The sequence below is a fragment of the Formosa sejongensis genome (assembly GCF_033447105.1).
Classification (GTDB): Bacteria; Bacteroidota; Bacteroidia; order Flavobacteriales; family Flavobacteriaceae; genus Formosa.
Genome location: NZ_JAWQUN010000001.1, coordinates 1 through 57,671, shown reverse-complemented (window position 1 = coordinate 57,671; position 57,671 = coordinate 1). Strand labels below are relative to the sequence as shown.

General features: G+C 33.3%; 37 protein-coding genes and 1 tRNA gene (1 of these 38 running past the window's edge). 16 read left to right on the top strand and 22 right to left on the bottom strand.

The window, feature by feature from the left end; genetic code table 11:
• From R6X41_RS00190 to R6X41_RS00125, 14 genes are all read right to left on the bottom strand, one after another.
• Window positions 1-1,165, bottom strand: the 5' portion of a protein-coding gene (locus R6X41_RS00190; protein WP_318496640.1) for a sugar phosphate isomerase/epimerase family protein. Its footprint begins 116 nt before the window's first position; 1,165 of the gene's 1,281 nt are visible here — the first part of the coding sequence; its start codon is at window positions 1,163-1,165; its stop codon lies off the left edge, out of view.
• Window positions 1,166-1,176: 11 nt separating this feature from the next.
• Complete coding sequence (locus R6X41_RS00185; protein WP_318496639.1) at window positions 1,177-2,187, bottom strand: glycosyl hydrolase; 1,011 nt, start codon at window positions 2,185-2,187, stop codon at window positions 1,177-1,179.
• 11 nt (window positions 2,188-2,198) lie between these two features.
• A complete protein-coding gene (locus R6X41_RS00180) occupies window positions 2,199-3,281 on the bottom strand; it encodes an endo-1,4-beta-xylanase (RefSeq protein ID WP_318496638.1) in 1,083 nt (360 codons plus the stop codon).
• A 96-nt stretch (window positions 3,282-3,377) separates the two neighbouring features.
• On the bottom strand, window positions 3,378-4,733 hold the full coding sequence (locus R6X41_RS00175) for an endo-1,4-beta-xylanase (RefSeq protein WP_318496637.1): 1,356 nt from the start codon (window positions 4,731-4,733) through the stop codon (window positions 3,378-3,380).
• Between the two features lie 22 nt (window positions 4,734-4,755).
• Complete coding sequence (locus tag R6X41_RS00170; RefSeq protein ID WP_318496636.1) at window positions 4,756-6,006, bottom strand: carbohydrate binding domain-containing protein; 1,251 nt, start codon at window positions 6,004-6,006, stop codon at window positions 4,756-4,758.
• 166 nt (window positions 6,007-6,172) lie between these two features.
• Window positions 6,173-7,663, bottom strand: a complete 1,491-nt coding sequence (locus R6X41_RS00165; RefSeq protein WP_318496635.1) for a RagB/SusD family nutrient uptake outer membrane protein — start codon at window positions 7,661-7,663, stop codon at window positions 6,173-6,175.
• 12 nt (window positions 7,664-7,675) lie between these two features.
• Window positions 7,676-10,669: a SusC/RagA family TonB-linked outer membrane protein gene (locus R6X41_RS00160; RefSeq protein WP_318496634.1), complete on the bottom strand. Its 2,994-nt coding sequence runs from the start codon at window positions 10,667-10,669 to the stop codon at window positions 7,676-7,678.
• Window positions 10,670-10,710: 41 nt separating this feature from the next.
• A complete protein-coding gene (locus R6X41_RS00155; RefSeq protein WP_318496633.1) occupies window positions 10,711-13,377 on the bottom strand; it encodes a glycoside hydrolase family 3 protein in 2,667 nt (888 codons plus the stop codon).
• Between the two features lie 427 nt (window positions 13,378-13,804).
• Window positions 13,805-17,944, bottom strand: a complete 4,140-nt coding sequence (locus R6X41_RS00150) for a hybrid sensor histidine kinase/response regulator transcription factor (RefSeq protein ID WP_318496632.1) — start codon at window positions 17,942-17,944, stop codon at window positions 13,805-13,807.
• Between the two features lie 11 nt (window positions 17,945-17,955).
• Window positions 17,956-20,808, bottom strand: coding sequence for a DUF5060 domain-containing protein (locus tag R6X41_RS00145; RefSeq protein ID WP_318496631.1), 2,853 nt, complete (start codon window positions 20,806-20,808; stop codon window positions 17,956-17,958).
• 329 nt (window positions 20,809-21,137) lie between these two features.
• Window positions 21,138-21,791 (bottom strand): fructose-6-phosphate aldolase, encoded by a 654-nt coding sequence (gene fsa / locus R6X41_RS00140; protein ID WP_318496630.1) that lies wholly within the window; start codon window positions 21,789-21,791, stop codon window positions 21,138-21,140.
• Between the two features lie 13 nt (window positions 21,792-21,804).
• The gene (locus tag R6X41_RS00135) at window positions 21,805-23,829 is read right to left on the bottom strand and encodes a transketolase family protein (RefSeq protein WP_318496629.1); all 2,025 of its coding nucleotides are present in this window, start codon (window positions 23,827-23,829) and stop codon (window positions 21,805-21,807) included.
• Window positions 23,830-24,064: 235 nt separating this feature from the next.
• Window positions 24,065-25,390 (bottom strand): xylose isomerase, encoded by a 1,326-nt coding sequence (xylA, locus tag R6X41_RS00130; protein WP_318496628.1) that lies wholly within the window; start codon window positions 25,388-25,390, stop codon window positions 24,065-24,067.
• 615 nt (window positions 25,391-26,005) lie between these two features.
• The gene (locus R6X41_RS00125; RefSeq protein WP_318496627.1) at window positions 26,006-26,377 is read right to left on the bottom strand and encodes a BfmA/BtgA family mobilization protein; all 372 of its coding nucleotides are present in this window, start codon (window positions 26,375-26,377) and stop codon (window positions 26,006-26,008) included.
• Between the two features lie 367 nt (window positions 26,378-26,744).
• Here R6X41_RS00125 and R6X41_RS00120 point away from each other — a divergent pair, with 367 nt between their 5' ends.
• Window positions 26,745-26,867 carry a hypothetical protein gene (locus R6X41_RS00120; protein WP_318496626.1) on the top strand — a complete coding sequence of 41 codons (123 nt, stop codon included), beginning with the start codon at window positions 26,745-26,747 and terminating at the stop codon, window positions 26,865-26,867.
• Window positions 26,868-26,944: 77 nt separating this feature from the next.
• Here the strand turns inward: R6X41_RS00120 and R6X41_RS00115 are convergent, their stop codons facing one another.
• The 3 genes from R6X41_RS00115 to R6X41_RS00105 form a co-directional block, all read right to left on the bottom strand.
• Complete coding sequence (locus R6X41_RS00115) at window positions 26,945-27,997, bottom strand: DUF6371 domain-containing protein (RefSeq protein ID WP_318496625.1); 1,053 nt, start codon at window positions 27,995-27,997, stop codon at window positions 26,945-26,947.
• Window positions 27,998-28,216: 219 nt separating this feature from the next.
• Complete coding sequence (locus R6X41_RS00110; RefSeq protein WP_318496624.1) at window positions 28,217-29,647, bottom strand: DUF3987 domain-containing protein; 1,431 nt, start codon at window positions 29,645-29,647, stop codon at window positions 28,217-28,219.
• Window positions 29,648-29,650: 3 nt separating this feature from the next.
• Window positions 29,651-29,881 carry a helix-turn-helix domain-containing protein gene (locus tag R6X41_RS00105; protein WP_318496623.1) on the bottom strand — a complete coding sequence of 77 codons (231 nt, stop codon included), beginning with the start codon at window positions 29,879-29,881 and terminating at the stop codon, window positions 29,651-29,653.
• Window positions 29,882-30,399: 518 nt separating this feature from the next.
• Here R6X41_RS00105 and R6X41_RS00100 point away from each other — a divergent pair.
• Entirely contained in the window at window positions 30,400-31,842 is a 1,443-nt protein-coding gene (locus R6X41_RS00100; protein WP_318496622.1) for an ATP-binding protein, read from the top strand.
• A 704-nt stretch (window positions 31,843-32,546) separates the two neighbouring features.
• Here R6X41_RS00100 and cas2 read toward each other — a convergent pair.
• The 4 genes from cas2 to R6X41_RS00080 all read right to left on the bottom strand — a co-directional run bounded on the left by cas2 (window position 32,547) and on the right by R6X41_RS00080 (window position 38,841).
• Window positions 32,547-32,891: a CRISPR-associated endonuclease Cas2 gene (gene cas2 / locus R6X41_RS00095; protein ID WP_318496621.1), complete on the bottom strand. Its 345-nt coding sequence runs from the start codon at window positions 32,889-32,891 to the stop codon at window positions 32,547-32,549.
• A gap of 80 nt (window positions 32,892-32,971) precedes the next feature.
• The gene (gene cas1, locus R6X41_RS00090) at window positions 32,972-33,871 is read right to left on the bottom strand and encodes a type II CRISPR-associated endonuclease Cas1 (protein ID WP_318496620.1); all 900 of its coding nucleotides are present in this window, start codon (window positions 33,869-33,871) and stop codon (window positions 32,972-32,974) included.
• A 3-nt stretch (window positions 33,872-33,874) separates the two neighbouring features.
• The gene (cas9, locus tag R6X41_RS00085) at window positions 33,875-38,293 is read right to left on the bottom strand and encodes a type II CRISPR RNA-guided endonuclease Cas9 (protein ID WP_318496619.1); all 4,419 of its coding nucleotides are present in this window, start codon (window positions 38,291-38,293) and stop codon (window positions 33,875-33,877) included.
• A gap of 466 nt (window positions 38,294-38,759) precedes the next feature.
• Window positions 38,760-38,841 (bottom strand) — tRNA-Leu (locus tag R6X41_RS00080).
• A gap of 167 nt (window positions 38,842-39,008) precedes the next feature.
• Between R6X41_RS00080 and R6X41_RS00075 the strand changes: the two genes are divergently transcribed.
• From R6X41_RS00075 to pth, 3 genes are all read left to right on the top strand, one after another.
• Complete coding sequence (locus R6X41_RS00075) at window positions 39,009-39,944, top strand: ribose-phosphate pyrophosphokinase (RefSeq protein ID WP_318496618.1); 936 nt, start codon at window positions 39,009-39,011, stop codon at window positions 39,942-39,944.
• Window positions 39,945-39,973: 29 nt separating this feature from the next.
• Window positions 39,974-40,597, top strand: coding sequence for a 50S ribosomal protein L25/general stress protein Ctc (locus R6X41_RS00070; RefSeq protein ID WP_318496617.1), 624 nt, complete (start codon window positions 39,974-39,976; stop codon window positions 40,595-40,597).
• Between the two features lie 81 nt (window positions 40,598-40,678).
• Window positions 40,679-41,308: an aminoacyl-tRNA hydrolase gene (pth, locus tag R6X41_RS00065; protein ID WP_318496616.1), complete on the top strand. Its 630-nt coding sequence runs from the start codon at window positions 40,679-40,681 to the stop codon at window positions 41,306-41,308.
• A 165-nt stretch (window positions 41,309-41,473) separates the two neighbouring features.
• On the opposite strand, the gene R6X41_RS00060 is transcribed toward pth, so the two are convergent.
• Window positions 41,474-44,788, bottom strand: a complete 3,315-nt coding sequence (locus R6X41_RS00060; protein ID WP_318496615.1) for a reprolysin-like metallopeptidase — start codon at window positions 44,786-44,788, stop codon at window positions 41,474-41,476.
• A gap of 192 nt (window positions 44,789-44,980) precedes the next feature.
• Here R6X41_RS00060 and R6X41_RS00055 point away from each other — a divergent pair, with 192 nt between their 5' ends.
• The 11 genes from R6X41_RS00055 (at window position 44,981) to R6X41_RS00005 (ending at window position 56,749) form a co-directional block, all read left to right on the top strand.
• On the top strand, window positions 44,981-45,919 hold the full coding sequence (locus R6X41_RS00055; protein ID WP_318496614.1) for a bifunctional riboflavin kinase/FAD synthetase: 939 nt from the start codon (window positions 44,981-44,983) through the stop codon (window positions 45,917-45,919).
• The gene (locus tag R6X41_RS00050) at window positions 45,912-47,225 is read left to right on the top strand and encodes an HTTM domain-containing protein (RefSeq protein WP_318496613.1); all 1,314 of its coding nucleotides are present in this window, start codon (window positions 45,912-45,914) and stop codon (window positions 47,223-47,225) included. Before R6X41_RS00055 ends, R6X41_RS00050 begins: the two co-directional genes overlap by 8 nt.
• 237 nt (window positions 47,226-47,462) lie before the next feature.
• Complete coding sequence (gene serS, locus R6X41_RS00045) at window positions 47,463-48,734, top strand: serine--tRNA ligase (protein ID WP_318496612.1); 1,272 nt, start codon at window positions 47,463-47,465, stop codon at window positions 48,732-48,734.
• A 460-nt stretch (window positions 48,735-49,194) separates the two neighbouring features.
• Entirely contained in the window at window positions 49,195-50,973 is a 1,779-nt protein-coding gene (locus tag R6X41_RS00040; RefSeq protein ID WP_318496611.1) for a tetratricopeptide repeat protein, read from the top strand.
• Window positions 50,974-50,976: 3 nt separating this feature from the next.
• Complete coding sequence (locus tag R6X41_RS00035; protein ID WP_318496610.1) at window positions 50,977-51,492, top strand: GNAT family N-acetyltransferase; 516 nt, start codon at window positions 50,977-50,979, stop codon at window positions 51,490-51,492.
• A 1-nt stretch (window position 51,493) separates the two neighbouring features.
• Window positions 51,494-51,820: a DUF4286 family protein gene (locus tag R6X41_RS00030; RefSeq protein ID WP_318496609.1), complete on the top strand. Its 327-nt coding sequence runs from the start codon at window positions 51,494-51,496 to the stop codon at window positions 51,818-51,820.
• A 7-nt stretch (window positions 51,821-51,827) separates the two neighbouring features.
• On the top strand, window positions 51,828-52,613 hold the full coding sequence (gene rsmA, locus R6X41_RS00025; protein WP_318496608.1) for a 16S rRNA (adenine(1518)-N(6)/adenine(1519)-N(6))-dimethyltransferase RsmA: 786 nt from the start codon (window positions 51,828-51,830) through the stop codon (window positions 52,611-52,613).
• Window positions 52,613-53,986, top strand: coding sequence for a magnesium transporter (gene mgtE / locus R6X41_RS00020; protein ID WP_318496607.1), 1,374 nt, complete (start codon window positions 52,613-52,615; stop codon window positions 53,984-53,986). Before rsmA ends, mgtE begins: the two co-directional genes overlap by 1 nt.
• A gap of 134 nt (window positions 53,987-54,120) precedes the next feature.
• Window positions 54,121-55,059 (top strand): 2-hydroxyacid dehydrogenase, encoded by a 939-nt coding sequence (locus tag R6X41_RS00015; RefSeq protein WP_318496606.1) that lies wholly within the window; start codon window positions 54,121-54,123, stop codon window positions 55,057-55,059.
• A 27-nt stretch (window positions 55,060-55,086) separates the two neighbouring features.
• Complete coding sequence (locus R6X41_RS00010; RefSeq protein WP_318496605.1) at window positions 55,087-55,539, top strand: DUF1801 domain-containing protein; 453 nt, start codon at window positions 55,087-55,089, stop codon at window positions 55,537-55,539.
• 187 nt (window positions 55,540-55,726) lie between these two features.
• The gene (locus R6X41_RS00005; protein ID WP_318496604.1) at window positions 55,727-56,749 is read left to right on the top strand and encodes a DUF4870 domain-containing protein; all 1,023 of its coding nucleotides are present in this window, start codon (window positions 55,727-55,729) and stop codon (window positions 56,747-56,749) included.
• Window positions 56,750-57,671: the final 922 nt, after the last annotated feature.

Below are 57,671 nucleotides of genomic sequence, written 5' to 3'. Positions count from 1 at the left end.
AGTTGAAAATTTCTTTGAAATCTATTTTTCCGCTTGCGCCTAATTCTTTATAATCTTTGATATGCCAACTAATGAATCGGTTGGGATAGGTTTTAAAATATTCAACAGGATTTACGCCTCCTATATGCATCCAATACACATCAGATTGAAAATAGACATACTCGGGATTGGTATTCTGAAGAAAATAATCATAAATGGTTACGCCTTCGACCTTTAAAAATTCATCAGCATGATTATGATAGACAAACTTAAGTCCGTTCTCTTTACATAGTTTTCCAACTTTATTGTAATAATTAGAATACTCTTGGAGTTCTTTGATGGTCTTGATGCCTTTTAATTTACTATTTGAGGTAGAAAGATATTCAACACCAGCTATTTTATGGTCTTGTATCGTTTTATTCCACCATGCATTGATTGCGGCATCATCATTTTTATCTTCGGGATCGAAAAAAGTCATCGAACCTAGAAATTTCAACCCTGCTTTTTCAACCATCGCCTTAAACTGCGTTGGACTCTGACCATAAAAACCGCCGTCTTTATATACAAAAGTTTCCACATAACTGTACCCCATTCTGCCTAATTGAATTAGGGTTTGCTCTGGGTTTTTAAGCATTTCTTTGTGAACAGAAACGAGCTGAATACCAATATTTTTGTCTTTAGGATTGTTTTTAATGTATCTGGTTTTCCATAAACTTTTTTCATTGTTATCGAATCCTTCTAACATCACATCGGTATAATTTTGAAAGTTAAAATCAACCTTCATTGTTTTCTTACCATTGAGGTCTTTATCCTGCATCGTCCAATGATTTTCTGAAGAAAAGGTACCTTTCCCCGTGAAAAATGCACCTTGTGCATTATGGCCTGCAGCAAAAATAGTATCGGTAACAGTATCATAACCAATAATTTCTTGAAGTATTGGATAGTAATGGTTGATACTATCTTTTTGTGAGACTTTTACTGTGAGCGAATGATTATTGAAATTAGTCAAACTACTCATTTTTATTTCTGGATGTTTTGCAACACTTTCAGTACTCGGATTTATAGCACTTACCCATTGACCCGTATATTGTCTGAGTCTATCTTTTTGAGAAGAAATAGTGTAGTTTTCTTGAGCAAAACCGACAAAAGACTTTAAAACTACAATTAAACATAGAGCTGTTTTCATTTTTCTGACTTTTAATTAATGTGAATAAATATTGGTTTCTCCATTTCTGTTGTATAGGCCTCTAATACAAATTCATTTTTTTCGATACGGGCATCTTTCCAATCATGCCATGGAAAACCATTTCTATTCGACCAATATTCCCAATCCCAATTGATGTAGCAAAATGCCTTTATTCCAGGGTTATCATGTAGCATCTTGAAGAAAGGTTTGAACCATTTATCCCAAGAAGTTTCAGCATCTAAAACCCCAACGTATCGTGGTGTACACTCGCCTATCATCACTGGTTTTTTATGTTCATGAGCGCCATCAAAAAAGTTTTGCAAGCCAATATCATCAAATTCTTCAGGGCTAAAAATATCTATACCCCACCAATCTACATATTGGTCACCAGGATAGTACTCCATTAACTTTTCTGTACTTATAAAATCCGCAGAGCCACCTCCAGAACACCAAACCGTAGCCGATTTTATATTCTTTTCTTTAAATACTTTGGAGATAGTTTTGAATACTTTTTTAAAACTCTCAGGAGAATATCCGTTCCAATCACCCTCAAACTCATACCCTATTCTGGTAAAGGAGGGTCTGTCTAAATCTAAAAGCACTTTATAGAATGCTTGTAATTGTTTGTCATATTTTCCGCTGGCGACTTCTTTATCTAAACCTGCTCCAGTATCCTTACCGCCAGTAAATCCTAAACCAATTTGAGGTATCATCCCTTTGGGCAAACTATCTAAAACTTGTTTTAAACCTTTCCCCCAACTTTCAATCTTTTTTACTGGTGACGTTATATTAACATACGTCATGTAAATTGCTGGCATTTTATCTTGGCTAATAGCATTTACATAATCATTAAAGCCATTTTTATCCTGACCAGCTCCGTGATAAATTCCTGTTTCGGGTTCGTATTTAGCATTGTAATTAAAACGAGGGATTGACTCTTGGCTAAATCCATTTTGCAAAAACAACAATAGAATTATTAAACTTACTTTACGTATACATAATGAACCTATTAATCTTATCATTTTTTAAAATTTTAATCTTTTAAACCGTCTAATACACCAAAATAGGCAGGCTTCGGCATTAAATTATCGTCGTAAATACTAGGCCAATCTTCCATATTAAAAAAACCTCTAATCCAGGTATCTCTATCTGTAAAATCCCAAAATGTAATTCCGAACTGTTGCTCTTTAGGCACTATTTCTTTATACATTTCAATTAGGTTCTTATATTTCTCTGCCTGAGCTTGTTTCATTTCATCTGTTATTGAACTATAATTTTCTATACCACCCAATCGCTCATCGTTATGTGTATTAAAAATAATATCGACTTCAGATAAATGTATTTGTAATCCGGTTTCTGCAGCTTTTTTTAGTGAATATGCTATAATTTCGTCTGGGATATCCATTCTTATGTGCATTTGAAAACCTATTCCAGAAATTGGAACGCCTTTCTCCTTAAATTCATTTACCATTTTAATTACGGCATGCAACTTCGTGGTATCGCGTTCTATATTAAAATCGTTATAAAATAATACTGCATCAGGGTCTGCTTCATGTGCATATTTAAATGCTTTTTCTATATAACTTTTACCTAATTTATTGTACCAGAACGTTTCTCTATAATTACCTCCACTAGACTCAAAAGACTCATTAACAACATCCCAAGCAGCAACTTTACCTTTATAGCGCCCTACATAATCTGTTATGTATTCTTCCATAAAGCTATCTAACCATAGACTATCTTTTTCTCCTTTTTCTGCAACCCATTCTGGAGTAGAACTATGCCAAATTAAATTATGTCCAAATAATCGCTGATTATGTTTTTCGGCATAATACAAAATGGTATCGACAGTCTTCCAATTATAATTATTTTCAGTCGGTATTATGGACTGCATTTTCATATCATTAGTGGCCGTAATGCTATTAAAGTTTTCAATTTGTAATTTTTGAAGTTCAGCATCATTCATTAAGGTTTTTATATTAATAGCCGTTCCTATGGGAAAGGTTGCATAGTCTTTTAGACCTTCTGTTACCTTAATGTTTTCTTTATTTTCACAACTACAAATTATAATTATACAAACGAATACATAAAGATGTGTCTTGAATTTATTTCTCATAATATTTTAGATATAAAAAAAACGGATTCATCAATTCAAAAAAAACAGTGTTATTTTCAAATTTACGAACCCGTTTAAATAGATTAAATTTTATTGTTATTGAAGTCCTTCTAGATAGCCGTAATAAGATGCTTTCTTAGCATAATTAGCATCGTATAATAATGGCCAATCAGGATTTCCCCAGAAATCAATCAACCAAGATTCATTATCACGTACACCCCAAACCGTTATGGCAAATTTATTTTCTAAAGGAATTGAATTATAAATAGACACAACTTCTGTATATTTTGCTCTTTGTGCTTCAGCTCTTTCATTTGACAGAGAAGTTAAATCGTTATCAGGATTTGCTCTAATGTCTACTTCAGCAAAATGTAGTTTTAAATTTCTAGAAACTACACCATCTGCAAAACTTTGAATTTGAGAAGCTGAAGGACCGTTGTATGAAATATGCATTTGACCTCCTACCCCATCAATTAAATCTCCTAGACCATCAACTAGGTTAAACATGGCGTTTCTCTTGTTAGTATCTGAAGCCATATTATAATCGTTATAAAACAACAGCACATCAGGATCGGCATCTCTTGCAAATTGGAAACATTTTTTAATATAATCGTCTCCCATTTTTTGTCTAAAAACAGAGTTTCTTAAAGTATTTCCACTACCATCTTCCAATGCTTCGTTCACAACATCCCAAGAACGTACTTTTCCTTTATACCTTGTAACTGTAGTTGTAATATAATCTTTAACCATAGCTTCAAATTCAGCGTCGGTTCCAGAAAAATTCTCTACCCAACTTGGAGTCGCGCTGTGCCAAATTAAGGCATGGCCATGTACAAACATGTTATTTTCCTGTGCAAAATCGACAATCGCATCTGCTGCACTAAAATCATAAGCATCTTGTGCAGGATACATAACATTCATCTTCATTTCATATTCAGAAGTCAAACTATTAAAGTCGTTCTTTAAAAGATCGATATACGTTCCATTTCCTTTTACCCATGAAGATCTTGTAATATTTCCAACCGCAAAAGTAGTTGCAGCATCTTTTAAACTTGTGTTACTTGTAGAACCACAAAGTCCGTTAGGGCAAATTCCATTTTCATCTACTATTATTGTTTGTGTTGCTATAGATGTTACGCCATCAAAAAGTACATAAAGTGTTACTACATAATTTCCTTCGGTATTATATCTCACTTCTTCTAGACCTGGAATATCGATAACATTATCTCCTCCTAAACCATAATTCCATACACTTCTAAAATCTCCACTACCTTGTGATGTATTGTCTAAATACAAAACATATGGATCTGTTTCTGAAACTGTATAAGTAAATGTTGCCTCAACAGTTTCTGGCTCAATAGTATCTGGCGGCACAAAGTCTGTGTCATCATCTGAACATGAAAACATTAAAAACACAGAAACAAGTAACAGTAAAAATTTATTTATTTTCATAATTAGTATTTTGATTATTAATTTATTTCTTTTCAAGTTTAATATTATCAATTACAAATGTTCCCATTACCGCTCCCATATCTAAAGACAGGTTTGTACTAGGCTCGTTTGCAATAAATTCCCAAGAATACTGAACCCACTCTGAAGTAAATGTAAAATCTGGACCGTATTTAGCTGATTCATCAGGTTTTGTTGAAAAACGTACTTGTCCAGTTCCTTTTGCCCAAAATGAAGCTATATAGGTGGCATCAACTTCTGTAGTAGCGGCGTCGCTTACAAATTGTGCATCCCAAGGATTACCATCTGCATCATTAGAAACTTTCATTGCTCTTGATCCATCTAAAACATCTGTTGTTTCAGCGGTAATTCTATCTTCACCATTGAATTTCCCCCAGTATGTAAAATCATTACCATCTCCTTCTTCTAAACCTCCATTTAAAATTAAGCTGTCGTTTGAAGGTAATGGAAGTGCAGAACTACCTGGAATAACTTCAATAACATCAATTACAAAAGTTCCTGTTGAAGTTCCCATATCTAAAGAAATGCTTGTCGATGGTTCGTTTGCAGTAAATGTCCAAGAATATTGTACCCATTCTGAAGTTAAAGTAAAATCAGGTCCGTATTTTGCTGTTTCATCAGGTTTAGTTGAAAAACGCACTATTTGACCAGAACCTTTTCCCCAAAAAGAAACTGTATATACTTGATCAATGGCTGTTTCAATAGCATCGCTAACAAACTGAACATCCCAAGGATTTCCATCTGCATCATTAGAAACTTTCATTGCTCTTGATCCAATTAAAGCATCATCTGTTGCAGTAATTCTATCTTCTCCATTGTATTTTCCCCAGTATGTAAAATCATTATCTTTTCCTTCAACTAAATATCCATTTAACAATAAATTTTCAGGATTGGTTGGATAATTATCATCTTCAACTATAGGTAATTCAACGTTTATGTATTCAAAACTTTGCATTGCAGTCGAATTACTTACCATTGTTAATGTTACTATTTTTGAACCAGCAGTATCATACTGATATACAACAACACTGTCTAAATCGGCAACTTTTTTTCCTGCCACTTCAAATTCCCAATAATTATAAAACTCTTCTTTATTTGGTGTTGTATTTTTAAAATAATACACACTTGAATCGTCTGGAGATACTGTAATTGTAAAGGTTGGCTCCGTTAATTGGATATTGTCTGCATCATCATCTGAACAAGACCAAATAGTCGCGACTAAAAGCAGCAGACTTAAAATTTTAATTGTTTTCATATTGTTTGGTTATTGATTTGTTAATAATTGATATTTAAAAAAAACAGCTTTTAACTATTACACTAAAAGCGTATAGTAAATTAAGTTTCAGATTAATTAAAGACAGCGTGAACAAACACACGCCATCTTCAATCATCAAAACAAACTACTATTATCTAAATTTTTATTAATATCCTGAATTTTGATCTGCAGCAGTAACGCTTGCATTTGTATTAATCTCTTGATCTGGAATAGGCCATACTTCGTTCTTACCAGATTGGAAATTTGTATCTGCTAATTCAGTTGCTACTATTCCCCATCTAATCATATCATCAAAACGAACTTGCTCTCCATTAAGCTCTACTTTACGCTCGTGTATAATAGCTTTAAATACGGCATCTTTAGGTAAGCTCGTTGACAATGCAGCTAAACCTGCTCTAGCTCTTACTTGGTTTATATAACCAATAGCATTTGCTTGAGAACCTACTTCGTTTTCACATTCTGCCATCATTAGCAATACATCAGAATATCTAATTACTTTTACATTAATTCCAGATTTTTGGTTTTCTGAAGTTTGTTTGTAATAATTTTGATATTTTTTCCAAGCTATAGGACGAATATCCCCACCGTTTTCTGCAAAATCTAATTCTTTAAATGTGTTTTCACCATTGTTATAAGTATCTCCCGCTACATAAAAACTACCTTCAAACCTGTTATCTCCTGGCTCAAATGCGGCAACCAAATTATCTGAAGGATACACATTAAACCAATCTAAAAGGCCATAATCTCTACCTCTAAGAGTTGCATGGTTTGGACCTACTCCATTAACTGCAGACCACCAAAATTGCTCAGCTCCTAACGCAAGATCATACTCTATTTCAAAAACAGATTCAACACCATGCTCAGTTTCTTCCATAAAATTAGTATAATAATCAGCCTCTAATTCATAACCACTCATACTTTGAAATGATGTTAAAGCAGCACTGTAAGATTCTTGATATAATAATACCTTCCCTAAAAATGCCTGAGCTGCACCTTTAGTCACTCTTCCATAAACTTCTTCTTCTTTACTCAATAAATTTTCTGAAGCGTTAGTTAAATCCTCAATAATTAATTGATATACATCTTCTTTTGAACTTATTGGCTGACCTAACGGATTATCTGACTCATCTCCATGGTAAATAGGAAGTTTTCCAAAACGGTTAATTAACATCCAATAATAATGCGCTCTTAAAAAACGAGCTTCACCTATATACTTCGCTTTATTTTTAGCGCTTAAAGTGCTTTCTGGAAGTGCATTAATAAGATCTGAATTAGAAATTACAAAATTTGCTTTATTGATTCCTCTATAACATCCATCCCAATAATCTTTTATTAGATTATTACTTGAATCGAAAGAAAAATCTGCAAACGTAACTTTATCACCCTCTTGTTGTCCATTCCCTGCATTTTCATGTGACATATTATCCATCATATAGAATAAATTACGACCATAAACTCCAAAAGGTTGCAAATTGGCATATGCTGCATTTACTGCAGATTGTACTTGAGACTCGTTTGAGAAAAAAGTATCTGGCGATAATTGATTTGGATTTGTTAATTGTAAATCCTCTGTAGAGCAGGAGTTTATTGAAAAGACCCCTAATAAAACGATAACTATTAATTTATATTTTTTCATAATTGTTTAGTATTAAAATGAAACTTGTAAGCCTAATAAAACTGATACAGGTTGAGGGTAGTAACCTCTGTCGATTCCGAACTCATCACCACCAATTTCAGGATCTAAACCTGAATAATCTGTAATTGTTATTAGGTTTTGACCACTTAAGTAAAAACGCATTTTTGAGACATAATCTCCTAAAGTACCTTCAGGAAGCGTATAACCTAATGTTAGGTTTTTTAAACGCATATAAGAACCATCTTCAACAAATCGATCTGAAACTCCATTGTTTTGAGGTGCTCCTAAAGCTCTTGGCTCAGTTCCGTTAGGGTTAGATGGAGACCATCTATTCTCATAATACGTCGTACTTATATTAAATAATCTATTCGCACCACCTACTAAATCGTATGTATTTGTATTGAATACTGAATTTCCAGAAACTCCTGTTATAAATAAATTAAAGTCGAAATTTTTATAACCAGCTTCAAAATTAAATCCGTAAGTTAAATCTGGAAAAGGATTTCCTATAATGTCTCTGTCTTCAGAATTTATAGTACCATCTCCATTTAAATCTTTAAAACGAATATCACCTGGCTGAACAGTAGTTTGCCCCGGGTTTGCTGTAAACACAGCATCTACTTCTGCTTGATTTTGATAAATACCATCACTTACTAAACCATAAAAATAGAACAAAGGATCACCAACTGTAGAACGCGTAATATTTCCTCCACCTTTAAAAACAGATCCTACGATATCATCTCTACCTCCTAGATTTAATACTTCATTTTTAGAAGTACCTAAGTTGAAATTTGCTGACCAAGTAAAATCACCTTCATAATCATTATATCCTAATGAAATTTCAAATCCTTGAGTTTCAACAGAACCGGCATTTACAGGTAAACTTCCTGCATTAATTCCTGATGATAATACTGAAGGAATGTAGATAAGTAAATCGTTACTTGTGTTTTTGTAAAATTCAAAACTTGCGGTAATTTGTTCACGGAAGAAACCAATATCTAAACCAAGATTTATTATTTCCTTAGATTCCCATTGTAAATCTGGATTAGCTCCACCATTTGCTGTAACACCAAATGCAACATCTCCACCAATAGGATATTCAAACCCACCTGTTAAGGTTGGGGCATATAAATAATCTCCAATGTTATCACTACCAACAGTACCATAACTCGCTCTTAATTTTAAGGTACTGAATGCGGTATCTTCTAAAAAGCTCTCTTTTGCAATATTCCATCCCGCAGATGCTGACCAAAAATCTGCCCAACGTTTATTATCACCAAATCTTGATGATGCATCTCTTCTAAATGATCCTGAAACAATGTATTTTCCGTCATAATTATAATTTAAACGACCTAAATACCCTATTTTATTTGTTTCGCTTGAACTACTTTCTATACTAGAATCTTCATTTGAAAGTTGATCCACTTCATTAGTTACTGCATTTTGACTACTTGCATGTTGGCTATAACTTTTTCTTTGGAAATTTTCTACAAGCGCTAATAATTCAAAATTATGGACATCTGCAAACGTTTTGTTGTACAACAAATTATTGGTAAAAAGTATAGTCTGTCCTTGTCCGTTATCTCTAACAATACTTGCATATGCTTGGGAATTTGTATTACTTCCTTCTACATTATCGTCTTTATATGATGCGATAAACTGACTATTATTGTAAGTGTAGTAATCTAAACCAACTTGTGATTTAAATTTTAATCCTTCAATTATTTCTAATTCAGCATAAACATTCCCTACAATTCCCAGAGTTTTATTTAAAGCATTAGGATGCATCTGAACTCGCATTGGGTTTTCTGCATCTTGTCCATCTGCAGAAGAAGAAGGCCCTTGAAATCCACCTAAATTATTAGTGTTATAAACCTGTAAATATGGTGCAGACTTAATAGCATGTTCAATTGGTGATCTACCTCCTGAACTTTGTTCAGGATTTTGTGCCCCAAAAGCAATAGACATATTTTCTCCAACAGTAAGTTTACCGAATTTCGCTGAACTGTTAGCTCTAAACGAGTAACGCTCGTATCCTGTATTTACCAATGTTCCTTCTTGACTTAAATATTCTGCAGAGAATAAATGATTACTAGTATCATTTCCTCCTGAATACGTAACATTGTAATCTTCTATTAATCCAGTCTGAAAAATTTCGTCTTGCCAATCTGTATCTGTTTGATACGTAGAAAAGGGTCTGTTTGGAAAAACACCTAATTCACTAGCATACTTTAAATAATCTGTTGTTCCTAAAACATCATATCTTTTAGCTACCGATTGGAATCCAGCGTAGGTATTAAAGTCTAATCTACTTTTACCATTTTTTCCTTTCTTAGTTGTAACAAGTATAACTCCACTAGAACCTTGAGCTCCATAAACCGCAGTTGTAGAAGCATCCTTAAGTACCGAAATGGATTCAATATCGTTTGGGCTAATTGCAGAAAGGTTTCCTGTAATTACACCATCAATTACATATAATGGTGTGTTATTACCAATAGATCCTAAACCTCTAATTAAAACTGAAGGTGTAGAACCTGGAACACCACTAGTTGCAACAGTAACACCAGAAGCCCTTCCTTGCAGTGCCGACTCGGCATTTGTTACCGGCAGAGATCCAATTTCTTCTGCACCCACTACAGAAATTGCTCCAGTTACATCTTCTCTACTTTGAGACCCGTAACCTACTACTACAATTTCATCTAAAGATTCAGTCGACTCTAGTAATACAACTTTAAATCTAATTTCATTTCCTACTAAAGTTGTATTTGTAAACATTCCTATATAACTAAATACAAGTGTATCTGAATCACTCACATCGTCAATCGAAAATTCACCGTCAAAATCTGTAGAAGCTCCTCTCGAAACTCCCTGTACCAACACTGTAACACCAGGCAGTGGGTTTCCTAAAATATCTGTAACATTCCCTGAAACGGTCTTTGTTTGCGAGAAAATGTTTTGTGTGCACATTATTACCAGAGTAATAATAGCAAGTTTAAATTTCATCATGTTTTTTAGTTTAAATTAATTTGTTTGGTTTACTGTTGTTTTTATTTAATTATTATGGTTCTAGTTAATACTTGTGTTGAAGATTCTTGTATTGTATTCTTAAAATCGGGTTGTTTACCACCTACACTTAGCAATACATTTTCTGGTTGCACTATTTTTTTTCCTTCAGAGTTCATCCAGCTATACTGTTCGGCGTTTATGCTATATTTTAAGGTTTTACTTTCTCCTGCAGCTAGATGTACTCTCTCAAAACTCACCAAAGTTCTAATCGCGTTTTGATCTTGTTTATCTAAATGTGTTAAATAGATTTGAACAACATCATCACCAGCAATTTTACTTGTGTTTTTTATTTCTACTGAAATTTCAATAGCGTCTTTAAGCTTAACTTGTTCTGGTATATTTAAGTTCGAATATTCAAATGTTGAATAACTTAGTCCGTGACCAAAAGGAAACAACGGTTCGCCGTTAAAATATTTATACGTTCTATTCTCCATGTTATACTCTTTAAAATCTGGTAAATCTGTTACCGATTTATAAAAAGTTACAGGAAGTTTTCCTCCCGGATTATAGTCTCCAAACAATACATCGGCAATAGCTTTTCCTCCAAATTCACCAGGATACCAAGCTTCTAAAATTGCAGGAACATTATCGGCGGCCCAATTTACGGCCAACGCACTTCCATTCATTAAAACAACAATGGTTGGTTTTCCGGTAGCATATACCTTTTTCATTAATTCTATTTGATTTTTCGGCAATGAAATTTCAGAGCGATCCCCTTTATCAAAACCTTCCAATTCCACTTCCATTTCTTCGCCTTCAATTTCTGGTGAAAGTCCTAAAAACAAGATGGCAACATCAGATTTATTTACGGCCTCTAGAGCTGGAGTTATTAAATCTTCATCCAATTTCGCCCAAAGTAAATGCGCTTGCGGATCGGACAATACATTGTTATATTCTATTTTTATAGTATGTGCTTTTCCTTTTTCAAGAACCATATCGAAATACTTTGTTACTGGCTCGTAATCTGCACTAAATTCAAAGTAAAGCGAATCGTTTACAAATAATTTAGCATAACTACTAGCCTTTAAACCTATTCTGTAAGTACCGCTTTCGGTTGGTTTTAATGCCCCTGTCCATCGCACTGAAAAATTATCCGATTTTAGATCTTTAATAGGACGTTTTGGAGTCCAAACAAAATTGATAATACTATCTATTCTTGTAAACTCTGGCGTTCCTTGAAAGCTATTATTACTATAATATTCGGCTTTTAAACCAGCTTCTCCTTCTGTTTTAAGTACTGCATTAGGAATAGGAATTAATGTTGACCAACCCGAAGCAATGTCACTACCTAAAGCATAATGTATTTGGGCATTAGGCAATTTTAATTTTATAGCTTTTAATGGTGTAATAAACTGATTAGGTGTACCGTGATAATTTCCTAATAAAGCTTGCGTAGAATTTGCATTCGGACCAATTACAGCAATAGATTTCAAATCTTTACTTAGAGGTAATGTTTGGTTTTCATTTTTAAGTAACACCATAGATTCCTGAGCTACTTTTTCCGACAACGCTAAATGTGCTTCGCTAGCCACAACATCATAAGGGATATTGGCCCATTTTACATGTTCCGGAGCATCAAACATTCCTAATTTAAAACGTGCAATAAATAGTTTTTTTACAGCCTCGTCAATAGCTGACACATCAACAAGTTCTTCTAAAACAGCGTCGCTAAGACTTGGATCGTATACATTACCACAATTTAAATCTGTACCATTATTTAGCGCCATAGCTGCCGCCTCTGCCGGTGTTTCTACAACACCATGATGTTCTGCTTGCCAAAAATCGTTTATAGCCCAGCAATCGGATACTACATAACCATTGAAACCCCAATCGTCACGCAAAATTTTTCGTAATAACATCTCGCTTCCACAACATGGCACATCTCTATATCTATTATAGGCACACATAACAGAATATACATTTGCCTCCTTAACAGCTGCTTCAAATGCTGGTAAATATGTTTCGTATAAATCTTTGTTATTAGTTTGGTAGTTATCTTGATGTCTCGATTTTTCTGGACCACTATGTACTGCAAAATGTTTAGCAGTGGCAATCACTTTTAGATATTTATCATCGTCACCCTGTAAGGCATTAATATAATTAACACCAATTTTACTAGTTAACAATGGATCTTCTCCGTAAGTTTCTTGACCTCTACCCCAACGCGGATCTCTGAAGATATTTATATTGGGTGTCCAAAATGTTAAACCTTGGCCCATGCGTCTTTTTCCTTCCTTTACGAATTGATGATGCTTAGCTCTAGCTTCATCTGAAACTGCCGTTCCCATTTCAAAAATCAAATCAGGATTCCATGTTGCCCCCATTCCTATAGCCTGCGGAAAAACAGTAGCTTCACCTGCTCTAGCCACACCATGTAAACATTCGTTCCACCAATTGTACTCCGGAATCCCTAATCGATCTACGGCTGGAGCATCATATCTTAATTGAGATATTTTTTCCTTTAAGGTTAGGCGCGATACTAAATCGTTTACCCGTTGTTCTATTGAAAGTGACTCGTCTTGAAATTCATAAGTAATTTCGGCTGTTTTAGAATTACAAGACAACAAAGTACAAGCGCAAATTAAAACCAATACCAGAATACTATTTGAAAATGAATTGTTTAATATTTTATGTTTACTACTTATCATATATAAATGAGGTTTAAAAAAAGCTGAATATCATAACTAAAATGAAAAGCATAAAACAGACAAGTGCTATTTCGGCAATTAGTTTTAATCGTGTCTTACAATGTTTCATTTTGAAATACTATTATTAAGAAATCAAATATACTTGTCAGCTTATATTTTTCGTAGAACGCATTACACCAACAATGAGAATTTTGTTGCGATTCCCCCTATAAAGCGGTATTTTACAACATCAGATACAATAGATGCAACATGTATTATAAAACAGAGACTTGGCTAAAAAATTAATTTACATAAAACAGCCACACTATTAATATTTGGATTGAATACGTATTAAGCTCATTATAAAGCACAAAAAAACACATAAACAACGCTTCAAAAAAAGCGATTTTCATGTGTTTTTCTTAATAAATTTTAAGCTGTAATCTATTTATAACTCCTCGTTATCTATTACCTTAACCTCTGTAGGAAGAATTCCGAAGTGTGTTTTAAAACATTTTGTAAAATAAGAAGGAGAAGAAAATCCTACTTTATAGCATACTTCACTAATATTAGAATAATTTCCGGTTTCAAGAATTTGTTTAGCCTTCTGAATACGTGTTTTTCTTAAAAACTCATTTACTGTTTGGCCAGTAAGTGATTTAATTTTACGGTAAAGCTGACTTCTACTTAAGTTTAATTGCGATGCCAAAACCTCAACACTTAAATCGGAATCACTCATGTTTTCACTAATATAGCTTAAGATTTTCTGTATAAACTCTTTATCAATAGATGTTGCTCCCGCTTGATCTTTACCACTAATATCTCCAAAATACTTATCGAAAATCAACTTTCTACTCGTTATTAATTGTGCCAAACGTAATTTTAGCAAGCGCATGTCAAACGGTTTCACCATATAAGCATCGGCACCATAACCAATACCTTCCATCCGGTCGTCTATTCTGGTTTTAGCAGTTAGCATTAATAACGGAATATGACTTGTTTTTATATCAGTTTTTATTTGTTTACAAAACTCAAACCCATCCATTTCAGGCATAATAACATCGGTTAATATAACATCTGGCATAGATTCTCTTGCTATTTTCAATCCTTCCTTTCCATTAATTGCAACTAATATTTTGTAATGTTTTTTTAACTCACTTTTTAAATATCTTCTAAGTTCCACACTATCTTCTACAATAAGTAATGTACTGGTTATAATACCACTTGCCGTATTGTTATAGGTTTCCACCTCTTCTACAGCCGAGTTTAAAATAAATTTTTCTTTTTTAGTTGTTTCTGAAATGACCTGAGGAGCAAGTTCTTCTTTTGTAAAATGTGCATTACCTGCTGGAAGTAAAATTCTAAATGTGGTTCCCTTACCTACTTCACTTTCAACTTCAACTTTTCCTCTATGCAAATTCATAAAACTTTGCACTACCTCTAAACCAATACCCGTGCTACCATAATAGCCTTTATTTAAATTTTCAATTTGATAAAAACGTTCGAAAATTTTAGATATTTGATCCTCTTCTAATCCTGGCCCCGTATCTGATATTCTAATTTCTAATGCTTTTTGTGGTACTTGTTCATCTACAAGAGGAAACAGAACCAAATCGTCTGTAGATAAAATATCAGCATTAATGGCACCGCCATCTGGTGTCACTTTAATAGCATTAGATAGAATATTGAAAATAATTTTTTCTAACATACTTGGATCTGCCCAAATGGGTAAATCGGGTACATCGGAATCCATAGAAAGATAAATATTTCTGTTAGAAGCTTCTTCTTTAAAATAGGCTACAACATCTTTAGTTAAACTAACAAGATTAAATTCTGAAGCTCTAATGTTAACTTTATCGAGTTCTAACTTCCTAAAATCCATAAGCTCGTTTATCATTCTGTAAAGCCTATCTGTATTTCGGTTAATAACATCCAACTTATCTTTAACCGTAAAAGGTAGCTTCAAACCAGTATCCCGCAGTATGTCTTGCAACGGATTAATTATTAAAGTAAGAGGCGTTCTAAACTCGTGTGAAATATTTGTAAAAAACTGTATTTTCTTCTCATTTAATTGGTCTTCTTGGGCACGTTGGACACGTTCATTCTTTATGAGTTCCTTCTCTTTTATGCGACTTTGAGTCATTTTATTTAAAAGATAAACACCAAGAAAAAACACGCCAAGGTAGCACATCATAGCAATATTTGTTCGCCACCAAGGTGGTAAAATAGCTATTTTAAGTGTTAGTGGAGTTTCGTTCCAAATACCATCATTATTCGCTGCTTTTAACTTAAAAGTATACTCGCCATAATCTAGGTTTGTGTAGGTGGCACTTTGTAAATTACCTACATAATTCCAAGATTCCTCGAAACCTTCTAAATAATAAGCGTATTGATTTTTTTCTGGCCTCGTATAATTAATTCCTGTATATTCTATAGTAAATACAGTTTGCTTATAATTAAGCTCTATACTTTTAGTTTCGGTAATAACCTTATTAAGCGGACTATTTTCCTGATTTGGAACTACATCTTTATTGAAAATTTTTAATCCCGTTAAATACAACTCAGGTACACTAGAGTTAACTTCTAATTTTTCTGGATTGAAATAATCTATCCCTTTATAATTACCTAAATAAATAACTCCATTTTCATCTTTTAACGTGGCGTTAAAATTAAAATCGTCGGAAAGCAATCCATCGTTAGACGAAAAACTTGTGACTTCATTAGTTTCAATATTTAATTTTGAAATCCCCAAATTACCTGTTACCCAAATATCACCAGCGTCGTCTTCAATAATTCCGGTTACATTCTCGTCTAGAAACCCTGTTGTCTTGTTATACCATTTAAACTCATTGGTTTGTTTGTTATATCGACAAAGCCCTGCCCCTCGTGTTCCTATCCAAATATATTGATTAGAATCTTGATATAACGATAAAATATGATTGGCACTTTTTTGATTATTAGGTGCTTGAGACATCTGTTCTTCTAGAGAAGTAAGTTGTACTTGGTTATTTTTTCCTTTAGCAATTTTAAAAAGTCCTGCCGTAGTACCAAGCCAAATAATATTATCTTTATCTACTAAAATTTTTCTAACATCGGTAGTTGCAATACGTTCAAATGCACCAGAATTATAATTTTTAAGAACATTTGTTTCAGTATTAAAGGAATATATTCCAGTATAAAACGAACCGATCCAAATAAGACCATCTTGGTCTTCTGCTATCGTTAAAATAGCATTCGAAATTAGATTTCCTTTTGAGTTTTCTACATTGATATTCTCAAAGCTATTTTGTCCTTTTTTAAGCACATAAAAACCATTATCCCAACTTCCTGCCCAAACATTTTCTTTACTATCAATAAAAACGGTTTGTATATAATTACTTGTTAAACCCGAATATTGCTCGGTATTAGAAATGTTTACATGACTAAATTTTGGATTTTTAATATCTATAACATCGATACCTCCACCGTCCATAGATACCCAAAGGTTGTCCTTACTATCTTGAACAATACCAGTTACAGAACCTGTTTGTAATGAGTTTACGTTGCTTGTTAAACTCTCAATATTACCAAATTTATCATATAGTTTATCACTAACTGCAACACCGCTATTATAGTAGCCAAGCCAAATTCGCTCTTCCTTGTCCAGAAATAAAGACCAGATAGAGTTTGAAAGAATACTATTTTCATCTCTTTTATGGTACACGTATCTTTTTATAAGCCCTCCATTAGAATTTAAATGAAAAAGTCCATCATTCTCTGAGCCTATTAAAATAGAATTATCTGGTAACTGAATAATTGCAAGTATGCGCTTCTTGCTTATTTCAAAATTTGAAAATTGTGTAACTGTATCATCTTCTAATTGATACTTAATAACTCCATTCCCATAAGTTCCCGCCCATAGTTGATTACGTTCACCAAGTTTTAATGTTTGTATGGGTATATCAAAATTTGGACTAGTATTTGTATGTGGTTTTCTAATTTTATTATTCGAATAATCTAATACGCGAAGCCCAACACTGGTTCCCAAAAACACAGTATTATTGCATATTTCTATAGCATTTATAAATGGATATTTATCTCTATCCATTGCCTTAACGGCCTCACGCGTTTCTAAATTCAACAGATATAAACCGACCCCTCTTGTCCCTATTAAAAGATTTCCGCGATTGTCTTCTTTAATACTTAACACAGAAATACCCACTTCATCAGAATCGCCAACAGAAATTCTTTCAAATTGATCTAAATCTCTATTATATAAATTTAAACCATCTTCCGTACCAATCCACAGTCGATTCTCTTTATCTAAATAAGATGAAAAAACAAGATTACTACGTAAAGAGGTAGAATCTTCAACTTTAAATTTATAAGATGTATAATTAATTCCATCAAACTTATATAAGCCCGATCCGTTGGTACAAATCCACATAAACCCCTGATGATCCTGAGTAATAGAGTAAATACCTACTTTAGAAATACCCTCTCTGATATTAACAAAATTAAAATCTTGAGCAGGGGTTTGTGCCCAAAAATTTAGGGATAAAAAAAAGCTGAAAAACATTAAAAGATTAATGCATCTTTTTATCTGCATATTATTACAATTTATTTAGGAATAAAGTTAACATCTTTTGTTAGAATAATTCGATCCATTTTTAGACCATCTTCTCGCATAGAAAAAGATAAAATAGATTCGCCTTCTTCTAAGTCTAAAAATATAGTATTTGGCGTACCACAATGATTATCTGGTACACGTTGTGCCGACGACCACGTCCATTCATCTTTACCATCGCACCATTGCATACGTGCACCACTTTCCGGCCAAGTATTGTTTATTCCAACATGGACACCGTTGTCTTCCGTACCACTAGAATAAACACTTGCCCAAACATAATAACGTCCAGGGGTGTTAATTTTTATTTTATATGAAACAATCCCTCCAACCCCAGGCAATGGAAAAAAATTCTCACCTTGAATTAATGTATCGTCGTGTGTAACACGTGTATCTGGAGTAGCCTCGATATATTTTTGCGAGCTAGCTGTTTCACTTTGGTCCGTTTTCTCCCCAACCTCTTTAATAACCCATTCCCTATATGTCCCATTTTTTGAATTGTAATGAAATGCTTCTGCTTCTATTTCTAACAAGCCATCACGTTCTGTAAAAGGTGTTTCTGTTTCTAACATCTCTGTAGTTACCATACCATCGGGAGTTAAAATAAGACGACTCCATCTGCCCCTAGACCATGCTGTTTCATCGTTTTCCGGAATTTTTTTATTGGTTACTGCCTTAGAAGCTATTTGGATAATATCGTTATCTGCAATAAAAAGCTTACCTAATTCGTGGCGTTCATTATTAAATGTTTTATCTGTCTCTGTGTTTGTTATATTACTTATAACGGTACCATTCTTTAAAATAACGTATTCAGATTCACCATCATTCTCGGCCATAGCAATAAACGACATGTTGTACAACCCAGATAATCCACTAAATCTAGTACTCGCGTAAGCAAAGCCAGATCTTTGTTCTTTATCTGCTGCATTAATAGCCAAAACACCATTAGCATTATCTTTATAATACACCGCTTTATTATTGGCTTTGTCTATTTCAAAATCTGTTAAAGCATCTAGGATTACCACTTCTTTTTTGGTTTTAGGAGTGCTTTTTTTTGCTTTCTTATTTGAGGTTAATAAGGCTACCCAATCTTTTTCCTTACTCGGCGGAAACCCGATATCTACTTTTTGCCCGCCTTTTATTTTTTTAATAGTTCCATCTTGCAGTTCTTGACCACTTCTTGGGTTATACCATTTTACTGAAAACGTTTTTTTAGAATCAAATAAATTGATTTTTGTTTCTTTTACTTCTGGTAAATAAATAGCACAAATATCATCATTTTTAGCAAAGACAAAGTCATCAGGGTTCTCGGTTAAACCATCAGCGGAATACATGTCTTGAAAAGGTAAATAGTTATGAAAAAAGTCTAATGCATATTTTGTTTGATCCCAGAGAATATCTCTAGAACGCCAATCTTCGCAGTTTAAGTCGTTATGATCAAATTTGTATCCAAAATACCACTCTACGCCAGCACCACCTGCCATTAAATTGGCCCATAAAACTTGGTGTCTTATGTCGTCGTGGTTCGCATCATCCTTATCTGGTTTTGCACCAATCTCTGCAGGCCCAATTTCATCTTGACTTACAACCCAATTTCTTCCATTATTCTGAGATTCGTCTATCCATTGTTTAGTAATTTCATGAATTAACTCTGGCTCATGTGTTTGAAACGAAGCACCATCTAAAAATTGATACCCCAATAACGGATTCAAATACAAATCCTGTTCTTCTGGTAAAGAATGCGTATGCAATACAACTAAACTCTTGTAAGGGTCATGGGTTTTAATATATTTCGCCATAGCTTTTCTATCTGCATCATTTTGCCCTTTTGGAGACCAATCCACCGGACCATTTTCTTCTCCTAAATTCCATGTAATTGCCAAATGATGAGAAAATCTAGCTATCAATTCTCGGTAATACAGTTTTCGTTGTACGCCCAGTTCACCATTATCTAACATTAATTCATTTTCTGTTTCTTGGGTAACAATATGCAGCATTAAGCCTAATGTGTCCATATAATCAAACATCATTTCCCACTGATCTAACTTACTACAATCGAAACGATAACGTTCATTTACATCATTCCAAGGCCACACATCTTTTCCATCACCTTGGACATTCATTGTTAAAAAATAAACAGAATTCATACCCTTCGAAGACAAGTAATTTAGTGATCCTATAATATTTTTACCCTTTCCATTTTGCCACGTCGGATTTCCTTGCTTCCAATCTTTAGCATGTGGTTCATATTTATGTGAAGGTGGTGTTTGATCAAACTCATAATACCCTAAATAGTTTTCAGGACTATCAGTGCCTCCTTTAAGAAAGTATTCCTTTGTTTCTGCAAATTGCAAATAGCGTTCATTTACATATTTTAAACGCCCTTTACTTCTAAAATCGACACCTTTCTTATCAGATTCTGATATAGTAAAGTTTCCTTTTGTTCCATTAAATTGCGTACCCTCGCCAGCATTAACATCATCATTTACAGCTATCGCTTTTCCTTTTCTAAACGACACGTCATAAGTCCAATCTCCAATAGCATTTGGTACAAATCTTACTTGCCAAATGTTTCCTTTTTCGGCACTTGACTCAGCGCTGTTTCCATCGGCTGCATAAAACCCTGGAACGACATAAATGTTATCTTTATTTTTAAAAGTAACATTTAACCGATAGTCTAAAAAAGGATTTTCCTCTCCTTTCTCTGAAAATTCTTCTCCTGAAAAACTAAGGGTTACTTTATGCCATTTTTTTAGCTCTCCTTCAATTTCAACTTTGCTTTGTTGTGAATAAACAGAGAAAGCTGTTATTAAAATTAAGAATGCAAAAATCAATATATTTTTCATAAACATAATAGGTTATATTCTCTTACTATAAATTTTAAATGTGTTTTATTAAGCTACTTTTTAAACAACAATAATTCGTTAATTCCGATATTATGGTTATTAAAAAATGAAACCATAAATACTGTATGCTAATAAAATCGAAAATATATCAAGACGGATTTAAAGCCTATAAAAGATGAAGCATTAAGTATAACAAATGTCTCTTTTAAAGACTAACTATGCGATATAGTTAACATGTCTCATTTTATGAAACAAACAACCCCTTAAAATTGCAATGCGTTTTTAAGGGGTTTTTGTGTGAAATGGATAAACAAATATAGTATTCGTTTTTAATTTCCTTTTTGATAATCGGCTAGAAATTGAGCCAAACCACTATCTGTTAATGGGTGTTTTAACAACCCTGTAATAGAGCTTAAAGGACCTGTCATTACATCTGCTCCAATTTTTGCACAGTTAATTACATGCATTGTATGACGGATGGATGCTGCCAGTATTTGCGTTTCAAAACCATAGTTATCATAAATCTGTCTGACCTCAGCTATAAGCTGTAATCCATCGGTTGAAATATCATCTAAACGACCTAAAAACGGGGACATATAAGTAGCTCCAGCTTTTGCAGCTAAAAGCGCTTGCCCTGGTGAAAACACTAAAGTTACATTGGTTTTAATGCCTTTATCCGAAAAATATTTACAAGCTTTCACACCATCTGCAATCATAGGTAATTTTACCACAATTTGAGGGTGTAGCGCTGCCAACTCTTCTCCTTGCTTTACCATTCCATCAAAATCTGTTGCAATAACCTCCGCAGAGACATCTCCATCAACAATATTACAAATATCTACATAATGCTTTAAAATATTCTCAGCTCCAGTTATCCCTTCTTTTGCCATTAACGATGGGTTTGTTGTAACGCCATCTAAAACGCCTAAAGCTTGCGCTTCTTTAATCTGCTCTAAATTCGCAGTATCTATAAAAAATTTCATTTTTTCTATTTTATTATTTTAATAATTCTGTTACTTGTTTAAACACATTTTCTCCTGTAAATCCAAATTTTTCATCTAGTACAGATGCTGGTGCAGAATACCCAAAATGATCTAAACCAAAAACTTTTCCGTTAGCACCGACCAATCCTTCTAAGTTAACGGGCAAACCTGCTGTTAATCCAAATTTAGGTTTACTGCTTGGAATAACACTTTCTTGATATGCTTCCGATTGCAATCTAAAAATACCTTCTGAAGGAACAGACACTACTTTTGCATTTATATTTTCGCGTTCCATTAACAATTTAGCACCTTCAATTAAAGTTGCAACCTCAGACCCGTTGGCTACTAAAACTACATCAGGATTTTCAACTTCTAAAATGGTGTAACCTCCTTTTTTAGCATTTAAGGCATCGCCGTATCTTGAAGTTATTGCTGGAAGGTCTTTTATTCCTTGACGCGATAAAATCAATCCTGTTGGTGTTTTATCATTTTGCATTGCCATTTCCCAAACAACATTAGTTTCTGCAGAATCTGCAGGACGAAGTGCTGTAAAACAAGGATATCCACTGTGATTTTTCAATTTTTCAAGCAAACGAATTTGAGCTTCTTGTTCAACCGGTTGATGCGTTGGACCGTCTTCCCCCACTCTAAAAGCATCGTGTGTCCAAACATATTTTACAGGTAATTCCTGAATAGCACTCATTCTAATTGCAGGTTTCATATAATCTGAAAACACAAAAAATGTTGCGACTACTGGAATGACACCGCCGTGTAAAGCCATACCATTTGCAATAGCGGCCATTGTTAATTCTGCAACTCCTGCTTGTAAAAATGCTCCGGAAAAATCGTTCTTTTGTATAGCATGCGTATGTTTTAAGAATCCATCTGTTTTATCACTGTTAGATAAATCGGCAGAAGACACAATCATATTCTCTACATTTTGCGCTAAATACCCTAGTACATTTGCAGAAGCCGCTCTAGTTGCTAATCCTGGTTTATTAATTACAGATTCAAAATCTAAATCCGGTAATTTCCCTGATAAAAAGCTATCTAGTTTAGTTGATAATTCTGCATTTGAAGCTCTCCAAGCTGCTATTTCTGCTTTTTTTACAGCTGCTGCTGCTTTTTTATTTTCTAAAAGCGTCGCATAAAAAGCTTCGACATCTGTATATTTTGCAAAAGAATCATTTACATCTGCACCTAAGTTTTTTAAAGTTTCCTTAAAATCAGCTCCTGTATGGCCAATAGGTTGTCCATGCAATTCACAATGCCCTTCCCACATAGCACCAGTTTCGGTAACACAACCTTTACCCATAATTGTTTTACCAATTATTAATGTAGGTTTTTCTTGCTCGTTATTAGCGTCTTGTAATGTTTTTCTAATTTGATCGTGATTATGACCATCTATAGTAACCACTTTCCAGCCCCAAGCTTCGTATTTCTTAGCGGTATCTTCTGAAGTTACTTCATCTGTCATTGTAGATAATTGCACGTCATTAGCATCATAGAACATAATAAAATTGTTCAAGCCTAAATGTCCCGCAATTCGTCCTGCTCCTTGAGAAATTTCTTCTTGAACCCCACCATCAGAAATAAAACCATATACTTTATGATTCATCCAATTTCCAAAACGTGCCGCTAAAAATTTAGCAGCAACAGCAGCTCCCACTCCCATGGTGTGCCCTTGACCTAAAGGCCCTGAAGTATTTTCAATACCTCTTGCAACATCAACTTCTGGATGACCTGGAGTTACTGATCCCCATTGTCTAAAGTTTTTTAAATCTTCTTTTTTATAATTCCCAAATAAATAATACTGCGCATACAATAAAGTTGATAAATGTCCTGCGTCCATAAAGAATCGATCTCTAAATGGCCATGACATATCACTTGGATCAAAATTTAAAAATTCCGAATATAATATATGCATAAAATCAGCGCCTCCCATTGGCCCTCCTGGATGTCCAGAATTTGCCTGTTCAACCATTGAAATGGCTAACGCTCTGATATTATCTGCTGCTCTTAAATTAATGTTACTCATGTTTTGTTAGTTTAAAATGTTATCACTGCTCTTCTAGCTGCTCTATAAATACGAGCAATTAAGGTTTTAGACACAATACTTACAATTCAAGTAATTGACATAACACGTCAAAACTGAAATATAAAGTAAAATGCTTTTAAGAGCATAAACTGTTTAAAAAGTTAGTATAGGATCAACCTCTTTCTTTTTTTAAGAATTGATTAAAATATGCTGATTCTACCCTAAATTTCTGGTTTTAAATATATTGATTGATGATGTTTTCAAACAATTCTTGTTTTCCACTTTGTAATTCTAATTCTCCGTTTTCTTGAGCGATTTTGTATAAATCTTGGAAGTCTAATTTACCAGCTTCAAAATCTTTACCTTTTCCTGCATCGAAAGAACTATAACGGTCTGTTCTTAATTTATCGTAAGCCGAAGATGTTATAATCTTATCTGCTGTAAGTAATGCTCTTGCAAACGTATCTGCTCCTCCAATATGTGCATGGAATACATCTTCCATATCTGTAGAGTTTCTTCTAATTTTTGCATCAAAATTAACACCTCCACCTTGTAGGCCACCAGATTTTAAGAACACCAACATGGCTTCTGTAGTTTCCTGAATGTTGTTAGGGAATTGGTCTGTATCCCATCCGTTTTGGTAATCTCCACGGTTGGCATCTAAACTTCCTAACATCCCTGCTTTTGCAGCAGTAGCAATTTCATGTTGGAAGGTGTGTTGTGCTAAAGTCGCGTGATTAACTTCAATATTTATTTTAAAATCTTTATCTAAACCATATTCCTTTAAGAATCCAATAGCTGTAGCGCTATCAAAATCGTATTGATGTTTCATGGGCTCCATAGGCTTAGGCTCGATAAAGAAATTTCCTTTAAAACCTTGTGCTCTTGCATAATCTCTTGCCATACCTAAAAACTGTCCCATATGGTCTAATTCACGACCCATATCGGTGTTTAATAAGCTCATATAACCTTCACGACCGCCCCAGAATACGTAGTTTTCACCACCTAAAGCAATAGTCGCATCTATAGCCAGTTTTATTTGTCCACCAGCGCGTGCTAATACATTAAAATCAGGGTTTGTAGACGCCCCATTCATATAACGTGGGTTAGAGAAACAGTTTGCTGTACCCCAAAGTAATTTTACACCTGAAGCGGCTTGCTTTTCTTTTAAATAGTCTGTAATTGCTGCTAATCTCGATTCGTGTTCTCCAAAAGTAGCTGCCTCATTTACTAAATCTATATCGTGGAAACAGTAATAGTCGAAGCCCATTTTAGTAATGAATTCGAATGCCGCATCTGCTTTTGCCTTAGCTGCTTCAAGCGCATCTGTTGGTTTATCCCAAGGAAAATTTAATGTTCCAGGACCAAATGGGTCTCCACCTGTTCCGCAGAAGGTATGCCAGTACGAAATAGCAAATCTAAAATGCTCACGCATTGTTTTTCCTGCTACAACTTGTTCAGGGTTATAATATTTAAATGCTAACGGATTGTCGGATTCTTTTCCTTCAAATTTAATGTCTCCGATACCTTTGTAATACTCTTTATTGCCTAATGTTGCCATAATTTATTTGTGTTTTAATATCATTTCTAATTCGTTTTTCAAGTTTTTAAAAAAGAAGCATTGTTCTTAATAATACATTCAGATCATAATCACAAATTGAAATGACTAATGCATTTATTTTATCATAATATATAAGATTAGTATTATGATAAACGATGGTGTAAAACTACTTCTTAGATAAAAATTGGCTTGTAACAAATCAAGCATATCGTATCACACATGGCGCAAAAAAAATTGATTTATTAAATTATCATGTTCTGTTAGATTTATTGAAGGCTACTAGAGGCAAGTCAATCCAAACATTTTTAATACTTAATTTGCCTTGTCTAGATTTAAGTTTGTCTTCCACTGTTCAAGTTTTCGAATTACTGTTAAAGCAACACTACATATTCAGCAAATTCTTCTTGAATTAAATTAAATTTCTTTCTTCTAACTTTTACGAAATATGATAATACTTCCATAATACACAATTACATATCCATCCCCCAAATCACCATACCTTCCTTGCGCATGGATCCTGTGCTGTTTTTATAGTATTCAGACAGATAAACGTGAAGTAAAAACAGCATAGGGCGCATTTATGTTTTTGATTTGAAATTGGAATCATAACTATTCCTAATTTTCATTTCGTTTCAGCTTCTCTTCAAATCGAACCTTCTGCTCCATAATTGGTTTTCTAGAAGCTTCTGCTTGTTCAAAAAGTGCTCCTAACATAGCAACTGTTGGTTTGGTTTGATGCTTTTCTATGTTTTTCAAAATTGCAATCATTCCATTTATTCGTTTTTTAAAAACGTTTTCCAGAGTTTGAATTTTAGGATCTATAGACTCCAATGGAGACAATCCGTTTTTTTCAAAAAAGTCTATCATATATAACAAAGTCATGGACTGAGATAATGTCATTTTCTTGCTAAATCTCCTAAATCGCTTAGCAACTTCATCTTTTATTTTCAAGGTTGTAAAACCTTCATTTTTTAATTTTTTATCCATTTTTTAGTAATTTAATGTTCTGTTTTATTGGGCTGAGACTGTTTTTTAGTAAAAAACCTGCTACTCAAGTATTTACATATCAATCTTCAATTTCACAATGTGTTGATTTATAGTAAATTAAAACAAATGGTAGCACCCGTAACCTCGCGCAGCGGGTTACCCTCTTGCTCTACCATTTCGTCCCATCCAAAATGGGACAAACTGTTAACCTTTTTTAAACTACTACTAGTTTTTAACTACTGTATTTATCCTTCTTATTTTAAGATGTTTATTGTTTCATTTTTGAAGTTTATTTACTAAAATCATCATTTGTTTTAGAATTCTATATACTAAAAACGGCTAAGTTGATTACTTTGAAAATGTAGATTTGAAACTAGAATCAAGCGGACTTAACTTTGAAGCTGGAGTTGATCATGCAGTTCCTGCGTATTTCAGCAGAAGCAAAATGGACAGTGGAAGTTTTGAAGTTGTGTCCAAGATATTTCAATGAAGTGCTTTGCTTGAAATGGAGTTTTTCACGAAATGAAAAGAAATGTACTGAAGGTATATTTGTTCTATTTATAAAATTCACTCGACATCCATCTTTATAGATTCCCCCTCCAAATCACACAAATCAAAAACATCAATTAAGGTTTTTAAACTCTTATTTTTATGATAGAGTTTTCGAACTGTTTCATCTTTACCACCTATTATCCGAGTCGGTTTCCCTGTATTTTGAGTTAAAAAATAATCAGCGATATCTAATCCTTTTAGGCGTTCGTTTTCTGCTGATTTTAGCTCTAGCAAATCTGATATTTTAATATCAAATCCTAAAGTATTTAAGTCCTCCATTTTTGCTTTCCATTGAGTAAACGGAGATCCGTTTAATCCTCTCATTCCTAAATCCGGATACAGAATAATAGTTCTGTTTTTTAGTTTATTTAATTTGGTTTTATTTAATCCATTTAGGCTTCCTGTTGCCATCCACACATATTTATCGAACAGTAGACTCATTACACAAGCGGTCTTTTCAGATTCTACAATTGCGATAGTTTTAGAATTCGTATACAACAAATGCAAACCGAATAAACACTGATTTAAATGAAACGTTTTTATGACTTTCCGTTTCAATTGTATAGCGTGTACCCAATTAATATACTTGGTTCTATGTCCTTGTTTATCGTATTTAATAATCTTTCCTGCTCGAATTTTCTGAAGGTCATCAATCTGCCAGAATACAGTGCCATTATAATGTGTTTGTGCTGTTCCTATTTTATAATCCTTAACCATGCTATCAACTTTAAACGCGTCAAAATTTGAATATAAATACTGAACAAAGTTGTTCTTTTCATAACCAGACAACGTTGCTTGTAAATCGGCTTTTTTATGAAAACTCACTTCAACTTTCGTTTTCGTTTTTGGAGTAAATGTCTTGATTCTATAATTTGCATGTATTTTATGATCTTGAAAATATTTCCTAGGCGGATAATGGTATGCACAATTTATTACACGATCGCATCGTCCAACTTCTGAGGATAAATAGTCACCAGTTTCCTGATCAATATATTTCACAAATCGTTTCTTACCACATTGCGGGCAAATATCCTTTTTCGATGTTCTATGTAGGGAATATTTATGCATACCTGTATTGCATTAACTTCATTTACTTCATTAACTAGTGATAGCGGGACTTCCGAGAGTTTTTCTATTGCATTAACACTGCATTTGGACTGCACAAACTATTTTTAATCCTGTTTTAATTTTGCACTAAACGCACAAATACTGCACAAACAAACACAATTAATTAATTGATTTACAGTTAATTAAATCCACTCGTGCAGTTAATGCAGTTTGTGCAGTCTATAGTGCTTTTTCATAATGTCCTCTATTAACTTTTCTGAATAACTTTTCATCTGTTAGATAGGTTTTAAATTGTCTAATACAAATTCTAGGTTTAGTATTCACAACCTTACATGCCACCTCTACTCCCTTGGCTGTGGTAAATTGTTCCGGTAAATCTTTATAAATATCTTTTTGAAGTTGAGTCAATGATTCGTAATAATTTTTCTTCGTAATTGTAGTCCTTACACGAATGGCATTATAGTAGAAATAGTCAAATAACCGGATACTATCCTTTATCGCTTTTAATTCAACTTGAGTTTTCGAATGCCCATCTACAACGTGATTGATTAATTGTAAAATCAGAGAAAATCGAATCACGTATTGCTGCATCTTAATATCAATACTTCTTTCGTAATCAAATAGGCTTTGCTCTGGCCGATTGTTCTGCCATTTGAATAAAAAAGCTTTGGCTTTCTCTTCTATTGGAATGACTTCAGATAAAACATCTTCATTAGACCCTAAATTCAACAGTCTAGATATAATGGTAGCGTAATTTTCTATGTAAATCTCATCCACTTTATTAATGTTCCATTTCAATGTTTTCTGTTGATAAGGATATACAAAAAGGAATCGGTCTAAAAATCCGTTTGTATGCCGTCCTCCTTTTGCAAACTCTTTGAGCACCACAATTTGAGTACTACCTATTACACCTATAAAAGGATCACTAATACGTAAACTTTTCCCTGAAGCGCGATCTGTAGATATCTGTGTACCGCTCCATAAACTTAAATAGGTTTCTGCTTCTCCAGAATTATTATAACGGTTAAAATTCTTAATCCACCCGTGCAATTCATCGACATAAACATACAGCCCTTTTTTATTATTAGCATGAAAAGCGATTAAAGCTTCAGGTGTAAAATCACTAATTAAAATCTTTTTTAGAAGTGGTCGTTTAAGGCTTGCTTTATTATCTGAAGGATCTGCTAAGTTTCGATTATATTCTTCCAGTTCGCTCTCATAATTTTTATAAAATTGATCTTCTTGTTTATGAATTGGTTTAAAACAAAAGTTTAACGCATGACTTTTAGAATCTCCTGGTCTCCCAACAATGACCGTGAACAAATTCACTTTTTCATGCCATCCTTTTTTAACTTCAACTTTAAAAGAATTTCCAATGGATGCAGACGCAGCAGATAAAACACCTGCTCCTAAATAATCTAGGCAAAACTGATACTTATTATGTGCTTCATAAATAATCTCCTGTACTGCTTTTGGAAACACATCTACAGGAAAGGGATTCTTATTTTTACCATTTAGTTTTTGGTAATCATTTTCTAGGTCTATCACATCAATATGTGATGTAATTTTCGTATCTTCTTTGTGCGAAATTCGAAGACCACTTCTTTCATTCTCCTGAATGTTGGAAGTGTTTTTTTTGGTATCTACCATAGTCTAAGATTTTGAATTTTGCAGTAACCACGTCTCTAACTCTATTCTAGAGAAGAATATTAGTTTCCCATTGGGTTTGGAGTATGGAATTTTTCCTAAAGACGTTAATTTATACAAATAGCTTCTGGAGATTCCTGCATAATCGCAGGCTTCATCGAATGTTAATACATCTTTTCGAGCCATCAACAGTTTCTCTAAACGATCTAATCGTTCAATAATTAAGTAATTGTCCATTTTTTTCTGTTTTAAAGTTTAGAAAATGAACAAAAGCGCTTTTGTTTTCTTTTAAATAACTAGTGTTATAAATGTATAGAAATGAAATTATTAAAGGAATAAATCAGAGAATCAGTTATTCACAACTCATAAACCACTTAAAAACAAAGCTAAAGACTTATTTAACCTTGTTTGATATTTTTTGACCCCTTATAATATTAAACAAAACGGTTATCAACCACTAACCTACAATACAACATACTAATTGTTAATAACTTAAAATTGACTTATGATAATAATGCAATTAGAATCAAGTTCCTACCTCTAAGACCCATAAGATTTACTATGTAGAATAAATCGAACATTACGCTACAAAAAGCCAAATAATTATAATCATACTGACCTTAAAAAAAAATCGATTGTCGAATTAACCGTCACCAAACATATTTCACACCCTATACAATCACAAAATGCATAAATAGATAGATTTTATTATGCTTATTTTTATATATTTGTTGTATTAAAACAAAAACACAGCAATGTTTAATCTTATTCCAACAGAAAAAATTATAGAACGTCTTCGCTATGAGAATCCGTGGTGGATTACAAAGGAGATACCGAAAACATACAGCTCAATGTCCAAGAGACTATATTTCGATCTATTTTATCCATTCGTTCTCGAAAGAAGCATAAAAAGAGCTTTAGTACTAATGGGACCTAGAAGAGTTGGAAAAACAGTAATGTTATTTCATTGCATTGAAAACTTACTGAAAGAAGGAACAAATCCACATAAACTATTCTTTATTGGAATTGACAACCCAATTTATGTCAATTTAAGCTTAGAAGACGTTTTAACTCTATGTAAAGACTCCTTAAATCTTGAAAATTTGGATGGTTGCTATGTCTTTTTTGATGAAATCCAATACTTGAAAGATTGGGAAAGACACTTAAAAGTATTAGTTGACTCATATCCTGAAACAAAATTCATTGTATCCGGCTCAGCAGCTGCAGCTTTGAAATGGCACAGTACCGAAAGTGGAGCAGGTAGATTTACTGATTTCTTGTTACCTCCATTAACTTTTCAAGAATATATCCATTTGAAAAAATTAGAGCATTTAATATTTGAGGGCGATATTCAATATGGAGATAAAGACGTAAGGTATTGCCTTACTCATAATTCCAAAGCATTAAATAAAGAATTTGTTCATTATTTAAATTTTGGAGGATACCCAGAGGTTGTGCTGTCTGAAAAGATACAAGGAGATATGGGGAGATATGTGAAAAACGATATTGTAGACAAAGTCCTTCTTAGAGATCTTCCAAGTTTGTATGGAATTAAAGATGTTCAGGAATTAAACAGATTTTTCACATACATAGCTTACAATACTGGTAACGAATTCTCATACGAGACAATGTCTAGAGAAAGTGGAATTCAAAAGGATACATTAAAAAAATATCTAGAATATTTAGAAGCAGCATTCTTAATTAAAGTATTAAACAAAGTTGGGGTTAATGCAAAAAGATTAAAAAGAATAACAAGTTTCAAAGTATATCTTACCAATCCATCACTTCGTACTGCTTTGTTTTCTCCAATAACTGAAACAGACCAAGAAATGGGAAACATGGTTGAAACAGCAATCCTTTCACAATGGATGCATCGAGAGCAACTAGATTTAACATATGCGAGATGGAAAGAAGGAAGAAATGAAGGAGAGGTAGATCTTGTTTTAGTAGATGATAAAAATTACAAACCTGTTTGGGGAGTAGAAATTAAATGGAGTAATCGCTATTTTGATAAACCTCAAGAATTGAAAAGTTTAATTAAATTTTGTGAAGCAAATAAACTTAAATCCGCTGTTGTCACTTCAATTGACCAAATAGGAACCAAAGAAATACAAGGTTTAAAATTTACGTTTCTTCCTGCTTCTGTTTACGCTTATAATATTGGAGAGATCACTCTAAAAATGAAAAATAATAATTAAATTTTATTATTAATCACCCATGCTAAACACCTACTTTTATATTATTATTTTAATATAGTACTTACAGTTTAAAAGCTGCACTAAACAGGATCAAGCGATTGTGAATTGCTTTCAGATTACTATTTTAGTATAGTATTTACAGGTCACAGCCGATGGTATCGAGGAAGGCGGAGTTGTGAATTGCTTTCAGATTACTATTTTAGTATAGCATTTACAGGAAATTCCGAGCCGCTCAGGTTTCCAGACTTGTTGTGAATTGCTTTCAGATTACTATTTTAGTATAGCATTTACAGGAAAACAGAAGTACATTACCAGCTACAATTAGTTGTGAATTGCTTTCAGATTACTATTTTAGTATAGCATTTACAGGAATACCTTCATTGTCCATGCGTCCCGGAAGTTGTGAATTGCTTTCAGATTACTATTTTAGTATAGCATTTACAGGTTTTTAAAGAAGATGATTATCCCGAACGTGTTGTGAATTGCTTTCAGATTACTATTTTAGTATAGCATTTACAGGTACCATCACAGTTTGATTGACCAAAAAATAGTTGTGAATTGCTTTCAGATTACTATTTTAGTATAGCATTTACAGGATACCCGCCATAACAAGCTGGTATCCTGTTTTTTATGCTAGATATCAGAATTAAAAAAAATAGCACATCGAAGTATGACTGTTTAAAAAAAATCTTGTTTTCATAATCCTAGAACAATTCCAATTGCTGAGTGGGTGTTTCTGGGTCAATTTCTTTTTGTCCGTGGAATAATTCCATCATACCAAATTGTCGATCTGTTATTTCCATAATACAGACTTTCCCTTTTTTCGGTAAATTAGTTTTAGTCCGTTTAATATGTACAGCCGAATTTTCTCGACTTGCACAAAATCGCATATAAATACTAAATTGAAACATCGCAAATCCATCATCTAATAAATTTTTCCTAAATCGAGCTGCCAACTTCCGTTCAGTCGAAGTTTCAGTCGGCAAATCAAAAAATACTAATACCCACATACTTCTATATTGATTTAGTCTAGAATAACGATCTTGCATATAATACTATCTATTTGGTCGCAGGTTGTCGGAACGTTTATTTAATATAATTGGGTGCCCTCGAGAGATTACCTAACTCATTAACTAAATTCGGGATATAACACTCTTCTGCTAATACCTGCAAAACATTCGTGTAAACTATGCGTCGTACGACTCATAGCCACCATAAGCGGACTCTTTTTACCATCAATAACAACATCCAAAGCAGGTATCATTAATAATTCTGCTTTTATATTTTTATTTAAGTCTTCTATATTACAACCTGTTTCTACAATGTCGTAAACTAAAGCATCTACATATGGCCTATAAGGTTCCATAACATCGTCTGCCAAACAAAACGCATTGTATTTATTAGAATGAAAAATCCCTACCGAAGGCAACAATCCACTGCTTACTAAAGCACGAGCAGTCACTGCTCGTAATATGGCATAACCATAATTCAATAAATTATTAGGCGCAAGACCTTTTTGATTACGACTAAACCCATCCAAATCTTCAAACAAGGTTTGAAAATAATACGCTGCCGAAATCGCTTCAATATTTCCTGGATCTCCACTTTTTACTTCCTTAACCCAGCGTTTTAATTTTAACGCAGGTTTTCCTTGTACTAATAGATGATTGGCTTGATTATCAACTTTTGCACTTATTGTTTGTTGCCATAATTGTTTTTTAAGCGGTATGCTTGCATTAAGCTGATGGCGCATGCGCTCCGTTTGCTCGGTATGTCCTGTTAACGGTTGCAAAAACCCACAAGGCATATGCTGTTTATCGCAAGTGATAACCGCTGTTTTATTTTGTACCAATTTCATCAATAAGCCGGTAGTAATTGTAATCTGCGGATGTTCCAATACCACATACCCCAAATCTTCAATAGAAACAATAGCTTCTTTTTTGTCTTCTTCAGGAAAATTAACCACCAATTGTTCATTCTTCGTGCTTAAATAGGCAGGATTACCGAAGAAAAGGGTTCGTTTAATCATGACTTAGGCCTTTGAAATGTTTCCTAAACGATCAACTTTTAGTTTCCAACATTCAGACTTTATTTGAGTTCCGAAAATTGTATTTTGACTTTTATTATTTGATCCCATTTCATTTATTTTAATTGGAGCAGCATAATGTACAGGCACACATTCAAGTTTGTCCTGAGTTGTACTAACCATTTTATAAATTCTAGTTACTCGTTCATTGTTTAATTTTTTAAAATTAACTAGTTGAGGACTTTCTAATTCATCTTCGGTTGGCACGTAAACCAAATCATTTGGTGACAGTGTAAAAAGAAATTTTCCTTTTTCTGGGTTACTTTGTATTGGAGTCCTATCTTCTTTAGGTAAATGAGCAACTTGTTTTTGATGTGCTACAACTTCATTTAAAGGAATGGTTTCAAAATTTCTTTTCTTCTTTTTCTCATCCCAATAGACCGCAAAGAACAAATTGGTCCCTTTTGCAGCTTCTACATATTTTGAAGACTTATTTCCATTTTCACCGACCGGGAATTTAGTCCCAATCTCAAAAAATTTGACTTTATTAATTGGTTGATGCTTTTTCCCGTTATTTAGTTGAACAATATTTTTATTCAAGTCCTCTACACCTTCTTCACTAAAAGCGATAGCAAATTGTGGTTCACCTTTATCATCTATATAATTCTTTAAATGATTTGGTAAAATAACATCTCGAATTTGACTATCTGTAATCTTAGCTAAATGTTTTTCATTTTTAATATCCGACAACGCTCCTCGAACAGAGGTGGCAACCTTTCCTTTAGGTGTTTTTGTTTCATAAATACCTGAAACTGTTTCTTTATGCAAAGGTTTCCTTATTGCCCAATTATCTCCCTTAGTTTGTTTTCGTAAAATCTTTTTAGGTTTTCCGTCTTTCCCTAGATTTAAATTCCCATTTTCATCTTTATAAGACCAAAATTTATTGTTTGTTTTATTAATTACTCTTGTATTTTGTTTAAAGCTTACAACTGTTTCTTCGATAGCTTTTTTTACTTCTACAGGATAGTCACCCCAAGGCATCTGAAAATTTTTCGTATAATGCCCATTGTTGTTTTTCATTAGAAGCTTATCTCTTAACCCATAGTTTTTCTTTTCAGCATTCAATGCACTTAAGTAATTGATATGATCTTTAGAAGTACAAGCAATAACCAAAGCATCTAATGCATGATGCCGATGATCAATTCTTTTTTTACTAAATCCTTTACTTATTTCATCTGGAACCTGAATACGAAAAGCATTTATATTCTTATCCCAAAAACCAAAATCTTCCGAATCGGTTAAAGTATTTAAACGCTTAAATCGAGGCGCTATAATTTCATTCCATTTATCGTTTAAACCCCAATCATTTTTTAATTTATTTGTAATAACACCTGTTACTGGGACAATATGTTTCGATGTTGCTTCTTTCTCATTATCCTCTCTTACGATATTACTTAATAGACCTTTAATTAATTTACTTATATATCTACTATCGTTTAACTGACGATTTATAAAACCTTCTGGAATATCTTCGCTTAGTAAATTTTTAAGTTTCGTTCTATTACTTTTAAAATATCTCCCAACATGTGCTTCATATTCATCTATTTTCAAAAGTTTATGCCCATCAATTAAACTACCTCCCTTTTCTTTTAAATACTCGTAAGCTGTTTTGTTATCTTTATCTTCATTAACAACACTTTCACAAATAATCTTGTTACTCAATGAATTATCAAAATAACGAGATTGCGGTATAATATGTTCTATTTGGTAATCTGTAGTAAACAGTTTTGACAGTTGAATTGGTTTACCTGTATATGGAGAAATATACCCCTGCTCTAGCCAAAGTTTATATCGTGTGATATCGTTTTTAGAAGGACTTGTATTCCTTCTAATTTTTTGAATTTCGTCTTCACTTACAGAATCGTATTTTGCATTAGGATTTTGATAAACACCTTCTTCAAAAATTTTCAATAATTCCTGATGGCTAGGAGAAAAGGACCTAACATCTCCATCAACCATAGGATCAGTCATCAAATCTTTTAAAACTTCTTTAATTCGATAATTTGTATTTTCGTTTTCTGAAACTTTTTGCGACATCATTTTTCTCTTATCCGCAGGATTTTTCATTTCTCTCCCTAACTCAACATGAATCTCATCAAAAAAATCTTCAGAACCATCTCCATAAAATTTCCATATATCATGTACCACTCTTAGAGTTTCCGTAACAACTTGTTCTACAATAGGGTTTCGTAAAGAATGTTGTTTAAATGTTTCTAAATATCTTTCAATATCAGAAGGTGATTTCCATTGTTGGATATCTCCTATTTCTGAATGTCTACCATAAACTAAATAACACGCTTGGTATGTATTTAAACCAGTTAAAGAATTTTTGCCTTTAAAAGAAACAAAGCTCTTTATTAATTGCTTAGGAACATCATCATCACTAACGCTTTGTAGTGCTTCTGTTAAATCTTTAGAACTAAAATCTTCTTTGAGTTTTAGTTGATTAACCCGATCCATAATATCGGCACTTCTATCCTTTGCTTTAGGCGGAATCATATCAACATTCCAATATTTCCCCATCCTCATTACGGGCAATAAACGATCTATTGCCTTTTTAGAAAAACTACCATAATCACTAGCAAAGGGAGGGAACTTGATAAAGTTCACTACAAATGAAGCCTCATCTATTGATTGTTTTTTAGCAAACTTTCTAAGCGCCTTTTCATATTCGTTGATATCAGTTACCGAATAAATAATATGCCATAATTGTTCTTCTACATTCTCTTTTTCTAAAAACTCAGATGCATTCGTAATACCTATTGTTTTGTTTAATCTAGAAACAAATTGTGCTTTAGTTTCACAACATGGATATTTTTTATCTTCTACATAGTTCCAACGATAAGATTCCTTTTCTGCCTTATTTAATAATTTATTTTTAATAAAATAATCGATTATATGCTTCTGCTCAACAGCCTGTTTAGTAGTCAAAAAATCATACAGATCTGTCCAATCCGTTTCACTTTTTAGCAAAGTACCCGTAATGTCAATCTCGACTTTTTCTTTTTTGTAAATTCTTAAATTTTGAAGCCATTGCCATAAACGAAATTCTTGAAAAAGAGGATGAGATCTTGAAATTGCCTTTACGGGTTCTTTAACTTCCTCTAGTCCCCCTGTTTCTTTATTCTTCCTTATGTAATTTCTTGTTTCAAACTGACATCCCGAAATATTAGATTTATTACTTTTTAAAGGTCTTTGATAAAAAATAATATCATCTGTAAACAAATATTCAAATCCTTTATCTTTTATATTGTTTTGATGGGCCTCATTTCTTGGATACAATTCTGAAACACAAGCCTCATATAACCCATTTGAAAACAATTCTGGCTGTAATTCGATTTGTTTGGAAAGTATTTTTTTAAACTCGTTTTTATAAAATTTTCGTTCTATAGTTTTTACAAGTTTTCCCCTGATTTTTTGAGTTGGGTTTAGAAGTAATGTTCCATAAATATATTCTCCAACAGTTTTACCTGACCTTTCGACATCTTGTTCCGTCTTTGCTTTAATAGCAACCCAATCATTTTCTGAATCCACTGCTTTATACGAATATTTTGTATCCCCGTTTTTAAGTGTAGAAATTGTTACAATAAATTCTTTAGTTCTTTCAAGCCAATCTTCGGTTTTAGTAATCTGCTTATCGTATGGCCAACCGTTTTCAAATACAACATTATATAAAGTATTACCTTTAACCGATTGCCCCGAATCAATAACCTCTTTTACTTTTAGCTGTACAAATTGCTTGTTTTTATCTTCATCTACATCTTCTCCTCTTAACTGATAATATCCACGTTTCTGATTGAAATTAAGTATAATCCAAGCTAATTCTTCTTTAGTTAAGGCATCACTAAGCGCTTTCTTACGTAAAAAATAGAGTGTCCAATCATAAGGTATTTTAGTTTCTTCTCCTTTCTTATTTTCGTAAAAAAGCTGTGGTTGTTTAAATTTAAAATCCTTAACCATCTCAGAAAATGAATCCTTAAAAAGAAATTCATGAATATCTAAATCATTTTTTTTGTAGTTTATTTTTTCTTCACTTTCAGGTTTGAATTGGCCTAATTTAGTTTCAAAGTCAATGCTTTCAGCATAATGCTCGGGTAAAAAACCTAAAACATGTAATACACGATGGAGTCTTTCTCGTCGCAAATTATCTCTTTGATACAACCTTCTTACTCCTCTGTAACCAGTTCTTTCTGCTGTTTGAGAAATGGATTGCCCAGCATCAAATTTACCCAAGACATCCTGACTCATGGGTATGATTCTAACTCCCAAACCTTCAATATTACCTGTTTTATTTTTAAAATCACTTTGTACTAATGACCATCCTATAGAATTCGTCCCCAAATCCAAACCTAAAACTCGTTTCATGTATTTTACTTTAAAACAGAAAAATACAACAAACTTTTAAGAGTGTTTTACGGGTTTCCTCATTGTAGGTTATAAAAATTTAAATTATATTTACATAATCTGAAAGCAATTCACAATAAGGATTATTCCGTTGTGAAAACATTTAAGCCGCCTCGTCTTCTATACGGGGCATTTTTATTTCTATTAAATTCCTCCTTCCGTTTTGTAATACTTTTCTCAAGCAAGAAACAAATTAATGATGCAAAGTCTAACTTAAACAAAACCATTTAAGTAATGGGAATTTATTAAAATCGTGTAAAACAATCTCAAACAGCACTATTTACTTACAAAAGCAACCTTAACTGTTAAAATTTAAAAAAATAACTCATTGTTGTACCTATGTTGTACCTGAAAGAAAAAAATGAGCCTAAAATCGAGTTTAATAAACATAAAAAAGCCTTGTAATCACAGTGTTTACAAGGCTTTGTACTCAAGGTGGGAATCGAACCCACACTTCCGAAGAAATTGGATTTTGAATCCAACGCGTCTACCAATTCCGCCACTTGAGCATGATAGTTGATTTTTTATCAAAACCAGACTGCAAAAATAATCCATTTTTATTTAAACTTCCTAAAAATTACAGCACATATTTCTTTTCAAGTAAAAATAAATCCCTAAATTTGCACCGAATTTAAAAACCCAGTAGTGTTTTACACTAATAAACAACACGTTACGTATGCCTATAACTGAAGCTAAAATATTTACCTGTAATCAAAGTAGAGCATTAGCAGAGAAAATTGCAGCTTCCTATGGTACAACTTTAGGAAATGTAATAACCTCAACGTATAGTGATGGCGAATTTCAGCCTTCTTACGAAGAGTCTATTAGAGGTACACGTATCTTTATTATTGGTTCTACACACCCTGGACCTCAGAATTTAATGGAAATGTTATTAATGATTGATGCTGCAAAACGCTCATCGGCAAGACACATTACCGCGGTTTTACCTTATTTTGGTTGGGCAAGACAAGATCGTAAAGATAAACCTAGAGTGCCAATTGCAGCTAAATTAGTTGCTAAAATGCTGGAAACAGCTGGTGCTACTCGTATTATCACTATGGATTTACACGCCGATCAAATTCAAGGCTTTTTTGAAAAACCAGTCGATCACCTTTTTGCTTCCACAATCTTTTTACCTTACCTAAGATCCCTAAATTTAGATAACTTAACCATTGCATCTCCTGATATGGGAGGTTCAAAACGTGCTTACGCCTATTCTAAAGCTTTAGAAAGCGATGTTGTTATTTGTTATAAACAACGTGCGAAGGCCAATGTCATTTCTTACATGGAATTAATTGGTGATGTTACGGGTAAAAATGTTGTTTTAGTTGATGATATGGTAGATACTGCCGGAACATTAACTAAAGCAGCAGATTTAATGATGGAACGTGGTGCTTTAAGTGTAAGAGCTATTTGTACGCATCCTATTTTATCTGGAGACGCTTACAAGAAACTGGAAGCTTCAAAATTAGAAGAATTAATAGTAACAGACTCTATCCCTTTAACTCAACATAGCGATAAGATAAAAGTACTTACTTGTGCTAATTTGTTTGCTGGAGTGATGAAAGATGTTCATTACAACAGATCTATTAGTTCTAATTTTATAATGTAAATATAATTTAATACTTAATATAAATAAAAATGAAATCAATTACAATCAACGGATCTCTTAGAGAAAGCGTGGGCAAGAAAGTAACAAAAGCCTTACGTAATGCTGGCCAGGTTCCTTGCGTATTATACGGAGGAGAAAAACCAGTTCATTTTAAATCTCACGAATTGGCATTTTCATCACTTGTGTACACTCCAAATGCGCATACAGTTGTGATTACTTTAGAAAGTGGAGAAACGTATAATGCTATTATGCAAGACATACAGTTTCACCCAGTAACTGACAGTATCTTACACGTAGATTTCTATCAATTATTTGAAGATAAAGAAATCTCTATGGATATTCCTGTAACTTATATTGGTAGCTCTCGTGGTGTTAAAAATGGTGGTGTTTTACGTAAAAACAAACGTAGCTTAAGAGTAAAAGCTCTTCCTGCTAACTTACCAGATTTTATCGAAGCAGATATTACTCCTCTTAAAATTGGTGGTAAATTATACATTACTACTTTAGAGAACAAAGATTACAAATTCATGCATCCAGATAACACTGTAGTATGTCAAGTAAGACGTTCTAGAGCTGCTGTTATTGAAGACGAAGATGAAGATGAAGAAGGTGCAGCAGCAGAAGCTACTCCAGAAGCAACTGCAGAAGCTTAATCTTTAGCAATTCTATAAAAACAAAAGCATTCTGTGTATTCAGGATGCTTTTTTTTATTTTAGCAAAAATTTAAATCTGATATGTTCTCGTTTATTAAATCACTTTTTAATCCGAAATCTACGAACATAGATACGCAAGACAGTATGAAAAAATTCTTAATTGTTGGCCTTGGAAACATAGGAGATAAATACGAAAATACGCGCCATAATATTGGCTTTAAAGTATTAGATCATTTAGCGAAAAAAGAATCTTTAGATTTTGAAACTCAAAAATTAGGGGATTTAACATCTTATAAATTTAAAGGCAGAACCTTTATCCTTCTTAAGCCAAGCACGTATATGAATTTAAGCGGAAAAGCGGTTCAATACTGGATGACAAAAGAAAATATTCCTTTAGAAAATATATTGGTTATTACAGACGATTTAAATTTAGCTTTCGGAAGTATCCGACTTAAAGGAAAAGGAAGCGATGGCGGACATAACGGCTTAAAAGATATTCAAGACAAATTACAAACAGCAACGTATAACAGATTCCGATTTGGTATTAGTGACGAATTTAGTAAAGGCAGACAAATAGATTATGTATTAGGCGAATGGACTATCGAAGAAAATGAAAAACTTCCGGAACGCTTAGACAAAGCCGTAGAACTTATTAAATCTTTCGGTACTGCGGGGATGAATAACACTATGAACACCTTTAATGGGAAGTAGAGAATGAGCTGGGTATTGGGTCTTTAATACTTAGTTTTCAGTATTATAAACCAAATTATTACTCCAAAACACATGCTTTAAATTTTGAAATTTTAGGCATCAAAAAAGCCAAAAATCTTTCAACTCTTGGCTCTTAATCATCTTATTTAAAATCTCTAAAAGAGGTTATTCAACTACAATCTTCTTTATCGTTTTATTGACACCATTATTCACTTCTAATAAATACAATCCAGAAGCAACATGGTCTAATACAATATTCTGACTAAAAGCATAATCACTTTTATACGATTTAGAAAACACTTGTCTTCCACTTATATCATACAAAACAATATTTACATTGTTAGCAGAGGTTGCCTTTAGCGATACTGTAAAAGCACCTTTATTAGGATTTGGCCATATATTAAAACTACTAAAATTATTGTCTTCTACACCTAAAGTAGGCTGAACTTCTAATTTATAATCTTCTACCTCACCATCATATCCAGTTTCACAAGAAGTAGGATTACTTCTGTATTTTGTTGCGACACGCATAATTGTTTCATCACTTAAAACAGCATCTAAAGGCACTGTAATAATCAAAGGCGAATTTGTTGTAATACCATTTGTAACATTAGTAGCTTCTCCTAATTCATACATCTCGCCAGCATCATTAAAATCACAGTTATTATTCCAATCTATCCAAACTATGGTGTTTGTAGTATAATCTCCAGATGTATTTACATAAATAGAAATTGGATAATCCCCACCTCTTTTTACTTGATTTTCTATGGAAGTAAAATCGCTATAGCCCGTTTTACCAGAAACATTATCTATAGAATTAAAAATAACGCGTGTTGTAGATGTAACCAAACTAGGCACCGAATCGTTACCTGAAGACGCACACCTTGTACACAAACTTGTTGTAAAGCTAGATACTTTTGAATTCTCACTAACCGCACATTCATTTAACGCACGAACACGCCAATAATAGGTAGTTAAAGGTTCTAGAGCTTGAAAATCGAAATAGGTATCAGACAATTGATAAAAATTTACTTCTGCTGAAAAATCTGATGAAGTAGAGACTTCTAATTCATACTTCAATGCATATTCGGAGGCTTCCCAAGACAGTGTAATATCTTCTGAAACTTCTGTTGCTCCATTAGCCGGACTTGATAAATTCGGACTATTAATTTGCGAGGCTTCGATTTGTAAAGTCGCCACCACATATTGCGTTAACGAATTTGCTTTACCTATAATATTAATAGCGTGAGCGTCTATAGCTGCTTTATCAAAATTTTTCAACGTTAAAATAATATCTGCATCTTCCTGAGCTGTAGTAGCTGCAAAACTTGCTGTAACACCCGTTGGTAAATTTGAAACACTAAACGTTGTAACTTCATTAAAACCTGAAACTGTAGTGTACTGAAATGGAATATTTAAAGATGCATCACTATTACAAAACGTAAAAATTTCATCTGTAAGTTCAAGAACAAAAATTGGTCCTGATTTTTTTATACTGAAATCTGAATCAGAAATATCATAAAAAATATTATCTGCAGCCTCAACCATAATTCTACAACGATCGCTTTCGTTATCTGGAACTACAATAGTTTCCGAACCATCATTATCAACATTAGAAGCTAAAGTAATTGGATAGGTTGAACCACCATCTAAAGACAATTTAATATTCACTTTCTCGCTATTTATTGGAGCTGAATTTGTCTCTCCAACAATCCATTCTATATCTCGAGAAATACCTACATACCAATCTTCTGCCCTATTTGGTTTAGAGACTGTAAAAGGAGTTCCATCTACCACTGTTACTTTCATTAAATCTGTATTCACTTGTCCAATTCCAATCGGGAAACCGCTACCGTTATCTCTAACAGTAAAAGCAAAATTCATACTTCTTGCTACCGATGGTGTCACTTCCCATTTTGGAGTGATATTTCCAGCCGTAACATCGCTTAAATCTGGCAAATAACGATCTGGAGAAACTGTTGGTAAAATAGAGCGATACATAGGCCCAACAGTCCAAGTAGATTGTGGTGCGCCATCTGCTGGAGCACGTTCGGGATCGTTTTGAGACCAACTATATGTTAATGTGGATGTACCATCTGGATCTGTCCCTTCACCCCTTAAGACAAAAGGGGTAGACACTGGAATAGTATAATCTAGCCCTGCTAATGCTACTGGTGGCTTATTCTCTAAAACCGTTTGCTCGCCACAAGCGCTTACACCTCCGGGTTGTACATTTTGAGAAACATCTCTAATATTTACATAATTAAAATATGCATCGGAATGTTCCTGAACGTTATTCACACCACAAACTCCCGAATATCCCATGATAGAACTTCCAGAAGCAGGCTCTACTTCAGATCTTCCATTACCTGAACGCGAACACGTATTCATAGTATGCCAAGCTCCAAATTGATGCCCCATTTCGTGTGCTACAAAATCAATATCGAAGGCATCTCCTGTAGGATTAAACAACCCCGTATAGCCTCTTCCCTTAGACACTTCTTCTGTATAAGGTGCTACAGCATCTACACAAACACAGCCAATACATCCAGAGTTCCCACCGTTTGTTGTATTAAAATTATGCCCGATATCGTACAAACTTTCATCATTTAAAGTAGTGGATATAACTTCTTGCGTTTTTTCATTATACTCGTTACTCCATGGATCATTATCTAGATCGTAATAAATCAATTCGTCATTCCTGTCAATAAACACCAAGGTAATTGCTAAATCGCGTTCGTAAATCTCATTTACACGGTTTATAGTAATTGCCATTTGTGCCTGAATATTGGCTTTCTTTTCTGCTTCCGTCCCTTCCCCTGCAAATAAAGCACCGTATTTAGAGTTACAAGTCAGCGCCAAACGATATGTTCTTAAAGTACTATCGTCTGCACTTGAAATTTGAGATCCCAAATCTGTTTTTAAAGATTTTAAATCGATATTATCATCGGTAAGACATTCAAAATCCTGTGTATCTATACCTAAATCAGATCTATTATACACCATATATTTTTCACCTTCAACAGTATATGGATCTATAAAAACAGAACTTCTTTGTCCAGAAAGCGAAAATACATGCAATCCGTTTTGAGTTACACTAAAACGCATGGTCGCCGTTTTATCATCTATACCAATCGCTTTATAGGTTTTTATCATTGGAAATTTAGCCGATAATTTAGGTCCCATAATTGAAGATTCTGTCACCTCAAATTGCTGAAAAGAACCGTCCGACATAGGAAAATCCAGAATCATTCCTGCCGAATTTCTACGATTATCACTTAAAGGAGCTTGTTTTAATGCTGTTTTAAAGGCATCTAAGTCCAACTGAAAAACTTTAAACTTTTCTGGTTGGGTTTTGCGACCTATTGTTGCAGATGCAACACGTTCATTAGAAACATTTTTCCAAAAATTCGAAGTATTTTGACCAAAAATAAAACTGACGTGAAGAGACACTATTAAAAGCAAAAAAAGCTTTTTCATGTGAAGGTTTTTCATAAATTTAAATCTTTTTCATTACGATTATAAACCGCATTTTAATGTCACAAAATCATGGTCATTGCAAAAACATGACGTAGTTTTGCTTAAAATTGTGTATTACTCTATAAACGCTTACTTTAAGGTGAGCAAAAATATACTTTTTAAACAATTACTTAACGATTACTCTTTTATTAAATGGAAAAAGTCAGAAATTTTAACAATCTAGACTCCAAGATTTCAACAGTCGTAACAATAGGCACTTTTGATGGCGTTCATTTGGGACATCAAAAAATACTGAAACGACTAGTAAACACAGCCAAAGACACACATCTTAAGTCGGTTGTACTTACTTTTTTTCCACATCCTAGAATGGTACTCCAAAATGATGCCAATATTAAACTCATTAATACAATTGAAGAGCGGAGTTCTATTTTAGAGCAGTCTGGATTGGATTATTTATGTGTTCAAAAATTTACAAAAGAGTTTTCTAGACTGACTGCCGAAGATTTTGTAAAAAAAATTCTTGTCGACCAATTACAAGCCAAACGCGTTATAATAGGTTACGACCACCATTTTGGAAGAAACCGTTCTGCTAACATAAACGATTTACGAAAATTTGGCGAATTGTACGATTTTGAAGTTGAAGAAATTTCTGTTGAAGATGTAAACGAAGTTGCTGTAAGCTCTACAAAAATCAGGAAAGCACTTGACGCTGGCGATATTGAAAAAGCAAATGCATATTTAGGCTATCCGTTTTGTTTGAATGGTAGTGTAATTACTGGTAAAAGTATCGGGAAACAATTACAATATCCTACTGCAAATTTAAAAATTGAAGAAACGTACAAACTCATTCCAAAACAAGGGGTTTATGTTGTGAAATCTGAAATTGAAAACAAAACAATTTTCGGGATGATGAATATTGGAATTAATCCAACAATTTCTGACAGTACGTTACAACATATAGAAATTCACTTCTTTGATTTTGATGCCGATTTATACGGAAAACAACTAAAAATCGACATGCTTCACCGTCTTAGAGAAGAGCAAAAATTTGACTCTATTGACGCTTTAAAATTACAACTACAAAAAGACGAAAAAGAATCGAGACTCTTTATTGGGAAATTAAATGATTAATAAATTTTTATTTAAACATATAGACAATTCGGCATTAATTGTCTTCCGAATCATTTTCGGATTCCTGTGTTTTTCAGAAACTGTTGGCGCTATTTTTACAGGCTGGATTAAACGCACACTTATCGACCCTGATGTTACATTTTCGTTTATAGGCTTCGAATGGCTACAACCTCTTCCTGGAAATGGCATGTATTTTTATTATACAATTATGGGCCTTCTTGGCCTATGTATCATGGTAGGCTACAAATATAGATTTAGTATTATTTCGTTTACAATACTTTGGGCAGGTTGTTATTTTATGCAAAAAGCATCGTATAACAATCACTATTATTTATTAATTCTTTTAAGCGGATTAATGGCGTTGCAACCAGCAAATAAATATTTTTCTGTAGACGCTAAATTACATCCCGAAATAAAAGAGATTTCCATGCCACGCTGGTGCAGTTTGGTATTTATATTACAAATGTTAATTGTCTATACTTATGGTGCAATTAACAAAATTTACCCAGATTGGCTAGACACAACTGTAATGAGCCATTTAATGAGAAATAAAGCCAATTATTTTCTTGTTGGCGAATTCCTACAACACAAACCAGTACATTACTTTTTAACTTATGGCGGTATATTATTCGATGGTTTAATTATTCCTTTATTTTTATATAAACCGACACGAAAATTTGCATTCTTTGCCTCTGTTTTCTTTCATTTATTTAATTCATTTATTTTTCAAGTTGGAATTTTCCCTTATTTATCATTGGCTTTTGCCTTATTCTTTTTTGATACAGAGATTATTCATAAACTGTTTTTTAAAAACAAAAAAACCTATTACAATTCTGGAGAAGTTATAATCCCTAAATACAGAAATCTTGCACTTGGAGTGATGTCTGCATATTTTGTGGTGCAATTAATTTTACCAATTAGACACCATTTTATAAAAGACGATGTACTTTGGACAGAAGAAGGCCATCGTTTATCTTGGCGCATGATGCTACGTTCTAAAGGAGGACATGCAACTTACACCATTAAAAATCACACCCAGAACACAACCGAAAAAGTAGATTTAAAAGACTATTTATCGCCTAAACAAATACGATTAGCCCAAAGTAAACCAGATATTATGTGGCAATTTTCGCAACGATTAAAATCGGTGTATGCAGAAAAAGGCGATTCAATATCGGTGTATGTAAAAGCGCGAATTAGTGTAAACGGAAAACCTTCTAAACAATATATTAATACAGAAGTAGACCTCGCTAATGTAGAATGGTCTGCATGGAAGCATAGCGATTGGATTTTACCTTCAAAATAGGTTTATATTTTATTTCTTTCAACCTAAAATCTTATTACTTTTGTTTGTAATTAAGTTTCACCCGCGTTAAGGATTGCAGCGGCATCCTTTTTTACTTGTTTTGTTTTCTCACGTATAGTTTAGACTGAAGTTACAGTGTATTAAAAGCCTGAAAACATGATATAAACGAGTAAAAAAGATATAGCGTAAAGCCTGGTCTTGTTGATAAACAAGAAACGCCCAAATTAAAAAAATAAGATGTTACAAATACCCTTTATACGAGATAATAAAGAGCGCATTATTGCAAATTTAGCAAAGCGAAATATTGATGCTACAGATATGATTTCTGAAGTTATCGATCTTGATGAAGCACGCAGAAGCACTCAAGCACAGCTTGATAACACCTTGGCAGAAGCAAATACGTTATCGAAAGAGATTGGTATTTTGTTTAAAAGTGGTGAAACCCAAAAAGCGACTATTTTAAAAGGAAAAAGCGCGAATTTAAAAGAATTATCTAAAGATCTAACAGAGACTTTAAACGAAAAAACTGAAGCTCTAAATCAGTTGCTTTATAAAATACCAAACGTCCCAAACGATACGGTTCCTGCTGGAAATTCTGAAGACGATAACGAAGAGATTTTTAGAGCTGGAGACATCCCTACTTTATACGACGGCGCCATGCCACACTGGGAATTAGCAAAAAAATACGACATTATAGATTTTGAATTAGGAAACAAAATTGCAGGTGCTGGTTTTCCTGTTTATAAAGGAAAAGGCGCACGATTACAACGTGCGTTAATCGCATACTTTTTAGATAAAAACACAGCTGCTGGTTATACAGAATACCAATTACCACATTTGGTAAACGAAGCGTCTGGTTTTGGAACTGGACAATTGCCAGATAAAGAAGGACAAATGTACCATGTAACAGCAGATAATTTATATTTAATTCCAACTGCCGAAGTCCCTGGAACCAATATTTTTAGAGATGTGGTTTTAAACGAAAGTGATTTGCCAATTGGAATTACAGGCTACACGCCTTGTTTTAGACGTGAAGCTGGAAGTTATGGTGCACACGTTAGAGGTTTAAACAGATTACATCAATTTGATAAAGTTGAAATACTACGTGTCGAACATCCAGATAATTCTTACAAAGCATTAGACGGAATGGTGGCTCACGTAAAAAGCATTCTTGAAGACTTAAAATTACCATACAGAATTTTAAGATTATGTGGTGGTGATTTAGGATTTACAGCGGCTTTAACATTCGATTTTGAGGTGTTTTCTACAGCACAAGATCGTTGGTTAGAAATTTCTTCTGTTTCTAATTTTGAAACCTTTCAAGCAAATCGTTTAAAATTACGTTTTAAAAACAAAGAAGGCAAAAACGAATTGGCACATACTTTAAACGGAAGTTCTTTAGCCTTGCCAAGAGTTTTAGCTGGAATTTTAGAGAACTATCAAACTGAAAAAGGAATTGTTATTCCTGATGCTTTAATTCCTTATACTGGCTTTTCTATTATTGATTAAATCTCATTTTATACAGTTTACCCTACAAAACAGTACGGATAAACCGTAAATAATTCGATGAAATACTAAAAAAACGAGTTGTTGGACGAATTTGTCTGAATATATTTTGAATATTAAATATTTCTATGGAAATTTGTTTGGAGATAATGATTAACCTACAAATATTTAAGCACCTAAAAGAGCTAAATTAATAGTAGTATTCTTATAATTATAAGAAAATTAATAGTCTCAAAAATCAAAATTAAGGAGTTCAAAACAGTTTTGTTTTTTAACTGAAACTCATCATTAATAAAATACAGAAAAAATCCAACAGAGTAATTGAATCATACTTGAATTGACAGTAGATTAATAGCACTTTTATTTTGGTTGGTATAAATGCCTGATTTATCAGGCATTTTTTATACCCCTATTTTTCGTTTCTCATACGCACTTTCCTATCTTTACAAGAACTTAAAAAACTATGAGATTAATATTCGTTTATTGCATGCTTCTGAGTTTTTGCGTGTTTTCGCAAGAGGATCTGTCTGCAAAACAATATTTTAAAAATGGTGATTTTGAAAAAGCACTAATCTCTTATCAAAAACTACACGACAATAGGCCATCCAATACAAATTACATCAAGGCTCTGGTTGAAACACAGCAACAATTACAATATTATGCTGAAGCCCAATCGCTCTTAGAACACGCCTTAACGGAATTGGAATTCCCTGCGTTTTATGTGGAGCTAGGATATAATTATCAGTTGCAAGATAATACATCTAAAGCCAATGAAAATTATGAAAAAGCGATAGAGACTCTGAATATAAATCCGAATTATGTATTTTCTATTGCCAAGGAATTTCAAGACCATTCGCTTTTAGATTTAGCAATACGATCGTATGAAACAGCAATGAATCTAGACGAAAATTTAGATTTTAGTATGCAGTTATCTCAAATTTATGGAGAGCAAGGCGATGTTGAAAAAATGTTTGTGAGTTACACCGATTTTTTAGAGCAAAATCCGATTTTTATAAATGAAATAAAACGTGTTTTTAGTGATTTCTTAAACAACAATCCGAGTAACGAAAACAACACTATTCTTAGAAAAACATTGCTTAGAAAAATTCAGCAAGATCCAGAGCTTATTTGGAACGAGTTATTAAGCTGGTTATTTATTCAGCAGAAAGAATTCAACAAAGCATTTACACAAGAAAAGGCCATTTACAATCGTTTGCCTGAGAGTTTAAATAGAATGGAAGAATTAGCTTCAATAGCATCGACAGCAAAGGATTTTGAAACTGCTGCAACCATTTACAATTATATTATTGAAAACTCGCAAGATGCGTCAACAATACTAAGAGCGTATTACAATTTACTTCAGTTTAATACAACTATTGCTTCAGATAAAGGCTACAAGTCTATACAATCAGATTATTTAAAACTGTTTGAAACCTATGGCACAAAAACGCAAACTTTAGACCTTCAAATTGCTTACGGTCACTTTTTGGCTTTCAATTTACACCAAACTGCAGAAGCCGAAAATTTTTTAAAGCAATCGCTAAAACAAAACCTAAACGACACTCAAACAGCAGAAGTTAAATTAGAACTAGCTGACATATTAGTCCTACAAGAAAAATTTAATGAAGCTTTAATTTATTACACACAAATACAACGGAGTTTAAAAAACAGTATCATCTCGCAAGAAGCCAGATTTAGGGTAGCAAAAACAAGTTACTATAAAGGTGATTTTAAATGGGCAGAATCACAATTAAATATTTTAAAGCAATCGACATCTCAACTAATTGCCAACGATGCATTAGAATTAAAACTTCTTATTTCTGATAACAAGTATGAAGACTCAACTCAAACCGCTTTGAAACTATATGCAAAAGCAGATTTATTAGCCTATCAAAACAAACCTACAGAAGCTATTTCTGTATTAGACACCCTATTAATAAATCACGGAGCAGAACCTATTTCGGAGCAAGCTTTATACAAACAGGCACAATTATTCGAGGCTCAAAAAGAGTATGGAAAAGCCGAAAATAATTATCAGTTATTAATTACAAATCACAAAGACGGCTTATTAACAGACGACTCATATTTTGCCTTGGCAGAGTTATATAATAACGAGCTTAATTTACCCGAAAAAGCAAAACCATTATACGAATATATTATATTCAACTTTGCCGATAGCATCTATTTTGTAGAATCTAGATCACAATTTAGAATGTTGCGAGGAGACTCCCTAAACCAATAACTTATGCACATATCCTCTACAGAAAGATTACATATTGAAGAACTAAACACTGCTGATGCACCTTTTATTCTCGAACTTTTAAACACACCAAATTGGTTGAAATTTATTGGTGATCGCAATATAAAATCTACTAAAGCAGCAGAGGATTATATAACGAATAATCATCTAAAAAGTTATCGCGAAAATGATTTTGGCTTTTATAAGTTACTTTTAAAATCTGAAAACTTAAAACCTATTGGTTGCTGCGGATTAATAAAACGTCCAGAATTAGAAGGCGTCGATATTGGTTTTGCATTTTTACAAGAATACGAAGGACGAGGATTTGGCTTTGAATCTGCATCTGCTATTCTAGATATCGCCAAAACAAAATTTAAATTGAATGAAGTTTTGGCAATAGCGTTACCAACTAACCCCAATTCGATTAAATTACTTGAGAAATTAGGACTAACTTACCAAAAAACAATAATTCCTTTTGATGATGGCAAGGAGTTGTTGTTATTTGCAAAAAAATTAAATTAAAATGTATATTTATAATGTAACCTCAAATGTTAGCGATGCGGTTCACGACACCTGGATCACTTGGATGAAACAAGAACATATCCCTCAGGTTTTATCGGTTGGCACATTTTACGAAGCCAAACTAACCCGCGTACTTGTTGAAGGCGAAATAGGGGACAAAACCTATTCTGTACAATACAGTGCAAAAACACGAGAAGACTTAGACCTATATTACAATCAATTTTCAGATTTATTACGAACAGAAGCATTAAAAAAGTTCGGTGAAAACGTATTGGCTTTTAGAACAGAGCTAGAAGTTATAGACGTTTACAACGTAACAAAACATTAATTTATATATGACGGTAAAAGCAAAAAAACATTTAGGCCAGCACTTTCTTAAAGACGAAACTATTGCTGAAAAAATAGCAAACTCATTGTCGTTTGAAGGCTACAAGAATGTCTTAGAAATTGGGCCAGGTATGGGTGTTTTAACCAAGTATTTGCTTAAGAAGCCTACGAAAACATATGTTGTAGAAATTGATCCTGAATCGGTAGAATATCTTAAAGCAAACTATTTAAATTTAGCCGATCGGGTAATAGAAAAAGATTTCTTAAAATACGATATTAACGAAGTGTTTAAAGGCGAGTCCTTTGCTGTTATTGGGAATTACCCGTATAACATTTCGACACAAATTGTATTTAAAACCTTAGAAATGCGGGATCAAATTCCAGAATTCTCGGGTATGTTTCAAAAGGAAGTTGCACAGCGTATTTGCGAAAAAGAAGGTAGTAAAGCCTACGGTATTTTATCGGTATTAACACAAGCATTTTACAAAGCAGAATATTTATTTACAGTACTGCCACATGTGTTTAATCCGCCACCAAAAGTAGAATCCGGAGTATTGCGTTTAACACGAAAAGAAGACTACAGTTTAGACTGTAATGAAGCCATGCTTTTCAAAGTTGTTAAGACATCATTCCAGCAACGAAGAAAAACACTTCGTAACAGTTTAAAAACATTCAATCTATCAGATAGTTTAAGAGAAGATAGTATCTTTGGGCAACGTCCTGAACAACTTTCGGTAGCACAATTTATCGCGCTTACTAAGCGTATAGAAAACGACTTAAAAACACAAAATTAGTGGAGGAAAACGAAGACAATATTAAGTTTAAAATAAGTGACGAGCTTATTGAAAATGTGGAACAATTAATTGAATCTAAAGATGATACAAACATCTTAGAACTTTTAAATGATATTCACCATGCTGATATTGCCGAAATTCTAGAAGAAATAGACATAGAGCATGCGACCTATGTTATTAAACTTTTAGATAGTGTAAAGACTTCTGAAGTATTAATGGAATTAGACGAGGACACTCGTGAAAAAATTCTAGCAACACTATCTGCCAAAGAAATTGCCGAAGAAATCGAGGAACTCGATACCGATGATGCGGCAGATATGATCTCGGAGCTACCAGAAGACCGGCAGCAACACGTTATAAATCATATTGAAGATCAAGAGCACGCTCAAGATATTAAAGATTTATTGCGTTATGACGATAATGTTGCAGGTGGATTAATGGCCAAAGAACTTGTAAAAGTTAATGAGAACTGGACCGTTACCCAATGTGTAAAAGAAATGCGTGCACAAGCAGAAGAAGTTACTCGCGTACACTCCATTTATGTAGTCGATGACAATCAAAAACTTATAGGCCGTCTATCTCTAAAAGATTTACTTATCGCTTCCCCAAGAACTCATATTTCAACGGTATACATTCCAAAAGTGGACTATGTATATGTAAATGAAGATATTGAAGAAGTCGCTAATATCATGCAAAAATACGACTTAGAAGCCATTCCTGTAGTCGACAAAAATCATATACTATTAGGCCGCATTACCATTGATGACATTGTAGATGTTATTCGCGAAGAAGCAGAAAAAGATTATCAACTTGCAGCTGGTATTACACGAGATGTAGAGGCAGACGATAGTATCTGGAAACTAACAAAAGCCCGACTTCCTTGGTTATTAATTGGAATGTTTGGCGGTTTAGGAGCGGCTAGTATTATAAACAGTTTTAGTGGCGCCATGGGCGACTACATTATTCTATTAAGCTTTGTCCCTCTTATTCAAGCTACAGCAGGAAACGTAGGCGTACAATCTTCAGCCATTGTGGTTCAAGGACTAGCAAATAACACTTTAGACAGTAGTCTTGTTAGACAATTATTAAAAGAATTTACACTAGGTTTAGTAAATGGTCTAGCTATTGCACTAATTGCTTTATGCGTTACACACTTTGTCTTTGGAACGCCTTATGTAGTTTCCATTACTATTGGCTTAGCACTAATTGCAGTTATTGTTATGGCCGCAATTATTGGTACATTCATTCCCATTATTTTAGATAAACGCGGTATAGATCCAGCCGTTGCGACAGGTCCGTTTATTACCACAAGTAACGATGTTTTTGGAATCTTAATTTATTTCTTAATTGCAAAAGCAATGCTAGGGTTTTAATTTGGGCGTTCCCCAAAATGGGTCAGGCTTTCTCGACTCGCTTTTTTAGGTTGGAAAAACACCTAAAAAGAGGGCAAACAAATCGCTCAATCCTTAACGCAAAAGTTCGTAAATTTGAAATCTAATTCAGCATTATGACCATTCTTCATCTCGATAGTAATCATCCGCTTTTAAAAAATCAGTTAATAGATTTAGGATTCGAAAATCACGACGATTTCACTTCAACAAAATCAGAAATTGAAGCCAAAATAAATCAGTATGATGGGATTATTATAAGAAGTCGTTTCACTATCGACAAACAATTTCTAGATGCAGCAACCAATTTAAAATTCATAGGTCGCGTAGGCGCTGGATTAGAAAACATAGATTGCGATTATGCCCAGTCTAGAGGTGTTTACCTGATTTCGGCTCCCGAAGGCAATAGAAATGCAGTTGGAGAACACACATTAGGTATGCTCCTATCTCTATTCAACAAACTAAATAAAGCCGATCGCGAAGTTCGTGAAGGCAAATGGTTACGCGAAGATAATCGTGGCTTAGAATTAGATGGGAAAACGGTTGGAATAATTGGTTATGGAAACATGGGAAATTCATTCGCAAAAAAACTACGTGGATTCGATGTTAAGGTGCTGTGTTACGACATTAAAGAGGGTGTCGGAAACGAAAACGCAACACAAGTATCTTTAGAAACTTTTCAAACAGAAGTCGATGTTGTGAGTTTACATACACCTCAAACTCTGCTAACTCAAAACATGATTAATGCCGAATTCATCAACGGATTTAAAAAGCCCTTTTGGTTTTTAAATACCGCAAGAGGAAAAAGTGTGGTTACTACAGATTTAGTTTCAGCATTACAAAACAAACAGATTTTAGGCGCTGGATTAGATGTTTTAGAATATGAAAAAGCATCCTTCGAAAACTTGTTTACGGAAGACAATATGCCTGAAGCATTACACTATTTAATTCAGTCAGAACAGGTGTTATTATCACCGCATGTTGCCGGTTGGACAATTGAAAGCAAAGAAAAACTGGCGCAAACTATAGTCGATAAAATAAAAGCAAAATTTATGTAACTTTAGGCTAAACCAAATCATTAGCTAATGACTTACGATGCCAAAACTCCCGACGAATACATCTCACTTTTACCCGAAGACCGGAAAGTTGCGATGTCTAAATTAAGAGCCGTTATTTTAAAACACCTTCCAAAAGGTTTTCAAGAAACCATAAGTTATGGTATGATTGGCTATGTGGTACCTCACGAATTATATCCCGAAGGTTACCATTGCGAACCCAAATTACCTTTACCGTTTATTAGTATCGCTTCTCAGAAAAATTTTATTGCCTTATATCACATGGGTATTTACGCCGATGAAAACCTACTGAATTGGTTTATTTCAGAATTCCCTAAGCATTCAAAATACAAACTAGATATGGGAAAAAGCTGCATTCGATTTAAAAAACCTGAAGCTATTCCTCATAAACTCATTGCTGAATTAGTCTCAAAAATGACGCCACAGCAATGGATTACTAAATACGAAAAGGTCTTTAAGTAATTGGTAATTAAAAATATTAGATTTTGACACTTTAAAATTTTAAAACACTACGTTACAAAATCTAAAGTAAGTAGTCAGCACGCTTACTATGCATAGTTTGAACTTTAAAAATCATAGAAACTCATTTTCAATTCAATTCTTTTTTTCACTACCTTTATTTCTATAACCTTTTAACAACTAACTTCTTATGTCTGACGATAGCAAAAACACAAACGACGATCTAAATAAAAAAGCTAACAAATTTACGGAAGATTCCAATATGAGTATTGACGATGCTAAAAGCACCACTTCCAATGCGAGCCATGATATTAAAGAAGCGGTCGAAGATCTTAAAAACGAAGCCTCTGAATTTTCTAAAGATTCAAAAGATAAATTCGACACCTTTTCTGAAGACTCTAAAAAATCGTTGGAAGACGTGAAGGTTAAAGTAGATAAATTTGCTGAAGATTCTAAAAAAAAAGCAAACGAGTTTTCGGATGAAGCAAAGAACAAGGCTGATAAAATTTCAGAAGACACTAAAAAATCGTTTGAAGACGCAAAAGTTGAAGCAGACAAATTTGCTGAAGATTCTAAAAAGAAAGCAAACGAGTTTTCGGATGAAGCGAAGAACAAGGCTGATAAAATTTCGGGAGACACTGAAAAATCGTTTGAAGACGCAAAGTTTAAAGCAGACAAATTTGCTGAAGATTCTAAAAAGAAAGCGAATCAGTTTTCTGATGAAGCTAAGAACAAGGCTGATGAAATTTCGGGAGACACTAAAAAATCGTTTGAAGACGCAAAAGTTGAAGCAGACAAATTTGCTGAAGATTCTAAAAAGAAAGCAAACGAGTTTTCGGATGACACAACGAAGAAATTCAATGAGTTTTCTGAAGACGGTAAAAAAGCGGCAAATGAATTCGCAGATGATGCAAAACACATCCTTACTGATGGTAAAAATGTAGCCATTATTGCACATTTAACTATAATAGGCTGGGTAATTGCTTTAATATTAAATAACAATAATAAAACAAGTTACGGCTCTTTTTATATTAGACAAACTTTAGGCATAGGACTCATGGGGCTTTTGAGTTTTATTCCTTTGATTGGTTGGGTTATCGGTGTTTTCGCATTTATTCTGTGGATAGTGAGTTTAATAAATGCTCTGGGCGGAAACACCAAACCGGTATTTGTTGTCGGAGATAAATTCCAAGAATGGTTCGTTTCTTCATAACACACAAAAAAGCTGAAGGTTTTAAAATCTTCAGCTTTTTTTCTATCTATTTAATAAACGCGTAACGCATACTAATTTAAACCTCTGTAGTATTGTCTTTGTATTTATACACATTCGCTAATCACTTGTTTTTCTTGGCAAGGAAAACAAGTGATTATTATTATAGTTATAAGCTTTTTCATTTTAATCACAGCTTATACCAGTATTATTGAACTTTATAAAACTCTAAAGGACTACAATGCAAACAATTTTTGTCCTTAAGTAATATAAAGTTAGGTTGTATTAACTTAATCAAATACTACTCAATATTAAATGTACCAGGGGGTCAACTCGTTTTTGGAATGAACTAATTTTATTTCCCCTAAGGCTTTTATTCTATGTTCTTTAAATAAGAAACAACTATCGTTTTTGATTTCAATAGAGGTAATATACCTATCATAATCAACATATTGAGGTTTTAAAAGATACCTGCCTTCAAATTTTTTTAATATTTGTTTTTTTTGACTTATCGTATTGATTCTAGCCCATACATATAAATTTATAACTTCATCATTACTTAATATAGATTTGTATTCTGGTATCAATATACTGTCAAGTAAGGAGTGACTTTCTTTTTTATAAATTTCATTAAATTTATAAAAACTACTAGATTAGTATTCATAGTTTAGCTTTAGAACACTATCATATTTTTTTACAAGTTTTTTATTGATTTAGACTCTTCAACTTTTACTTCTTTTTTACAGTTAAAAAAAACAAATAATGCTGTCAATAATATTATATTTTTAATCAATAGCGTCCTAAACGTTTAAAAAAAGAGAAAGGAAATTTTGTTCCGCAAAGTTACCTTTGTGGTGCACCACAAAAACCCTTTCTCCGATGATAAATATAACATTGTTTTCTCAAATAATTTCAAAATTAGATA

Excerpts from the sequence above, each read along its gene's own strand:
- R6X41_RS00115 (WP_318496625.1), bottom strand. The coding sequence starts at position 27,997 with ATGCATAAATATTCCCTACATAGAACATCGAAAAAGGATATTTGCCCG.
- R6X41_RS00105 (WP_318496623.1), bottom strand. The coding sequence starts at position 29,881 with ATGGACAATTACTTAATTATTGAACGATTAGATCGTTTAGAGAAACTG.
- R6X41_RS00155 (WP_318496633.1), bottom strand. The coding sequence starts at position 13,377 with ATGATAAGTAGTAAACATAAAATATTAAACAATTCATTTTCAAATAGT.
- R6X41_RS00135 (WP_318496629.1), bottom strand. The coding sequence starts at position 23,829 with ATGAGTAACATTAATTTAAGAGCAGCAGATAATATCAGAGCGTTAGCC.
- serS (WP_318496612.1), top strand. The coding sequence starts at position 47,463 with ATGTTACAAATACCCTTTATACGAGATAATAAAGAGCGCATTATTGCA.
- R6X41_RS00175 (WP_318496637.1), bottom strand. The coding sequence starts at position 4,733 with ATGAAAATAAATAAATTTTTACTGTTACTTGTTTCTGTGTTTTTAATG.
- R6X41_RS00185 (WP_318496639.1), bottom strand. The coding sequence starts at position 2,187 with ATGATAAGATTAATAGGTTCATTATGTATACGTAAAGTAAGTTTAATA.
- rsmA (WP_318496608.1), top strand. The coding sequence starts at position 51,828 with ATGACGGTAAAAGCAAAAAAACATTTAGGCCAGCACTTTCTTAAAGAC.
- pth (WP_318496616.1), top strand. The coding sequence starts at position 40,679 with ATGTTCTCGTTTATTAAATCACTTTTTAATCCGAAATCTACGAACATA.
- R6X41_RS00050 (WP_318496613.1), top strand. The coding sequence starts at position 45,912 with ATGATTAATAAATTTTTATTTAAACATATAGACAATTCGGCATTAATT.
- R6X41_RS00075 (WP_318496618.1), top strand. The coding sequence starts at position 39,009 with ATGCCTATAACTGAAGCTAAAATATTTACCTGTAATCAAAGTAGAGCA.
- R6X41_RS00145 (WP_318496631.1), bottom strand. The coding sequence starts at position 20,808 with ATGAAAAATATATTGATTTTTGCATTCTTAATTTTAATAACAGCTTTC.
- R6X41_RS00070 (WP_318496617.1), top strand. The coding sequence starts at position 39,974 with ATGAAATCAATTACAATCAACGGATCTCTTAGAGAAAGCGTGGGCAAG.
- R6X41_RS00150 (WP_318496632.1), bottom strand. The coding sequence starts at position 17,944 with ATGCAGATAAAAAGATGCATTAATCTTTTAATGTTTTTCAGCTTTTTT.
- R6X41_RS00015 (WP_318496606.1), top strand. The coding sequence starts at position 54,121 with ATGACCATTCTTCATCTCGATAGTAATCATCCGCTTTTAAAAAATCAG.
- R6X41_RS00005 (WP_318496604.1), top strand. The coding sequence starts at position 55,727 with ATGTCTGACGATAGCAAAAACACAAACGACGATCTAAATAAAAAAGCT.
- xylA (WP_318496628.1), bottom strand. The coding sequence starts at position 25,390 with ATGGCAACATTAGGCAATAAAGAGTATTACAAAGGTATCGGAGACATT.
- R6X41_RS00030 (WP_318496609.1), top strand. The coding sequence starts at position 51,494 with ATGTATATTTATAATGTAACCTCAAATGTTAGCGATGCGGTTCACGAC.
- R6X41_RS00165 (WP_318496635.1), bottom strand. The coding sequence starts at position 7,663 with ATGAAAAAATATAAATTAATAGTTATCGTTTTATTAGGGGTCTTTTCA.
- R6X41_RS00040 (WP_318496611.1), top strand. The coding sequence starts at position 49,195 with ATGAGATTAATATTCGTTTATTGCATGCTTCTGAGTTTTTGCGTGTTT.
- R6X41_RS00060 (WP_318496615.1), bottom strand. The coding sequence starts at position 44,788 with ATGAAAAAGCTTTTTTTGCTTTTAATAGTGTCTCTTCACGTCAGTTTT.
- fsa (WP_318496630.1), bottom strand. The coding sequence starts at position 21,791 with ATGAAATTTTTTATAGATACTGCGAATTTAGAGCAGATTAAAGAAGCG.
- R6X41_RS00160 (WP_318496634.1), bottom strand. The coding sequence starts at position 10,669 with ATGATGAAATTTAAACTTGCTATTATTACTCTGGTAATAATGTGCACA.
- R6X41_RS00035 (WP_318496610.1), top strand. The coding sequence starts at position 50,977 with ATGCACATATCCTCTACAGAAAGATTACATATTGAAGAACTAAACACT.
- R6X41_RS00125 (WP_318496627.1), bottom strand. The coding sequence starts at position 26,377 with ATGGATAAAAAATTAAAAAATGAAGGTTTTACAACCTTGAAAATAAAA.
- R6X41_RS00010 (WP_318496605.1), top strand. The coding sequence starts at position 55,087 with ATGACTTACGATGCCAAAACTCCCGACGAATACATCTCACTTTTACCC.
- cas2 (WP_318496621.1), bottom strand. The coding sequence starts at position 32,891 with ATGCAAGATCGTTATTCTAGACTAAATCAATATAGAAGTATGTGGGTA.
- cas9 (WP_318496619.1), bottom strand. The coding sequence starts at position 38,293 with ATGAAACGAGTTTTAGGTTTGGATTTGGGGACGAATTCTATAGGATGG.
- R6X41_RS00055 (WP_318496614.1), top strand. The coding sequence starts at position 44,981 with ATGGAAAAAGTCAGAAATTTTAACAATCTAGACTCCAAGATTTCAACA.
- R6X41_RS00170 (WP_318496636.1), bottom strand. The coding sequence starts at position 6,006 with ATGAAAACAATTAAAATTTTAAGTCTGCTGCTTTTAGTCGCGACTATT.
- cas1 (WP_318496620.1), bottom strand. The coding sequence starts at position 33,871 with ATGATTAAACGAACCCTTTTCTTCGGTAATCCTGCCTATTTAAGCACG.
- R6X41_RS00100 (WP_318496622.1), top strand. The coding sequence starts at position 30,400 with ATGTTTAATCTTATTCCAACAGAAAAAATTATAGAACGTCTTCGCTAT.
- R6X41_RS00180 (WP_318496638.1), bottom strand. The coding sequence starts at position 3,281 with ATGAGAAATAAATTCAAGACACATCTTTATGTATTCGTTTGTATAATT.
- R6X41_RS00110 (WP_318496624.1), bottom strand. The coding sequence starts at position 29,647 with ATGGTAGATACCAAAAAAAACACTTCCAACATTCAGGAGAATGAAAGA.